This is a genomic window from Amycolatopsis lexingtonensis (assembly GCF_014873755.1).
Taxonomy (GTDB): domain Bacteria; phylum Actinomycetota; class Actinomycetes; order Mycobacteriales; family Pseudonocardiaceae; genus Amycolatopsis; species Amycolatopsis lexingtonensis.
The window spans coordinates 9129750-9186825 of record NZ_JADBEG010000001.1; the positions used below are offsets into that span (position 1 = coordinate 9129750).

Consider the following 57076-nt stretch of genomic DNA (forward strand, 5'->3'; position numbering starts at 1 on the left):
GCGTCGACGTGCCCGGCAGCGAGCCCGGCGGCTGGGCGGTCACCGGCGGCGCGGGCGGCGCCGGGACGCCGACCGGGGCACCCGCCGCGGCGGCGTCCGGGGCGTCGGGCGCGCCGATCGGCACCTGGCTGTCGGGGAGCTGGGCGACGCCGCCGCGGTAGGCCGCGGCCCACGCCATCACCGTGTCCACATAGGACTGCGAGTTGTTGTAGCGGCGCACGGCGATGCGCTGTCCCGCGTCGGTCGAGAGGTCCAGCCCGCCCGAGCACAGGTAGCGCGCGGTGGCCAGTGCCTCGTCGTAGATGTTGTTCGGGTTCGACACGCCGTCGCCGTTGCCGTCGGAGGCGTAGCCGCGCCACGTCGACGGGATGAACTGCGTCGGGCCGACCGCGCGGTCCCACACGGCGTCGCCGTCGTACTTGCCGCCGTCGGTGTCCGGGATCGCCGCGAACGCGCCGGCGCCGTTGAGTACCGGGCCGAGGATCGGTTCGAGGGTGTCGCCCTTGGCGTTGACGTACCCGCCGCGGGCGTGGTTCGACTCGATCCGGCCGATGCTCGCGATCAGCGCCCAGTCCAGGTGGCAGTTCGGCTGCTCCTTGGCCAGGATGTCGGCCGCGTTCTGGTACGCCTTCAGCATGCTGCCCGGGATGCCGAGCGGGCCGGAGATGCCCGCCGAGCCCGCCCGCCCGCCCGGCACGACCAGCGGCGTGGGCAGCGGGGGCTGGGGGAGGCTGCCGTCGACGGCGATGGGCGGCATGACGATGTTCGGCGGCTGCAGCGGCGCGGCCTGGTCCGGGAGGAGGGCGTTGCCGGTGTCGGCGACCACGACCGGCGTGGGCAGGCCGGTGGTCAGCGTCGGCAGCACGACGAGTGCGCCGCCCGCGAGCGCGGCCGCGGCGCGGCGGACCGCCCGCGAGCTCTTGCGACGTGGCCGGTGCTTCGGCATGGTCGTCCCCGCTTCCCTCGATCTTCGCTGATCGCCTCACCCGATCGGTCCTGCCCACCGGTACTGACCGGTAGGAGCAAGCTATCCGATGGAAGCAAACTTTGGCGAATGGCACAGCGAAATCCGGCCCTCGCGGAGAAGTTCGTCCTGATGGCACAAAACCTTCGTAGGGAATCTGTCACATTCACCAGGACTTAACGGGGCGCTGAGGACAGTTTGTCGAGCAGGGCGCCGGGGACGGTGATCCCGCGCTGCGCCACGTCCGAGGAAAACCGCCGGACGAGCGAATCCGACGGCGTCGCCGTGAACACCACGACTTCGCGGTGCAGAGCCGGCTTCAGCCGGCGCAGCGCACCGGCGAAGGTCCGGGTGAGCGCGGTCGTCGGCACCAGTGCCAGGCCGAGGCCCGCCGCGGCGAGCTGAGCGGCCGTCGACGCCTGTTTGGTCCGCATCACCGCGGTCAGCACGGCGCCGCGCTCGGCCGCCTGTTCGTCGAGCCAGCCGCCGAGGCCGTTGTCGGGGTGGTAGTGCACCACCGGCTGCCCGGCGAGGTCGGTCATCGCCACCGCCGTCCGGGTGGCCAGCGGGTGGTCCGCGGCCAGCGCCACGACGACCTCCTCGCGCCCGACCACCTCGACCGGCCCGGTCCAGCGGCTCGGCCGCGGCCCGGCGGCGACGTCGGCCTCACCCGACTCCAGTGCTCTGACCAGCGCGTCCGCGCTCGTGGTTTCGGTCAGCGTGATCAGCACTTCCGGGCGGTGGCGGTGCCACGCCCGCAGCACGGGGGCGAGGAGCCCGGCGGTCATGGTCTCCGCGCACGCGACGCGCAGGGTGCCCGCGCCGCCGCCGGCCACCGCGCGCCCGGTCCGGACCACCCGTTCGGCGGCGGCGAGGGCCGCCCGCGCGTCGGCCAGGACCGCGCGCCCCGCGGCGGTCGGGCGCACCCCGCGCGGCAGCCGTTCGAGCACCGGCGCGCCCAGTTCGCGTTCCAGCGCGCCGATCTGGTGGGACAGCGCGGGTTGCGAGAGGTGCAGCCGCGCGGCCGCCTCGGTGATCGATCCCGCGTCCAGGACCGCGACCAGGCACTCGAGCGCACGCAACGTAGGCATTCGCCGATTTTATCGCAACCATCGAAAACATCGGGATCAGGACGGGATTGCTCACGGCCCGGCGAGCGCTGAACGACGTGTGCGAGACGAAAGGAGCACGGGAATGTCGTTCGAGGGAAAGCGCTTGGTCGTCGTGGGCGGCGGTTCGGGAATCGGCCGCCGGATCGCGGCGGACGCGCGCGCGGCGGGTGCCGAGGTCACGCTGGCCGGCCGGAATCCGGCGGGGTTCACCGAGCCGGGGGTGCGTGCCGCATTCGCGGATCTGAGCGAGGAATCGTCGCTGAAAGCGCTTGCCGAGGAGGCCGGCGAAGTCGATTACCTGGTCACGCTCGCGGCGGCGCCGGCGAACGGTCCGATCACGACACTGGCGCGCGACGCGGTCACCCGGGCGTTCGAAGCGAAGGTGATCGGGCCGCTGCTGCTGGCCAAGCACTTCGCCCCGCGGTTCCGTGAAGGTGGGGCCATGGTGCTGTTCTCCGGGGTCGCCGCCTGGCGGCCGGCGCCGGAGCGGACGGTCATGGCCACGGCGAACGGCGCGGTCGCGTTCCTCGCGGAGGCGCTCGCGGTCGAGCTGGCGCCGATCCGGGTCACCGCGATCTCACCGGGCATCGTGGACTCGGGCGCGTGGGATCGCCTGGGAGAAGCGAAGGACGCGTTGTTCCGGCGGACGGCGGAAGCGAACCCGGCGCGCCGCGTCGGCCGGCTCGAAGACGTTTCGGCGGCCACTCTCCAGGTGCTGCTGAACCCGTTCGTCACCGGCACGGTGCTGCATGTGGACGGTGGTGGCCGGCTCGCCTGAACTCAGGGTGAGCAAGCCTTTACAGGAACGGTGACCATTCCTATGATCGGCCGACCGGTGCCGCCGCCGCGGTCCGGTCGGCCCGAGGTGGAGGGTTTGATGGCACGTAGGGCGCCGCGCCGGGAGCACGTCACCGTCGCCGAGCTGCTGGTTCGGACCACCGCACCGCACGACCCGGGGACGCGGGCGCGGCACCGGGAGAAACCGCAGGTCTTGCGCTCGCTCGCCCGGCTGCGCGTGGTCTCGGTGGTCGCCGGGGCGCTGGCGCTGACCGGCGGGGTCGGGGCGGCGGTGTCGATGCCGGTGGAGCGCGGCGCGGGCGCGTCCTGGCCCCCGGTGGGACTGGAACCCCCGCCGATCGCGCTGATCCCGTTGCCCGCCGACGTCGCGGTGCCGTCTCCTCGGGGCGCTGCGGAATCCGTGGCGCCGTCCGTGAAACCCGCCGAGGTTTCCCCGGGGACGGCCACGCCGAATTCGAATTCCGGAATTTCGCCGGGATATCGCGGAACTCTCGCGCGTGCGGTCAAAGTCGTCGGCAAGGTGAAACCGAAACCCCAACCGCGGCACGCCGCGCCGGTCCGCCACGAAATCCCGGACGTGCCGGTCTGGTCGCGCGGCCGGGCACCGGCCCCCGACCGGCAAGCGGCTTGGACCGGCCGCCACCGCGGCGGCGGGCACCACGAGTGCGGTGGCGGCGGCCGGCACCGCCGCTGAACCTAGGCGTCCAGCGGGATCTGGTACTGCATGTAGCCCTTGTCGACGGCGACTCGGTCGCAGAGCCGCCGGGCCGTGGTGTTCGACGTCCGCGTGTGCCAGTAGACGCGGACGCAACCGCGCGCCCTGGCCCAATCGGCGACGGCTTCGATCAGGGCCCGGCCGGCGCCGCGCCCGCGGGCCTTCTCGCTGGTGAACAGGTCTTGCAGGTAGCAGACGTCGTCCGAGGTGGTGCTGACGTGGGTGAAGAAGTGGACGATGCCGACGAGCCGCGCGCCGAGGGCGTGCATGCGCTCGCCGGACGCCAACTCGCGCCACGCGCGGTCCACGCGTTCGGCCGGGAGTGTCCTGCCGTAGAAGTAGTCCACCGGACACAACTGGCCAGTAAGGTGACGAACCCGAATCAAATTCATAGAATTGGGGCGCTCGGTCGGCAGCATTCAAGCGGAGGTTCCTGATGGCGCGCTCAGCGCACCGTGGCAGTGGCAGACCCGTCACGGTGGGAGAGCTGATGCTCCGATCGGACGTCCACGGCAGACGCCGTCCCGAGGACCTCGAGGTGCTGGAACTGGCGTACCGGATGCGCCGCCGCACCGGGCCGGCCGCGGACCTCCCCGCGGTGAAGAGCGGTGGCTGGTGGCAGGTGCTGCGGCGCGGTTTCCGCCGGGGCTGAGCTACCGGAACGCGACCGCCACGGCCAGCGCCGCGGCGAGGACGCGGTGCCCGGCCGCGCTCGGGTGGACGTCGCACCCGCCGGCCGCCAGCTTGACCAGCAGCCCCGCGGCGCACGGATCGCCGCCGGTGCGCAGGGAAGCCAGCCGGAACGCGGTGAACCCGTCGGCGACGGCACCGCGGTAGTGCCGGGTCACCTCGGCCAGCGTCGCGTTGATCGCCTTGACCTGGGTGACCTGCGCGGGATCGCGGTAGTCGAGCGAGTAGTACGACACGAGCGCGAGCTCGCCGCGGTACTGCGCGCGCACCGCGCCGAGGATGGTGGCCAGGTTCGCCCCGACCTGCTTGAGCGCGGCCTCGAACGTCGCGCCGGTGCAGTGGTCCGGGGTGGTGTCGCGGCAGCGGAACATGTCGTTGGCGCCGATGGTCAGCGTGACGAGCCGGGTGTCCCGGTGCGTCTTCAGGTACTGCACGGCGTAGTCGATCTGCGCGCCGGGATAGGCGACGTGCAGCGGGTAGGCCAGCCGGTAGGCGTTTTCGCAGCCGTTGCTCGGCGCGCTGACGTCGAGCAGGCTCCCCGTCGTCTCACCCGGGCAAGACGCGTTGGCGAGCTTCAGCCCGCGTACGGCCGCGTACTTCTCCGCGTAGCCGCGGAAGTTGTCTGCGTCGAGGTAATCCGCGCCCGCGTCGGGCCGGTAGCCGAACGCGACCGAATCGCCCAGCGCGAGATAGCCGCCGTGGGACCGGGCTTCCGCCGGTGCCGTGAGCAGCGCGCTCGCGGCCAGGACCGCCGCCGTGACGGCGAAGAATCGACGAAGCATTTCCCGCTCCTTCCGCGCACCAGTGCGTGGCCGGGACCGATTCTGCCGGTTCCGGCCACGCGGCGGAAGGCGTCAGAAGGCTATCGTCGACGGCGGCTTCGGTCCGGCGATGCGTGCTTCGGCCGAGCCCGGCTCGACCGCGGCGCAGTGCGTGCCCTTGGCCGGCAGCTTGCCGCTGATCAGGTAGTCGTCGGTGGCCTTGGTGACGCACTGGCTGTTCTTGAAGTACGCGCCGTGACCCCAGCCGTCGTAGGTGAGCAGCGTGCTGCCGCTCTGCCGGGCCGCGGTCTGCGACCACGCGTACGGCGTCGCCGGGTCGTGCCGGCTGCTGACCATCAGCAGCGGCGGCGCGCCGTGGACCTGCAGCGGGTGCTGCGGGTTGCTCGCCCGTTCCGGCCAGCCGATGCAGCCGGTGACGGCCGTCCAGCCCAGCGAGTTCACCTTGACGTCGGGCGCGAGCGCCGCGGCGGTCCGGCGGTAGGTCTCGAGTTCGGCGAAGTTGTGCACCGGCAGGCGCCAGTCGTCGCAGAACACGCTCTGGAAGACGTTGTTGATCGGGGTGTCCTCGCGCAGCCGCGCCGACGCGGGCGGCTGGGTGCCGTCCGCGAAGGACTTCAGCACCGTCGCGAGCCGATCCCAGCTGGGACCGTAGAAACTGCCCTGGAAGATCGACGCGAGGTCCAGCGGCGTGATCACCTCACCGCTCTGCGGGTCCTTCAGCTCGCCGCGCGCGGCCTTGTCCTGCAGGTCCCGAGTCACCTTCGAGACGTTCCGGCCGTGCAGCGCGCAGCTCGCCGTCCGGTCGCACCAGGCGGCGAACTCGCCGAATTCCGCCTGCACGGACTGGGTTTCGCTGTTCAGGAAGTCCCACGCGGTGTACTGCGAGTGGTCCATGTTGCTGTCGAGCACGAGCGCGCGGACCTTGTCCGGGAACAGTTCCGCGTACTGCTGGCCCATCAGCGTGCCGTATGAAACGCCGTAGTACGTCAGCTTCGGCTCGCCGAGCGCGGCGCGGATGGCGTCCATGTCGCGCGCGACGCTCTTGGTGTCGCCGAACCGCGCCAGCGGCCCGGTGATCCGCCCGCAGCTTTCGCCGAGTTTCCGGTTGTACTGCGCGAGCTGCTCGAACTCGGCCTGGTTCTTCGGCACCTTCGGGTGGTCGGCGATCAGTTCGTCGAGCCCGCACTTGATCTGCGTGCCGGCGCCGACGCCGCGCGGGTCGAACCCGACGGTGTCGAACCGCTTGGTGATCTCGGCCGAAAGCGCCCAGCCCGCCTTGACCTCACCCGTGCCCGAGCCGCCGGGGCCGCCCGGGTCCATCAGGACCGAGCCGATCCTGGCCTGCGGATCGGTGGCTTTGCGCCGCGCGAGCGCGATGGTCGTGGTGCCGCGGTCCGGGTGCCCCCAGTCGATCGGCACGGTGACCGTGCCGCAGTCGACGTCCGGTGCGTCCGCGCACGGTTTCCAGGCCACGGATTCCGTCGCCGAAGCGGGCGCCGCGAACAGGCTCCCCAGTACCGCGGTCGTCGCCGCGGCCGTCAGCAGCCGCTTCATTACCCCCGACATTGCCAGCCCTTCCCCTCACCGACAGTGTTTGCTCGGCTCCAGGAAATCACCGATCCGGGGATCGCGCCAGCTTCCCAGGTGGATCAGGCCTAGACGTCCATTGTGGACACACGCTCGGCGCGCCGGAGCCACGCGGCGGCCAGTACGCCGAGCGCGCACAGCGTTCCCAGTACCCCGAACGCCCAGCCGAAACCGGTCGAAGCGTCCACGGCCAGGCCGCGGGACAGCACGATCACGCACGCCGCGCCGCCAACCGCGCCGCCCACGCGCATGACGATGTTGACCAGCGCGGTGGCGTGCCCGAGTTCGCCGGCGGCGACCGACGCGTAGGCCGCCGTCGACGCGGGCATGATCGACAGGCCCAGCCCGGCGCCGCGGACGAGGAGCAGTGCCTGGACCAGCCACATCGGCGTGTCCGGGCCGAACCACGGCAGCGGCACCGTGCTCGCCAGCACCACGAGCGCACCGGTGAGCGAGACGGTGCCGCCGCCGTAGCGGTCGGTCAGCCGGCCGGCCACGAGCACGAACACCGTGGTGGCCAGCCCCATCGGCGCGAGCAGGACGCCGGCTTCGGCCGGGCCGGCGCCGAGCCGGACCTGGAACCACAGCGGCAGCAGCAGGACCGCGCCGAACATGCCGGCGCCGGCGAGCAGCACGGACGCCAGCGCCGAGCCGAGCACCGGCCGTGCGGCGAGCCGCAGCCGGAGCACCGGGTGCCGCACGCGCAGCGACCACCACGTGAAGACCGCGAGCGCGCCGGCGCCGACGGCCGCGAGCACGCCGTTCAACTCGGTCAGCGCGTAGACCAGCAGCGGCAGGCCGAGGGACACCAAGGCGAGCCCGGGCCAGTCCATCGGCGGCGGTTGCGCCCGTTCGCCGCGCGGCACGTACCGCAGGGCCAGTCCGAACGCGACCAGCCCGATCGGCACGTTCAGCCAGAACAGCACCGGCCACGAGAAGTGCGCGAGCAGGAACCCGCCGACGCTCGGCCCGACCACCGGCGCGAGGCCGACCACCAGCCCGAGCGTGCCCATGGTGCGGCCCAGCCGTTCCGGGCCGACGGCGAGCCCGATCACGGTCTGCCCCGCGGTGACCATGACGCCGGTGGTCATGCCCTGCACCGCCCGGAACGCGATCAGCGTGACCGCGTCCGGCGCGAGGGCGCAGGCCACCGACGTCAGGAGGAACGCGGCGAGCGCCCACAGCCACAGGCGGCCGGCCCCGAGCTTCCGCACGAGCCACGGCGTGAGCGGGAGGGCGGCGGCGAGACCGAGCAGGAAAGCCGTGGCCACCCACTGGATTTCGATGAGGCCGACCCCCAGGTGCAGCCTCATCGATTCCAGCCCGACGGCGACGATCGAGCCGTCCATGTTGCCCAGGAACCCGCCCAGTGCCATCACCCCGGACGCGAGCCACACGGTGCGCGGGATGGGTGGTGCAGCAGTCATGCCGACGACGGTAAAAGCTCAAGGAAGGTCGAAGTCAACCCGGCGGTTCGAGCTGCCCCGGACGATGAGCTGCGCCGTCAGCGTCGTCGTGGTGGCCGGCCGCGGTCCGCCGTCGGCGATGCGGGCGAGGAGCAGGCGGGCCGCCCGTTGTCCCATCGCGTAGGCGGGCTGGGCGACGACCGTCAGCGTCGGCGTGACGAGCGTGGCCCACGGCACTTCGTCGAACGAGACGATCCCGACGTCGCGGCCCGCCCGCAAACCCAGTTCGGCCAGCACCTGCAGCACGCCGACCGTCATCGGGCTGCCGGACACCAGGAGCGCGTCCGGCGGATCGGGTGCCGTCAGCAGCCGGATCGCGGCCTCACGGCCGCCGGCTTCGCGGAATTCGCAGCGGTGCACCAGATCGGCGGGGTATTCCCGGCGGGCCGCGCGGAGCCCGTCGCGGTAGCCGTCGAGGCGCGCGTCCGCGGTGGTGACGCCCGGCGGTCCGGCGACGCACCCGATCCGCCGGTAGCCCTGCGCGGCCAGGTGCCGCACGGCGCCGGCGGCCGATTCGCGGGAGTTGACGAGGACCGCGTCGCAGTCCGAAGCGAGCCGCCGGTCGACCGTCACGATCGGGGTCCGGTGGGTGTGCAGCGGCTCGACGTCGCTGTCGGGCCTGGTCGGCGACAGGATGACGCCCGCGAGCCGTTCCTGCGCCGCGACTTCGACGTACCGGCGTTCCTTGGCGGTGTTTTCGTCGGAGTTGCACAGCATCACCGAGAACCCGGCGGCCTGCGCGGTGTCCTCGGCCCCGCGCGCGATCGCCGTGAAGAACGGGTTTTCGACGTCGGAGATGATCAGCGCCAGCACCGCGGTTTCGCGGCGGCGGAGGCTGCGGGCCAGGCCGTTCGGCGTGTAGCCGAGCTGTTCCACCGCCCGCGCGACGCGTTCGGCCAGCACCGGGTCCACAGTGGACCTGCCGTTGAGCGCTCTCGACACGGTCGCGGTCGAGACCCCGGCCAGCGCCGCCACGTCGGAGATCGTCGCCACCGCGTCCTCATCGTCGTTTGACGGGATATCCGGCTCACCATAGCGTGAAGCCGGTGATCGGACTGCTGCTCGGCGTCGACATCGGCACGGCGGGCTCGAAAGGCGTGCTGCTGGACCCGGACGGCGCGGTGCTCGCGCGGTCCGTCCGCGAGCACGCCGTCTCGACGCCACGCCCCGGCTGGTTCGAGCACGACGCAGAAACCGTGTGGTGGGCGGACTTCACCGCGATCGTCGCGGACCTGCTGCGCGCCGCGGACGGACGGCGGCTGGCCGGGCTCGGGGTCAGCGGCATCGGGCCGTGCCTGCTCCCGGCTTCCGCGGCGGGCGAGCCGTTGCGGCCGGCGATCCTGTACGGCGTCGACACCCGCGCGGGCGAGGAAATCGCGTCGCTGAACGAAGAGCTGGGCGCCGACGCGATCCTGGCCCGCGGCGGTTCGCCGTTGACCAGCCAGGCCGTCGGGCCGAAGGTGCGCTGGCTGGCGCGGCACGAGCCGGACGTCTACGCGCGCACGGAAAAGCTCCTGATGGCGAGCTCGTTCCTGGTGCACCGGCTGACCGGCCGGTACGTCCTGGACCACCACTCGGCCAGTCAGTGCACGCCGCTGTACGACCTCGTCGCCGGCGAGTGGGCGGCGGACTGGGCCGAACGCGTCGCGCCCGGCTTGCCGCTGCCGGAACTGCGGTGGCCGGCGGAGATCGCGGGCGAGGTTACCCCGGCCGCGGCCGCGGCGACCGGGCTGCCCGCGGGGTTGCCGGTGACGGCCGGGACCGTCGACGCGTGGGCGGAGGCGGTCAGCGCCGGCGTCCGCGAGCCGGGTGACGTGATGGTCATGTACGGCAGCACCTTGTTTCTGATCCAGGTGCTCGCCGAACCGCGCCCGCACCCCGGTTTGTGGAGCACGCGCGGGGTCGACCCGGGCAGTTTCACGCTCGCCGCCGGCATGGCAACCTCGGGCGCGATCACGGGTTGGCTGCGGGACCTGGTCGGCGGTTCGTACGCCGAGCTCACGGCGGAGGCCGCGGCGGTGCCGGCGGGCAGCCGCGGTCTCCTGCTGCTGCCGTACTTCGCGGGGGAGCGGACGCCGCTGTTCGACCCGGCCGCACGCGGGGTGCTGGCCGGGCTGACGACCGGGCACGGCCGCGCCGAGATCTACCGCGCGGCCCTCGAGGGCACGGCGTACGGCGTGCGGCACAACCTCGAGGCGATGGGCGGCGCGGCCGGGCGGCTGGTCGCGGTCGGCGGCGGGACCACCGGCGGGCTGTGGACGCGCATCGTCTCCGACGTCACCGGGCTGCCGCAGCAGGTTCCGGCCGAGACGATCGGGGCCGCGCTGGGCGATGCGCTGCTGGCGGCAGAGGCCGTCGGCGCCGAGGTCGACTTCCCGCGCGTCAACCCGATCGCCACGACGGTCACGCCGGATCCGGCGAACAGCGCACGGTACGGGGAGTTCTACCGCCACTACCGCGCGCTGTACGAGGCCACGGCGGAAACGGCGCACTTCCTGGCCGCGCAGCAGCATGCGGCCGGTGCGTAGTCAGGGTGCCGGCCGTCGCACGGCCGCGCCCCGCCACCCGCGTCCGGCGGCCAGCCCCCGGTAGTGCTCCAGTGCCGCCACGGACTCGGTGACCTGCTCGAAGCTGGGCAGGGCGCGCACGTTGGCCACGAGCGTCATGTCCTTGCGGGGGATTTCGATGAAGCACACCTCGATGCCGGACCGCTCGGCCTGGGCGGCCACCTGGTCCCGCCAGGTGGGGAGGTCGTAGTCGTCGCCCAGCCATTCGTGCAGGTAGACGCACCACTTGCCGCGTTGCAGCTCGCCCGCGATGGCTTCGAGGTCGACCAGGTACGGCTCGGTCACCCGTTCGGCCATGACCGTTCCCCGCAACACCAAGGCACTGCTTCCCTCCTGCACTCCGGCGGCGACCCGTACCGGCCGGAAAGCGCTTACCGCGGCGGTCGCCTCCCCGCTTCCACCGTGCAGCGCGCCGTCAATTTACCGGTGGAACTCCGGTCGCGGCAACCGATGGCCCGGATCTTGACATCCCGTGCACGACTCGCGTGCGGATGCACGTGCCGATGCGCGCCGGAACTTTCAGGGAACCCGCAGGAGATTCGGGGAGCCGCCGAAGTACGCGCTGTCCGTGACGTACAGTTCGCCGCCGCGGACGGCGATCGCGGTCGGGTTGGCCAGGCCGTCCGAAGTGGACAGGATGGTACGGATGCCGTCGCGGCCGGCCGTCACGACCCGGTTCTCCTGGTTGATCGCCGCGACCACGGTGGCGCCGCGGAAGGCGAAGTCGTCGACCGGCCCGAGCCCGGTGACCGCCACCCGGCCCGGTGCCCCGGACAGCGGGAACCGGACGAGCGTGCCGCGGTCCAGGTTGGACACCCAGACCGCGCCGTCGTGGACCTTCACGCCGTTGGCGCCGAAGCCGCTCACCGGGGCGAGCAGGTCGCCGGTGGCCCAGTCGGTCACCTGCCCGGTGTGCGGCGAGACGCGCCGGACGACCGAGCCGAACGAGTCGGCGACGAAGAGGTCGCCGCTGGCCGGATCGCGCGCGACGCCGTTCTGGAACCCCGACGGCGGCAGGGAAGCCACCTTGACCGGGGTGCCGCCGGGCCGCACGCGGTAGAGGCCGGTCGCCGCCGTGCCGGTGGAAACGGCGACGTAGAGGTCGCCGCCGGGGGACCGCGCGATACCGCCGAGGAACAGTTTCTTGTGGACGACGGGAACGTCGCCGTCGGCGGGCACGGGGATGCGGGCGATGACGCTCACCCGTCCATCAGGCGTGACGCGGCCGATTTCGCCGGTGTAGGCGAAGGTGAGGTCGGCGGAACCGCCGGGCTCGAGCGCGATGTTTTCCGGCTGCTGCCCGGCGGCGAGGTCGAGGGGAATGATCGTCGGGGCCGCCTGTGCGGGCGCGGCCGGGAGGACGAGGGTGGCGGCCGCGGTCAGCGCGACGCCGATTTTCTTGATGCGCAAGGGAACTCCGTCTCGGTCGGGATCTCCGTACCTTCGACGGTAGGTGCGGTGCGTCCCCGGGCACCAATAGCTGCGCCTGGGCCGCCCATCGGAAAACCGATCACAGGTCGCGCGCGAAACACACCGAGAGCGGCTCGCCGACGTACGGCCCGAAGGCCTCGATCGGTTCGTAGCCTTCGCGCCGGTAGAAGCGGATCGCGTCCGGCTGCCCGGTGCCGGTCTCCAGCAGCAGCCGCGCGATGCCGAGTTCGCGCGCGCGGTCTTCGAGCGCGCGCAGCAGGGCGGTCGCCACGCCGGTGCCGCGGGCCGCCGGCTCGACGTACATGCGCTTGACCTCGCCGGAGCCCGGCCCGAGCAGCCGGAGCCCGCCGCACCCGATGGCCGTGCCGGCGGCGTCGCGCGCGACGAGGAACACGGCGACGGTCTCGGCGGTCGGGACCGCGCCCGGCTCGTGGTCGTCGGTGCCGTAGCGGGCGTCCAGTTCGGTGCGCTGGGCCGCGCGCAGGCGGACGGCGTCGGGGTCGTCCCAGGTCACCGGGTCGATGGCGAACGTGCAGTCGAGCATCAGGTGGTACCCCCTTATCCGTAACGGTTGTTACCGTAGCATCTGTTACGCTTCCCGGGAAGGAGGCGGACTTTGCCGAAGCAGCGCGACGTCCAGGCGCAGCGGGACCTGCTGTCCAACGCGACCTGGCAGGTGCTCGCCGAGCACGGCCTCCCCGGGTTGACCCTGCGCGCGGTCGCCGAGCGCGCCGGCTGCACGACGGGCCTGGTCATGCACGCGTTCCCGACCAAGAAGGCCCTGCTGCTGCACGCGCGAGACCTGCTTTACGAGCGCACGGCCGTCCGCGCGGACGCGGCCGAGGCGGCGAGCGCGGACGCTTTCGGTGCCCTGGAAGCGGTTCTGGGCCAAGCGGTCGACCTCCCGCACGGCCACCACGACGAATCCCGTGTGTGGGTGGGCTTCCTGGCGGCGGCACTGGCCGACGACGACCTGGCCGAGCGCCACCGGGTGGCCAACCACTCGTTCCTGGCCAGGGTGGGGCGGTTGGTGACGGCATGCCGTCCTGAGTGGACGGACGAGCGGCTCGAGCTGACGACGAAGAGCCTGGTGGCGTTGGTGGAAGGCCTGAACGTCCTGGCGGCGGCCGACCCGCGCGGTTATCCGGCGCGGGTGCAGCAGAACGCGCTGGCGGCGGCGCTCGACCCCCTGCGTTAGCTTCCGGGGTGGTTCACGTTCCCGTGCACGCGGCCGATCTGGATGGCGGTGCCGCCGTGCATCCCGGTGATCACGTTCGTCGTCCCTTCGGTCTTCTCGGCGGCGGCCAATTTCTCCTCGTATTCGGTGCCGATGCCGCTCTGCAGCAGCTTTCCGCTGGGATTCGGGACGTAGAGGTAAACCGTGCCGCGGTATTCCTTGACCTCGACGTCGGCCGGCACGACCCGTGATTTCGGCAGCGTCGCGTAACCGCTGGCGAGAACGTCTTCGAAGATCCGTTGTGACAACACGACGGACAGGAACGTCTGATCGGGATCGGACCGGGTGAGCACCTCCCGCACGGGCGCGGAATCGAGCAGCCGGTGGGTGGTGATCACCGCGGCCCCGATGGCGACGGCGGAACTTTCGCCGTCGGCTTCCCGGATCGGCCCGACGTTCAGGCTGGCCCGCATCCGCATCCGCAGGTACCGGCTGGTGGCCCGCAACCGGACATCCCGTTCTGCGAGCACGTTTTCGAGCGCGTCGAAGAATTTCGAGACGACGGCGGGCAGGAACCGCGGCTCGAACCCGACGCCGTAGCCGTCGCCGGTCCCGTGCGGGAACAACGCGGTCTTCCAGACTTCACCGAGCCCGGCCCGTTCGAAAGCCTGCCCGAGCACGTCCGGAATCATCGCGGCGAGCACCCCTTGGTCGGCATCGGAATTGCTCCCGAACCCCTTGGTGTCCACCACCAGCAAAGCCCGATACGGCGGCAACTCCTCGTCGATCGACACGCCGACCTCCCCTGTCCGTCATCACCGAGTGTGGTTCGGCCGAGCGGGTGAGCTTTCCGCTTTTCACACGCTAACCCGATCCACCGGTCCCGCAGAATACGCCGCGGAGGCGGTCCCGCGTGGGAGGATCCCGGCCCGGCAGGAGGAGACCGCGTGGCAGAGGAAGAGACGGCGAACGTGATCTCGGGGGAGGTCTCGGGTACCACCGTGCAGGTCGGCGCGGTGCACGGGGACATGTACGTCGGGGTTTCTCGTGAGGTGCCGCGGGCTTTGGTGGACCCGCCGGCGGGGTGGGAGGAGCTTCCGGAGCTGCCGGCGAAGATCGTTTCGCTGTTGCGGGCACAGATCGAGAACGCGGAGATCATGCCGTACCGGCTGCGGGGTGCCCGGCGTCCGTCGCTGTCGACCGTTTACGTGCGCCAGGACGTGACGACCGGGTCCGAGCTCCAGCCGTCCGACCAGGCGCGACCGCTCCCGGTGCTGGACAGCAAGGGCCGGTTGATCGACGTGCCGGGCCGACCGGCCGCACGAATCACGGTGCGGCCACCGTCGAGGAGCATGAGGGAAGCGCTCGACGGTGCCGAGCACATGCTGGTGACCGGCGGTCCGGGGCAAGGAAAATCCACCCTGTCGCTGCGGCTGGCCGCCGATGTGGCCCGGCAATGGCAGGAATTCGACGACTCCCCGCCGCTTGGTGAGCCCGTCGTTCCGCTGCGCCTGGCCGCGCGTGAGCTGGCGACGAGACTCGAGCTGCCCTTCTTCGAAGCGCTGGCCGAAACCGTCCGAAGTGAGTACGGGGCGATGCTCGACCAGCCGCTGAGCCCGGACGACCTCACCGGGCGGGTCGCGGGATGCAGGTGGTTGCTGCTGGTAGACGGGCTCGACGAGGTCGCCGACACCGCCGTCCGGGACCGGATGGTCGCGGTGCTGGCCAGCAGGGCTTCGGACGTCTCCGCCGCCTATCGCATCGTCCTCACCACCCGGCCGATCGAGGGGGCCACACTGGCCCCTTTCCAGCGCATCGGGGCGGCGCGCTACGAACTTCTGCCGTTCGACGACGAGGCCTTCGCCCTGTTCGCGGAGCACTGGTTCAGCGAGAACGCGGGCGAGGCGAAGCGGTTCGTGCGCCAGGTGCGCGACGCTCACCTCGGCGAACTGGTCCGCGTCCCGTTGCTGGCGACGATCGCGGCGATCATCTTCGGGCAATACGCCGACCGGCCGTTGCCGGACAACCAGTACGAGCTTTACGAGACGTACTTGGGTTTTCTGCGGTCCGGTCACTCCTTACCGCCGGGGCCGTTCGACGAGTGCAGCGGAAGGCTGCTGGAGCACCTCGGCCGAGTCCGGCTCGAAGAAGACACGTCGCTGATCACGGCGGCTTGCCGCTGGGTGAGCGCCCGGCTGCCCGAGCTGGGCGCCGGAACCGACTGGCGGGAGCGGCTCGTCGGTCACCTCGGTGCGGTCGGCCCCTTTCTCCTCCGTGGTGACGATCTCGGCTTCATGCACCACAGCTTCGCCGAGCACCTCGCGGCCACCGCGAAGGCCAGGATGCTGCCGGAGAGCTTCACCCCGGCACACCGTGACTTCGTCGAGCTGCTGCACGCGGCCGAGCCCAAAGAACGCGGCCGCTATGCCCGGCGAGTTCTGCTGCACTACACGCGGCTGTACCCGGCGGAAGCGGATCGCTTGATCCGGTACCTGCACGAGGGCGGGCCGCAACAGCACCTGCTCGCCGCTCGCCTGCTGGCTTGGCACGTTCCCGCGGGCGCGGACGCCGTGAACGCGTTCCTGGCGGCGGCGCGCGCGTGGGCCGCCACGGCCCAGCACCCCGGCGGGGAAATCCTCGCCGAGGTCAGCCGGGCTGCGCACCACCCCGGCCTGGTGGGCTGGCTGCAAAACCTCATGCGCGATGGCGGCGTTCCTTGGCCGTCGCGGGTCGAAGCCGCCGTGGCGCTGGCGACGCGGCTCGCCAACGACGCTCGCGCGGAGGCAGTGGAGACTCTTCGGACGGGCGTGCGGGGAGCGGGCATCGACGTGCAGGCTCGTCTCGACGCTGCCGAAGCGCTCTCCCAGTGTGGCGACGCGGAACACGACGCTGCGGTTCACGGGTTGGACTCCGTTCTGGACAGCCCAGCCGCCACAGCGACACAACACGGTGACGCCGCGGTGGTCCTCGCCGGGTTGGGGCCGGAGCCCCGGGCTCACGCGATCGGGAAACTGACTGCGGTGCTGGAGGATTCCGGCGCGACCGATCAAGACCTGGTCGCTGCCGCGGTCAGCCTGCTGGAGATCGACCTCGAATGCCACGAGCGTTGTGTGACGGTGCTGCGGACTGTGCTGGATCGACGTTCGTGGTCGACCATGGCGATCGAGGACGCCGCACTCGGTCTGGCGTCTTTGGGGCCGGAACACCTCGCGCAGGCTGCCGCCGCGCTCGAACACCGCATCACCGACTCCCGGCTTGACATCGGCGACCGGCTGCGCAGCGCTCAGGTTCTGCTGCAGTTGGGCCCGCAGTACCGGGCCCGGGCCGGTGAGCTGATCTCCGAAGTGGCGACGAGCCCGGCCGGGGGCATCGTCGACCAGGCGTACCTCGGGTCGGCGCTCGCCGACTGCGGACCCGAGTTCCACGAGGTCGCGGTGTCCTTCATCCGGAGGGCGCTGGACAATCCCGGCGCGTCGGCGGGATTCCTGCTCACTGCGGGGAGCCGGCTGATCGATCTGGGATCGGACCACTGGCCGGACGCCGCGCAGGCGCTCACTCGCGCAGCCGCTCATCCGCGAGGAATCGACGGGTTCGCCGTGAGCGCTCTCGGGTTTCTCGCCACGCTGGGGGCGGCCCACAAAACATCGGTCGTGGCGGAGCTCCGCTCGCTGGCAAACCGACCGGAATCGACGGTCGAGACGCGGTTGCTGGCGACTTCCGAACTTGCCACGCTCGGTACGGAGTTCCACGCTGAAGCGATCGCCCAGCTGACTCGCCTCACCGGCGCTTCGCTTCCCCTCAAGCTTCGGCTGAGCATTTGGCGGCTGCTCAAGCGCCTCGCCCCAGACGTCGATCAGGGGGCTTCCGCCCGGGTGATCCGCCGGCAACTCGGGGAGGAAGGCGGCGAGGCGTGGAGTGAGGGGCTCCCGCTCTACCGTTGGGACGTCCTGGAACCGGATGAGGTGGCGGAGCTGCTGGAAGGGGTGATCGGCGACCGCGAACTCAGTGGTCGTCAACGGTCCGACGTCGCGGTCGTCCTGAGGTTGATGCACTACCGCTACCACGGCACGGCCACGCGGGAAATCGTCGAGCTGATTCGGGACGAGGTCGTGGGCGACAGCGAGATCGCCCTCCTGGGGCGCCAAGCCAGTCATGCCGGCGCCGGGATGCGCCGTGTCGTGGCCGACGCTCTGCGGCGCATCGCGCTTTCGCCGGGGCGTCGTCCCGGCAGGATCTGCGGGGCCGCGGAGGCGCTGGCCGCGCTGGACGCGTTGGACGACGACGTGCTTTCCGTGCTGGGCGAGATCGCCGCCGATTTTTCGGCGGATGCGAAATCGCGGTGCGACGCGGTGGTCCTGCTGGCGAAGAACCGCGTCGTCCAAGCTGCGGATGCGGTCCGGTTGATTCTCGAACTTCGCTCGAAACTCGATAACTACGTGTGGATCCGCGGCGTGCGATCCGCGGTCGAGTTCGGTGCGGATGCACTGGACGGTATCCGTGCGGTCATGCGTGACCGGGACACGAACTTCCATCAGCGGCAGCCGTCCGCTGTCCTCTTCGCGGAATTGGTTCGCCCTCCGGCTCCGGAAGCGATCGCCGAATTAAGGTCGCAGGCGGAAGATCCGTTCATCGCGACCGGCTGGCGATCCAGCGCGATGGCCGAACTGACCACTGCGGACCCGCGCAGTGCTGCCGCGTCCGCCGCGGCTCTCCGTGCCACCATGGTGGACGACCGGCAGCCGGTTGACCAACGCAGCTATGCCGCCTACCAGCTCGCGGCCATCGATCAATCGGCAGGAGAGCAATCTCGGCGGACCTTGGTGCGATTGGCCGGAGCGCCGGAGCTGACGCCGAAGGAACGTGGCGAGGCTTTGAGATACCTCACCGGTTTTCGAACGGACGTCCCGATGATCCGATTGCAGCTGGCGTTGGCACACGATCCGGCCGCTTCCGGGCAGGTGCGTGGCGGTCTGCTGCGCAGTCTCAACGGAGGAGAACGTCAATCCGTCGGACGCGCGCTGGTGTCGGATTTCCTCGTCTCGCCGGCGGCGTGGTCGGACTACCTGGACCGGTGGACGGACGGACCGTTGGCCGGGGAAGCCGAACGCGTCCTCCGTGATCGACTGACCGGCCCGGAATCGATGCCGGCCGACCGGATCAGCGCGGCTGTGGCCTTGAGCAAGGTTTCGCCTGCGCTCGAGCCCGAAGCCGCGGGGGCTCTGGAGGAGCTGAGCCGTGGGCGTGTCGCCACCAGACGCGCGCGGCGGGAGCTGGCGTTGCTGGATCCTGCCCGGCGTGGGCGGTTCATCGCCGACGCGCGGGCCGTGCTGGCCGACGCCGGACGGTCCGGACGAGACCGGGCGGAGGCCGGATTCGTCTTGATCGCTCTCACGTCGGAGCTTCCCGGACAGTGCCGGAGGCACCTGGAGGACGTCCTGGCCGATCGGCGGCTGGCCGATCGGCTCCGGCTGCGCATCCTGTTCGACTTGAGGCGCTTGGACGACGTTCGCGTGCTCCGTGACGACCAGCGCGAACCGCTTTCCCTGCGGTTGAACGCGGCGACGAGAATGTCCGCATACAGCAGGGAAGATCGCGTCGCGGCCGTGGAACTCTTCCGTGCCGTCGCCGCCGATCCGGCGTGTCACGCGAGTCTGCGCTGGTCGGCCGCGAAGGACCTTGCCGAGCGAGGAATTCGAGGACACGAACTCGGGACGGTGGTGCTGGCGTCGCTGATGCAGGACGAAGCGCTGCCGGCCGCCGCGCGGCGTAATGCCGCCGCGCAGCTGGGGACGCTCAGACCGGATCTGCGTGGTGACGTGCTCAACGTGCTGCGCCGGCTCCGGGCGGAGGGACGGCCGCTCGTCCGGGTGCAGGTCTGGGAGGCGATCGGCGGATTCGAGGCCGACGAAGGGGCGCGCGGACTGCTCGGCATGGCGAGGGACCACAGCCTCGGCCCGGTGGTCCGGTGCCGCAGCGCTTGGGCGGTCGCTCGATTGCATCGTGATCACCGGGAGGCCGCGGCGATCGTGGCTCGCGAGATCGCGCACGATGAGCAAGCTCCGCGCCACATCCGGGTCTCGGCGGCCCGGCTCCTGGCCCGCACCAGTGAATTGTGCCGCCCCGAGGCGCGTGAACTGCTCGAGCGGTTGCTAAGCGGCTGGGCCGAAGCGACGGCGGTACGCGCTCGGGCTCAACCCCGTGTGCCGCCGCAGCTGCAGCCGTAGATTCGCGGCCGTTCCGAAGCCGCTTGCCTCCGCCACCCGGTCCAGGCGCAACTCGCCTCGCTCGATCAGGCGGCAAGCCAGCGTGACCCGCTCCGTCGTCAGCCACGCCAACGGCGTCGTCCCCAGCTCCGCCCGGAACTTCCGGTGCAAGGTCGCCGGGCTGGTTGCAGCGCGAGCGGCGAGGTCGGTGACAGTCAGGGGCTGGTCCAGGTGAGCGAGGGCCCAAGCCAGCACCGGGGCCAAGGAGGTGTCCGGGACCGACGGGACCGGGCGGGCGATGAACTGCTGCTGGCCGCCGTCGCGGTGGCCAGTGAAGACCAACCGACGGCTGACCGCGTTGACCACCTCAGCGCCGTGGTCGCGGTGGATCAGGTGGAGGCCCAGGTCCAGGGAAGCCGCGCTGCCGGCCGCCGTAAGAACATTGCCTTCGTCGACAAAAAGCACGTCCGGCTCCCAGCGGACCGCCGGGAAGCGGGCGGCCAGCTCCGACGCCCACTGCCAGTGGGTTGTCGCGCGGCGGCCGTCCAGTACGCCTGCCTCGGCCAGGGCGAACGCGCCCGTGCAGAAGCTCACCAGGCGGGCGCCTCGCGCGGCCGCGCGGCGGATGGCCGCGATGATCGAGGGGTCGGTCGGGACGCGGATGTTCGGGCGGGCCGGGGCGATCAGGGTGTCCGCCGTCTCCGCCGCTTCCAAGCCGGCGACCCCGGACAACGTGAACATGCCCCGGTTCATCCGCACGTCCGGCGTCGCCGAGCAGAGGGTGAAGTCGTACCACGGGCGGTCCAGCTCCGGGCGGCGCACGCCGAACAGCTCCGTCGCCACGCCCATCTCGAACGGGTTCGACTCCTCCGTCACGATGGCCACGACGCGGTGCGAGAATTCTTGCGGCATGTGCGATTCCTAGCACTCGCGGGCGGGAAACGCCAGGTCGAACAATGGAGCTCATGAACCCGATCGACCTCAACGCAGTCCTCGCGAGCTTCGACGACGTCTGGAGCCCGCGGATCGTCAGCCGCGTCAACGACTACGACATCCGGCTCGCCCGGTTCGCCGGTGAGCACGTCTGGCACGTCCACCAGGACACCGACGAGTTCTTCCTCGTCCTCGACGGCGAGATCGAAATCGGGCTGCGGGATCCGGACGAGCGGGTCGTGACGCTCGAGAAAGGGCAGGTCTTCGTCGTGCCGAAGGGCACCTTCCACAAGCCGTCGTCGAAGGCGGGGGCGAGTGTGCTGCTGGTCGAACCCGCCGGGACGCTTTCGGTCGGGGACGACCACGACGAGGTTCCCGACCACGTCGACGTCACCACCGGGCACCTGGTCTAACGTCCCGGGCATGCTGACTGTCGTGCCCGTCGACCAGGTGACCTGGACCGACCTGCAGGCGATCTTCGGCGATCGCGGGGATCCCGCCCGGTGCCGGTGCCAGTACTTCAAGGACACGCCCGCCGAGTGGCGGTCCGGCACCCCCGAGGAACGCGCCGAGCGGTTGCGGGAGCAGACCTCCGGTCAGGCCACCGGGATCGTCGCCTTCCTCGATGGCGAGCCCGCCGGGTGGTGCGCGGTCGAGTCGCGCACCGCCTACCGGCGGCTGCTCAAGAGCCGGGTGGTCTGGGACGGGCGGGACGAGGACCCCGCGGACGACGGCGTCTGGGCCGTCACCTGCTTCGTCACCCGCAAGGGGTTCCGGCGGCGCGGGGTGAGCGCCGCGCTCGCCAAGGCCGCCGTGGACTTCGCGCGGGAGCGGGGCGCGAAAGCCGTCGAGGGGTACCCGATCGTCGTCGAGGCCGGGGAGAAGCTCGCCTGGCCCGGGGAACTGTTCGTCGGCACGCGCAAGACCTTCGCCGACGCCGGGTTCGAGGAAGTCAGCCGGCCGACCGCTCGGCGGGCGGTCATGCGGCTGACCTGCTGAGTCTCTCTGCGAGACGGCGTACTCTCGGCCGCATGAAACGGACATCGTTCGCGCAGTGGCCGTGCTCGATCGCGCGCACCATGGATCTGCTGGGGGACTGGTGGACCCCGCTGGTGCTGCGGGACGCCTTCTACGGCGTGCACCGCTTCGACGAGTTCCAGCAGGCGCTCGGCATCGCGCGCAACACCCTCGCCGACCGGCTCAAGCGGCTGGTCGAGGAGGGTTTGCTGGAGAAGGTCGCCTACCAGACCGAGCCGGTGCGCTACGACTACGTGCTCACCGAGAAGGGCCGCGACTTCTACCCCGTGCTGCTCGCGATGACCCGCTGGGGTGACAAGTGGCTCGCGACCGAGGCCGGTCCGCCGATCACCGTCCACCACCTCGCCTGCGGGCACGACACGCACGCCGAAATCGTCTGCGCGGAGTGCGGCGAGCCGATGACGCCGGAGGAAACGCGGATGCGCCGCGGCCCCGGGTTCCCGCCCCGGCTGGCGCGGCGCCCGGACGTCGAGGCGCGCTTCGCCCGGCAGGAGTGACGTTGACAGGGTAGGTCTATCTACGCAACTATCGTGGTCAGACGCCTTCGAAAGGGGTGCCAGCACGATGGAGTGGACGGGCGCGAGGTACGCCGACCTGCCGACGGCCGAGGTCTCGACCTGGATCGACGCCGCGCCCGAGGACGTCTGGCCGGTCGTTTCGGACATCTCGCTGATGCCCGAGCTGAGCGCCGAACTGCAGTCCGTCGAGTGGTGCGAAGCGGGGCGGAAGTTCGTCGGCCGCAGCAAGCACGACGCCTTCGGCGAGTGGGAGACCACCTCGTACGTCGTGGAGTGCGAAGCCCCGCGCGTGTTCTCGTGGGCCGTCGCCGACCCGGCCGAGCCGAGCGCGATCTGGAAGTTCACCCTCGAGCCGGCCGACGGCGGCACCCGGCTGAGCCAGTGGGTGCGGATGGGGCCCGGCCGGTCCGGGCTGTCGTTCGCCATCGATCGGATGCCCGAAAAAGAGCAGAAGATCGTCTTCGTCCGGATGCGCGAGTTCGAAACGGCGATGACCGGCAACCTGGCCGCGATCAAGGACCGCGTGGAGAACCGGTGAAGACCGCGACGACCGTCGAGTTCTCGAAAGACACCCGCACGACGCTGGACTTCGTGCTGGAGGCGGAAAAGCTCGGCCTCGACGTCTGCTGGGTCGCCGAAGCCTGGGGCGCCGACGCGCCGTCCGCGCTCGGCTACCTCGCCGCGCGCACCGACCGGATCCGGCTCGGCTCCGGCATCATCCAGCTCGGCACGCGCACGCCGGTCGCGATCGCGCAGGCCGCGCTCACCCTCGCCGACCTGTCCGGCGGCCGGTTCGCGCTGGGGCTCGGCCCGTCCGGGCCGCAGGTCATCGAGGGCTTGCACGGCGTCCCGTTCGCGAAGCCGCTGACGCGGATGCGCGAGACCGTCGAGATCATCCGCCGGGCGTTCGCCGGCGAGAAGATTTCCTTCTCCGGCAAGGCGTTCGAGATCCCGCTGCCCGGCGAGGCCCGCCCGATGCGGCTGTCGACCGCGCCGAACCCGGACATCCCGATCTACCTCGCGACGCTGTCGCCGAAGCTGCTCGAACTCACCGGCGAGGTCGCGGACGGCTGGCTCGGCACCAGCTTCGTCCCCGAGGGCGCCGACGCGTACTTCGGCCCGCTCGACGCCGGGCTCGCGAAGGCCGGGAGGCGGCGCGAGGACATCGACGTCTGCCAAGGCGCCGAAGTCGCCTTCGCCGACAACGAGGACGAGCTGCGCGTCCTGGTCGGCAGCCGCAAGAAGGAGCTCGCCTTCAGCCTCGGCGGGATGGGCTCGGCCACCACGAACTTCTACAACAACGCCTACAGCCGCCAGGGCTGGGCGGACGTCGCCGCCGAGGTCCGCGAGCGCTGGCAGGCCGGCGACCGCGACGGCGCCGCCGCGCTCGTCACGGACGAAATGGTGCTCGGCACGACGCTGATCGGCACCGAGGACATGGTGCGGGACCGGCTGCGCGTCTGGCGCGACACCGGCGTCGACACGGTCCGGCTGTACCCGGCCGGCGAAACGCTCGAAGCGCGCTTGACCACCCTGGGACGCGCGCTCGACCTGCTGTGAAGGGGAACGCCATGGGCGAGTGGCAGCGCACCGCGTGCAGCCTCTGCTACCTCAACTGCGGCCTGGAAGTCCAGGTCGAGGGGCGGAAGATCACCCGCGTCCGCGGGGACAAGGCGCACCCGCGCTCCGGCGGCTACCTGTGCCAGAAGGCGCAGCGCCTGACCTGGTACGGCGACCACGAAGACCGCCTGACGACGCCGCTGCGCCGTCGTCCGGACGGCACCCACGAGCCGGTCGACTGGGACACCGCGCTCGGCGAGATCGCCGCCAAGCTGCATGCGATCCGCGACGCCGACACCGAGGCCGGGCGGCCCGGCTCGTTCGCCTACGTCGGCGGGGGCGGCCAGGGCAACCACTCCGGCGGCGCGTACGGCGCGTCGCTGCTGAAGTGGATGAACTCGACGCGCCACTTCAACGCGCTTTCGCAGGAGAAGACCGGCGACTTCTGGGTCAACGGGCAGCTGTTCGGCTCGGCGCTCGTGCACACCGCCGAGGACGTCGAGCACTGCGACCTGCTGGTCGTGCTGGGCTGCAACCCCTGGCAGGCGCACGGGTTCAGCAATGCGCGGCACGCGCTGAACACGCTCAAGAACGACCCGGCGCGCCGGATGATCGTGATCGACCCACGCCGCACCGAGACCGCGGAGATGGCCGACCTGCACCTGCCGCTGCGGCCGGGCACCGACGCCTACCTGCTGGGCGCGATCCTGGCCTTGCTGCTCGAACGCGGCGCCGTGGACGAGGAATTCCTCGCGCAGCGCACCGAAGGGTTCGACGAAGTCGCCGCCGTCCTGGCGAAAGTGCCGGTGGACGAATGGATCGCGTACGCCGAAGTGTCCCGTGTGGACGTCGAGCGGGCGGTCGAGCTGATCCTGGCGGCGGAGGCGATGACCGTGCGCGTCGAGCTGGGCATCCAGCAGGGACGGCACTCGACGCTCAACAGCTACCTCGAGAAGCTGCTTTACCTGATCACCGGGCACTTCGGGCGCCGCGGCACGAACAACCTGCACTCGTGGCTGCTGCCGCTGTGGGGATCGGCGAGCGGGCAGCGTTCGGAGATCACCGGGTTCGAGTACATCGGCGGCCTGCTGCCGGCGAACACGCTGGCCGAGGAGATCCTCGCCGACCACCCGAACCGCGTCCGCGCGCTCTGGGTCGAGTCGTCGAACCCCGCCAACACGTTCGCGGGCACGCGGGAGGTCGAACGCGCCATCCGCGCCGCCGAGCTGTCCGTGGTCGTCGACGTCGCCTACACCGAAACGGCCGCGCTGGCGGACTACGTGCTGCCGGCGGCTTCGCAGCACGAAAAGTGGGAGTTCACGCTCTTCACGTTCGAATGGCCGACGAACTACTTCCAGCTGCGGCGCCCGTTGCTGGACCCGCTGCCGGGCACGCTCGTCGAAGCGGAGATCTACACGCGGCTGTTCGACGCGCTCGGCGTGCTCCCGCCGTCGGACGTGCTGGCTTCGCTGGCCGCCGGGCCGCGGGCGGAACTGCAGGCGGGGATCGGGGCGCTGGTCCAGGCGATGCCCGAGCGCGCGGCGATCCTGCCGGTGCTGCTCTACCGGACGCTGGGGGCGTCGCTGCCCGACGGCGCCGCGTCGATCGCGCCGCTGTGGGCGGGGTGCCACCGCGCGGCGAAGACGATGACCGTGCCGGTGCAGCGCGCGCTGGGGAGTTCCGCGGTCGGTCCGCGGCTCGGCGAGGAGCTCTTCGAGCGGATCCTGAGCGGGCCGACGCCGTTCTCGGCGCACGAGCAGGACGAGGTGTGGAGCCTGATGCGCCGCTCGAAGGTCCGGCTGGCCGTGCCCGAGCTGCTGGACTGGCTGACCACGCTCGACCCGGCGGCCGAAGGGGCCGATCCGGCGTTCCCGTTCTCGCTGCTCAACGGGCAGCGCCGGGCGCACAACGCGAACCAGATCCTGCGGGACCCGCGCTGGCGCCGCACCGATCCCGACGGCGCGTTGCGGGCGCGTCCGGAGGAACTGGCGTCGATCGGTGCTTCGCCGGGGGATTGGGTGGCGGTGGTGACGTCGGCGGGCCGCGTCGTCGTCCGCGCCGAAGCCGACCCCGCGCTGCGGCCGGGCCAGCTGTCGCTGCCGCACGGCTACGGCATGGCACACCCGGCCGCGGACGGCGGCCGCGTGGTCAGCGGCCCGCGGATCAACCTGCTCACCGACGCGCTGGACCGGGACCCGATCGCCGGCACCCCGCACCACAAGGACGTCCCGGCGCGGCTGGAGGTCGTGACGGAGGAGGAACGGGAGCTGGCGGAGGCGAACAGCGTGCGGGTGCGTGCGACCGTCGCGAGTGGACGGTCCTAGCGTTTCGCCGGTTTATAGTGGGGCCGCCGACCGAAGGGGGCCCATGCGCAAGATCGTCGCGAACCTGTTCATCTCGCTCGACGGCGTGGTCGAAGCGCCGGACAAGTGGTCGCTCCGGTACTGGAGCGACGAAATCGGGCAAGCGGTCGGCGGCGGGATGGCCGCCGCCGATGCGATGCTGCTCGGGCGTGTCACCTACGAAGGGTTCGCCGAGGCGTGGCCCGGGCGGAGCGTCGAGGACGACGAAGGCGCCGAGTTCATGAACAGCGTGCGCAAGTACGTGCTGTCCTCGACGCTGACCGAGGTCACCTGGAACAACTCGACGCTGCTGACCGGCGACCCGGCCGAAGCGGTGCGGGCGCTGAAGGCCGAGCCGGGCGGGTCGATCATGACCAGCGGGAGCACCACGGCGGTGCGGTGGCTGCTGGCGGAAGGCCTGGTCGACGAGCTGAACCTGCTGCTGTACCCGATCGTCGTGGGGCGGGGGAAGCGGCTGTTCCCGGCGGACGGGCCGTCGTTCCCGCTGGTGCTGGCGAAATCGGCCACGTTCTCCAACGGCGTCGTCCAGCTGACCTACGTGCCCGCGTGATCTCGCCGTTCCGGATCGACGTTCCGGAGGGCGACCTCGAGGACCTGCGCTCGCGCCTGCGCCGGACGCGCTGGCCCGAGGCGGGGCCCGGCGATTGGAGCCAGGGCACGCCGCTGGACTACCTGCGCTCGTTGTGCGAGTACTGGGTGGCGTCGTACGACTGGCGGCGAGTGGAGGCGCGGTTCAACCGGTTTCCGCAGTACCGCACGGAAATCGACGGCCTGGGCATCCACTTCCTGCACGTGCGTTCGGCCCGGGAAGACGCGCTGCCGCTGATTCTCACGCACGGCTGGCCGGGGTCGTTCCTCGAGTTCGGGAAGGTGATCGAGCCGCTGGCGGAGGAGTTCCACCTGGTGATCCCGTCGCTGCCGGGGTACGGCTTCAGCGACAAGCCTTCGGCGCCGGGCTGGGGCATCGAGCGGATCGCCGCCGCGTGGGCGGAACTGATGGCCCGGCTGGGGTACGCGCGCTACGGCGCCCAGGGCGGCGACTGGGGGACGTCGATCACGACGTCGCTGGCCCAGCAGGACCCCGCGCACCTGGCGGGCATCCACCTGAACCCGCCGATCGCGGCCCCGGACCCGGCCACGTTCGACGACCTGACGCCCGCCGAGCGGGCCGCGCTCGCGGCGTTGGAGCACGCGCAGCGGTGGGAGGACGGGTACTCGGTGCTGCAGTCGACCCGCCCGCAGACGGTCGGGTACGGCCTGCTCGACTCGCCGGCGGGGCTGTGCGGGTGGCTGGTGGAGAAGTTCCACGCCTGGTCCGACGGCTTCCCGTTCACGCGCGACGAGCTGCTCGACGACGTGACGCTGTACTGGCTCACCGGGACGGCGGCGTCGTCGGCGCGGTTGTACTGGGAGAGCATCCGGCAGGTGCAGCGGTGGTTCTCGGAGGCGACCGAGGACACGGTGGACGTGCCGGCGGGGTGTTCGATCTTCCCGAAGGAGATGCCCCGGCCGTCACGGCGGTGGGCGGCGAAGCGGTACACGGACATCCGGCAGTGGCACGAGCTGGAGCGGGGCGGGCACTTCGCGGCTTACGAGCAGCCGGAGCTGTTCGCCGAGGAGGTGCGGACGTTCTTCCGGCTGGTCCGCTAGCGTCGCGGGTCGCAAGTTGGTTGACGCTCGGGGGGCGCACCGCGGGTCCCACAGCACCGTGCCCGAGCCGGCGTCGAAGAAGAACCTCAGTTCACTTGCCGGGACTGACCCTGCCAAAACGGCTCCCGCAGCTTGAACTTCTGGATCTTCCCGGTCGCCGTCCGCGGCAGCTCGTCCAGGAACTCCACTCGCTTGGGGCACTTGTACCCGGCCAGGTACGAGCGGCAGTGGGTGATCAGGTCCTCGGCCGAAACCGCGGAACCGTCCGTGACGACCAGCGCCGTCACCAGCTCGCCCCACTTCTCGTCCGGGATGCCGATCACCGCGGCCTCGCGGACCGCCGGGTGGGAGTTGAGGGCGTCCTCCACCTCGATCGACGAGACGTTCTCGCCGCCGGAGATGATCACGTCCTTCTTGCGGTCCGCGATCGTCAGGTAGCCGTCTTCGAACGTGCCGCCGTCGCCCGTGTGGAACCAGTTGCCCGCCTGCACGCGGGCGGTCTCCTCGGGGTTCTCCCAGTAGCCGTCCAGGTTGTGGTTCGACCGCGCGAGGACCTCGCCGTCGGTGTCGACGTCGATGCGGACGCCCAGCGCCGGCGTGCCCGCGCGGCCCAGCAGACGGGCCTGCTCGTGCGGGTCGAGGCCCTCCCACTCGCTGCGCATCCGGTTGACCGTCAGCAGCGGCGCCGTCTCCGTCAGGCCGTAGATCTGGATGAACTCCCAGCCCAGCTCGGCGCGCACCCGCTCGATCGTCCGGGTCGGCGGGGGTGCGCCGGCCACCACGATCCGGACGCGGTCGCGGCCCGGGATCTCGCCGTCCCAGGTCGCGGCGCCGTCGAGGGCCGCTGTGACCACCGCGGGGGCGGCGCACAGGATCGTCACGCCGTGCTCTTCGATCCGCCGGAGGATCTCGGTGCCGTCGACCTTGCGCAGCACGATGTGCCGCCCGCCGAGGCCGGTCACCGCGTACGGCATGCCCCAGCCGTTGCAGTGGAACATCGGCAGCGTGTGCAGCAGGACGTCGTGGTCGCTCAACGTCGTGTGCAGGCCGAACACCACCGCGTTCAGCCAGATGTTGCGGTGGGTCAGCTGGACGCCCTTGGGACGCGCGGTCGTGCCGGAGGTGTAGTTGATCGTCGCCGTGGCCGACTCGTCGCCGTCCCAGGGCTCGGGGGTGCCGTCGCCGCCCCAGATGGCGTCGTCGTCGCGGCCGAGGACGAACACGTGCTTCGCCGTGACCGTGTCGAGCAGGTGTTCCAGCTCCGGGTCGACGATCAGCACCTCCGCGCCGGAGTGCTCCACGATGTACTTGACCTCGGCCGGGGCCAGCCGGAAGTTCACCGGCACCAGGATCCGGCCCCAGCCGGACACGCCGAAGAACGACACGAGCAGCCGCGCGGCGTTGTGCGACACCATCGCGACGCGCCCGCCGGCCGGCACGCCGAGCGCGTCGAGGTGGGCGGCTTGCGCGCGGGCCCGGCGCGCCACCTCGGCGTAGGTGAGCGAACCCCAGCTCGGCGCCGGCTGGTCCGGCTCGTCGACCACCGCGACGCGGTCCGGGTACACCGTTTCCGCGCGGTCGAGGAAGTCCCGGACACCCAGATCGAAGAACATGCCCCCGATGATGACTCGTCGCAGGTGCTCGCACCAGTCCGATGTGGTTCGCTGGAGCACGATGGACCTGGACACGGTGGCCGGCGAGCTCTACGGGGGTGACCTCGCGGAGTTCGTCAGCGCGCGCAACGAGGCGGCGAAAGCGGCGAAGGCCGAGGGAAACGCCGAGCTCGCGAAGCAGATCAAGGAGCTGCGGAAGCCGACCACGGCCGCGGCGATCGTCAACCGGCTGGCGCGGGAAGACGACAGCCGGTTGCGGGAACTCGCCGAACTGGGTGAGGAACTGCGGGACGCGCACACCCGGCTCGCCGGCGACGACCTGCGCGCGCTGACCCGGCGCCGCGGTGAGCTGGTCCGGCGGATCGTGCGCGAGCTGCCGTCGATGAGCGACACCGTGTCCCGCGAGGTCGAGGCCACGCTGGAAGCCGTCGCCGCCGATCCGGACACCGCCGCGCTCGCGGTCGCCGGGCGCCTCACGTCGGTCGCGCACCAGGACACCGACCAGTGGTTCACCCTCGCGGCGACCGTGCCGCCCGCCACCGGCAAGCGCGCGAAGAAGCTGGTCGACAAGGCCGAGCCGGCGAAGCCCAAGCGCGATCACCGCCGTGAGGAAGAAGAACGCGCCCGGGCGCGCGCGGAACGCGACCGCCTGCGCAAGGAAGCCGCCGAACTGGCGAAGGAACGCGCGGTGGTCGAGCGCGACCTCGTCCGCACGCAGCGAGCCGCCGAGCAGGCCACCGCGCGGGTCGAGGACCTGCGCACCCGCCTTGCCGAAGCCGAGGAACGCGCCGAGCGCGCGACGGCGGAATTCGAGCAGGCGAAGGAAAGCTACGAACAGGCCGACGCCGCCGCCAACGAAGCGCAGAAAGCCGCTGACGCCGCACGCTGATCCCGTGCTACTGTGCGGATGCGCCCCGGATGGGCCTACGCACGGAGGTAGTGGCTACCAAAGCCCCCTTGAAGTCGACACGTTCTGCCTTTCCCTGGCAGGAGTGTGCCCTCCGCGCGCCCGTTCCGTGTCGGCTCACGGCCTCCGGCGATCACCTTTCATCGCCAAAGGAGCACTTTGATCCACCTCACCACCACCGGCGCCCGCACGGGCCGCCCGCACCGGGTTCCCTTGGGGGACTTGGACATCGACGGCCGACTGGTCGTCGTCGCCTCGGCGCTGGGCTCGCCGAAGCACCCCGCGTGGTACCACAACATCCGCCACAATCCTTTGGTCACCGTGGAAACGGACGCGGAGACCTTCGAGGCGATGGCCGCGCTGCCGCCGGACCGCGACGCGCTGTTCGCCGCCGTCGTCGAGCGGGAACCGGGGTTCGCGCAGTACCAGGCTCGAACGACCCGGGTCCTGCCCGTCGTCGAGCTGCACCGGCTCGACGACGAGAACCGCTCGTCGGCGTTCACGACCGGCTTCGCCCGGAGGCGAGAGAACGGGGATCGCGGCGCCTGAGTACGAACTGTCCCGGCTCCCGCGGGGCTTTCGAGCGCCCCAATGTGGCGTTCGGTGCGTTGGACGCAACCAATGTGGCGTTCGGTGCGTCAGATGCACCCAACGCCACATTGGGGCGTCGCACGATCGTCAACGCCCTGAACGCGCTGGCCCCGGCCCCGGACTGATCAGAGCAGCACCTCGGCGAGCTGCCGCTGGTGCACCAGTTCGACGTCGGGTGACGGGCCGAGCACCTGCACCGCGACGTGGTCCGCCCCGGCGTCCACATGGGACCGAAGGCCCTTCGCGATCGTCTCTGCCGAGCCGTGTAGCACCAGGTCGTCGATGAGGCGATCGCTGCCCCCGTCGGCGACGTCGGCTTCGGTGTACCCGTGCCGCAGGAGGTTCTTCACGTAGTTCTGCAAGCCCAGGTACGGGTTCTGGACGTACGGGCGGCCGATGGCGCGCGCGGCCGCCGGGTCTTCGTCGACGACCACCTTCTGTTCGGGGGCGAGCAGCTTGCCCGTGCCGAGGATCGACCGGGCGTGCCGCGTGTGCGCCACCGGCACGAGGTACGGGTGCGCGCCCGCGGTGCGCTCGGCGGCCAGCTTCAGCACGCGGTCGCCGAGCGCGGCGAGGATCCGGGCGCCGGTCGGGACGCCGGCCGCGTCGAGCCGGTCGAGGTAGTCGACGATCTTGTCGTAGGGGCTGCGGTATTCGGTGACGGACTCGGGGTGCCCGACGCCGATGCCCAGCAGCAAGCGCTTTCCGTAGCGGCCGGCGAGCCGGTGATAGGACTCCGCGAGGGTTTCCGGCTCGTCGACCCACATGTTGACGATCGCCGTCGCCACGGTGATCCGCTCGGTCGAAGCGAGCAGGTCCTCGACGAAGGCGAGGTCGCCGACCGAGTTCCGGCCGGTGCCGAGCCAGACCGTGCCGTAGCCGAGGCCGTCCGCCGCCATCGCTTGCTCCTTCCGGATCGCGTCGTCACGGTGCGGGGCGAGGAACAGGCCGAACTGGTTCACTACATTTGCCATAGACGGCAATGTAGCAAATGTAGCGATGAGTGTCAGCCCGCGATCCGGTGCAGCCATTCCCGCAGCATCTGGCGCTCGGTAGTTGTCAGGGCGTCGACGTCGTCCGCGAGCGCGGTCGACAAAGCGACAGCGAGGGCCCCGACGGACGAGCCACCGGCCGGTTCTTCGGCGAGCAGCCCGGCCAGCACGGACTCCCTGACCTGCGCGGACATCCCCAGGTCGCGGCTGTCTTCCGGTTGGGCGATGAGGCTGAGGGTGACGCCGCTGTTGGCCGCCGCGAACTGCCGTGCGGCCTCCGCGGCCTCGACCCGCAGCCGCCCTTCGCGCGCCAGCGGCGTGAACAGCTCCAGGAGCATCGCTTCCGCGCTCGACGTCAGGTTGCAGGGCACGCCGGGCTCGATCTGGCCGTAGAGCAGCACGTAGAACGCGGGGTGCGCGAGGCCGTATTCGACGTGCCGGTCCCAGCCCTCGCGGATCCGGTCCACCGGGTCGCCGCCCGCGTCCGGCGCCTGGACGTACTGCGTGAAGCCGTAGTTCACGACGGCGTCGAGCAGGCCCTGCTTGCTGCCGAAGTGGTGGTACAGCGTGGGGGCCTGGACGCCGGCGCGCTCGCAGATCGCCCGCGTCGACACCGGCCCGTCGCCCGCCTCGTGCAGGAGCTGGCCGGCGGCCAGCAGCAGGCGGTCGCGGGTACTGGTGGCGTTGCTCGATCGTCCGGCCATGTAGCAATTGTAACGCCAAGCTGTAACGCGTAGCTTTCACGTGAAAGCGGCGCCTCCGCTGCCGCGCACTTTCACGTGAAAGTGCGGGTCAGCGGAGGCGGAGCTGGACGCGGCGGAGGCCGGCGAACGCGGCCAGCACCAGCGGGTCGGTCGTGGCGGCGTCCGGGCGCACCGACCGGTAGCCGTCCAGCAGCGCCTCGCGCAGTTCTTCCCGCTGCGGCAGGTGCCGGAGTTCGGCGAGGGCCACCGCGAGGTCGTAGGCGAAGTGCCCGAAGCCGCAGTCGTCGAAGTCGATCGCGCGCACCCGGCCGCGGTGGAACAGGTAGTTCACCTGGCGCAGGTCGCCGTGCACCAGGCCGAACGCGTCGGAGCCGAAGCCCAGCTCGGCCCGCACCGCACAGGCGCGCGCGACCGCGTCCCGGATCCGCTCGTCGCCCGTCCGCGCCACCGCCCGCTCGACGACCGCCGCGGAGAAGCCGTCCACCTGCGTGCGGCCGAAGTCGGTGAGGTCGTCGACGCGGCCGCGGTCGAGGCCGTTCATCCGGGCGCCGTGCAGGTGCAGCCGCGCGGTGAACTCGCCGACCGCGTACAGCTGCGGCGCGCTGAGCCGCTCGTCGACGAACCGGCCGTCGACCCAGTGGCAGAGCACGCACGTGCGGGGTTCGGGCACCGCCGGGTCGGCGACCACGGTGATCAGGTCCCGCTCGCGCGTCGGCACCGGCAGCGGGACGACGAGGTCGGTTTCGCGGCGCAGCGCGGAAAGCCAGGCCATTTCGGACCGCACCCGCGCCGGTCCCGGCCCGTCGGGACGCTGCACCCGCAGGACGTACCGGTGGCCGTCGGCGCCGTCGACGCGGAACGCCGTGTTGACGCCGTGCGCCAGCGGGGTCAGCCGGGCCACCGGCACGTCGTAGGCGGTCAACGCGGCTTCGGCGAGCCGGCGCAGGCGGCGCGTGCGGCCGGCGCGGTCGAGTTCGGCGAACGGCCGGGTGTTCGCCTGGAAGTCGGCCATCGCCCAGGTGCTCAGCTGATCGACCGTTCCGGTTCGCGGGCGTGCGAGACGAGTTCGATCGTCGGCGTCGAATGCCGCCCGCCGCCGAGCCGCTCGACCCCGCGCAGCCCTTCGACCAGCCGCTCGACCTCGGTGTCCGGCCGCACCCCGAAGCGCATGAACTGGCTGGTCATGCCGATCTTGTTGCCGCACTGGCGCACCAGCAGGTGGTGCTCGGCGAGCAGGTAGTCGCACAACTCGGCGCCGTCGACCGAACCGGGCAGCTTGACGAGCAGGAAGTTCGCCTGCGACGGGTAGACCGTCAGTTCCTGGAACTGGTTCAGCTGCGAATTCATCATGAACCGGTCGAGCGCGAGCTTCTTGAGGCTTTCCTCGTATTCCGCGCGGTGCTCGGCGAGCATGAAGATCACGGTTTCGGCGAGGGAGTTCAGGTTCCACTTCGGCAGCGCGGCCGACAGTTTTCGCGTCAGCGCCGGGTTCGAAACCTGGTAGCCGAACCGGATGCCGTGCAGCCCGAAGTTCTTGCCGAGGCTCTTCAGCACGATCACGTTGGGCCGCACGACGGCTTCGGCGGCGACCGACGCGTTCGCCTCCACCTCGACGAAGTCGATGAACGATTCGTCGATCACCACGAGGTCCAGGTCCTCGAGGGCGTCCATGAACCGGATCACCTCGCGCCGCGAAAGGTAGCCGCCGTCGGGGTTGTTCGGGTTGCACAGCACCGCGACCCGGGAGCCGCGGCGCTTGATGAAGTCGACGTACTCGTCCACGCGCAGCTCGAAGTTGTCCGCTTCCTTGAGCAGGAACATGTCGACGCGCTTGCCGGTCTCCAGCGGCTGGTCGGTCCAGCGGCCGAACGTCGGGATCGGGACCGCGACACTGGAATCCACCAGCAGCTGGTCGATCCAGGTGATCAGCTCGGTGGAGCCGTTGGCGAGCGAAATCGTCGACGGGTTGAGCCGCAGCACGCTCGCCAGCTGCGCGGTGATCGCGCCGGCGTCGCTCGGGTAGAACTTGAGGATGGTGCGGAGGTTGCGCTCCAGCTCGCCGAACATCTCGTCGGTCGGGAAGTACGGGTTGCAAGGGATGCAGAAGTCCGCGAGGTCGTCGGCGTGCTGTCCCATGGCCCTGGCCACGGAGAAGAACGACGGGCTGTGGGCCGCGCCCTGCTGGAAGAGGCCCCTGGTGGTCATGCCGTGCCGCACGCGTGTTCTCCGTCCGCCGCTTTACCGGCCCCTTGCCTTCCCATCGCGAACACGTACGAATCGGGAACGCGGTTCAACGCCGCTCAGCGCGTAGCCGCCGGTGCCGGCCAGCGCGAGGGCGGCCAGCGCGGAGAGACCCATGACCGGCAGCGGCGCGGCGAGCGGGTCGACGCCGGTGAAGGATTCGACGCCGACGACGGCGGTCAGCACGGCGTCGGCGGCGACGGCGACCTTGACCACGAGCAGCCGGTGCGCCTCGGGCCAGCGGGTGAACCGCAGCAGCCAGGCGAGCGCGGGCAGCACGAGGATCGCGTGCATCGCGACCGCGTGCAGCGGCTTGAGCGAACCCGCCGTCGTGTAGGCCAGTTGCGGGTCTCCACCGCGCGCCGCCACGACACCGCGGCCGATCATCACCGCGCCGGTGGCCAGCGCGACGAGCAGCACGACGAGGCCGGCGCGGACAGCCAGGCGCAGGCTCGGCGCTGCCGGGCCCGGCTCGACCAGCGCGGCGGCCGTGAAGCCGATGACGACCACGATGAGCACCCCGCCGCCGGCGGCGAGCGTCATCGAAACGACGTTGTCGAACGGCGTCTCGAAGTTGAAGTGCGAGGGGACTCCGCGCCATGCCTGCATGCTGACCAGCAGCACTTCGACGACGCTCGCGGTGGTGAACGCACCGAGCAGCGCGGCGCGCCACCGGTCGCGGATGGTCAGGAACGACGTCGCCCAGGCCACCGACGCCAGCGTCAGCCCGAAGGACAGGCCGAACGTGAAGGCCTTGCGCAGCGACAGCGGCCCCAGCCACGAGCCGCCGGTGGCGAGCAGGACGACCGCGTGCACCACGCCGCTGAGGAACAGCGCCGCGCCGACGGCGTAGGCGACGCGCTCGGCCCGCCGTCCGTCGTGCCAGATCCTCGTCAGTGCGTTCATGGTCTCGAGTGTCGCGCCGTCCGGGCCTCCGCCGCGTCGGCCCGGCGGCGACACCGGGACGTACGACGACGGGCGTACGGCAATCGGCGAGAATGTCGAAAAAGTGTTGGTAAAGGAATTCCTGTTTTCTTGACCGGAACTTCGGGTGCGCGGTGGCCTCGGGAGTTCTACCATCGAATCATGTACATCGCACTGCTGACCTACACAGCGCCCGAAACAGAAGTCGACTACGCGCTCCCGGACCATTCGGAGTGGGTGCGCAAACAATTCACGAAAGGACTGTTCCTGGTTTGCGGGAAGGGTGACGGCGCGGCCGATCACGTGATCCTGACCCGCTCGATGCTGCGGGGCAAGCTCGACGCCGTGCTCGCCAGCGACCCGTTCGTGGTCCAGCGCCTCGCCCGGTACGACGTCATCGAATTCACCGCCACGCGCACGGCACGGGAACTGCAGGCGATCAACGAGGCGCTCGCCTCCTGAGAAGTCCGTCGAGAGTCGGGTGGCCCGGCGACGGTGCCCCGCCACCTGACGGCGAAGAAGGTGCGCACCTGCTGACTCGCTTATGATCGCGAGGCACGGATGTCCAGCAGGGAGAGCGCGATGAAGACCCCCGACCTCGTCTTCCGGGGCCGCCGGTTGAGCAGTGACCACGCGCTGGTGCTGGCCGTGGTGCAGGTGCTCCCGGAGCCCGACGCGGCGCGGGAGGCGGTCCGGGCCGCCGTCGAGGACGGCGCCGACCTGGTGGGTTTCGCCGGAACCGGCGTCGAACCCCTGGTCGCGTGGGCACGTGAAACTTTTCCCGATCTGGTTCTCGCGGTCGACACCGCGGACGTTTCGGTCGCTTCGGCTTGTTGTGCCGCCGGCGCCGACCTGATCCTGGCGCGCGCCGACCTGACCGAGGTCGCGGCCCGGTTCGGGGCCGGTTACGCCGGACCGTCGGTGTCCGACGCGGTGGCGTGCGGAGTGCCCGCCGAGGGTGCCGTCCTGGACGTGGGGGTGGTGCGCGAGGCGCCTTCGCTGCCGCCGGACGTGCCGGTGCTGGCCGGAGTGGCGGGCGACGGGACCCCCGCGGGCCTGGCGCTGGCGGCGCTGACGGCGTCGGCCGGAGCGGCGATCCTCCGCACGGCGCACCCGCGCTCGACCCGGCACGTCGCCGAGATGGCGGCGAGCATCGCGGGCACCCGCCCGCCGGCGAAGGCGCTGCGGTGGGAGTGATCCGGCAGGTCTGGCCGGCCGGGCGCGAACTGGCCGAAGCGGACCTCGAGCAGCTGTACGCCTACCCGGCCGACCCGCGCTGGGTGGCGGTGAACTTCGTGTCCAGCGCGGACGGCGCGATCACCGTCGACGGCGTGTCGGGCGGCCTCTCGACCTCGGCCGACCGGATCGTCTACCGGCTCGGCAACGACCTGGCGGACGTCGTCCTGGTGGGCGCGGGAACGGCGATGGCGGAGGGGTTCGAGGGCCTGCGCCCGGACGCGCGCACGGCGGAGCGGCGACGTCGCTTCGGGCTGGCGCCGATCGCCCCGGTGGCGGTGGTGACGTCGGGCCGGTCCCTTCCGGCGGACGCCCCGGTGATCACCCGGGCGCTGGTCCCGACGCTGGTGTTCACGTCTTCGGCGGCTCCCGAGTCGTTGCGCGCTGCGTGGACTTCGAACGGCGCGCGGGTGTTCGTGGTGGGCGAGGCCGAGGTGTCGGGCGTCGGCGTGGTCTCGACGCTGGTGGCGGAGGGATTGGGCCGCATCGATTGCGAGGGCGGGCCGAGGCTGTTCGGTTCGCTGATCGAGGCGGGTGTGGTCGACGAGTTCCGGTTGACGGTGGCGCCGTTCCTGGTGGCGGGGACGTCGAGCCGCGCGGCCCTCGGCGGGGTGGTGGACCCGGCCGCGCTGGAGCTGGCTTCGGTGCTCACGGACGGCGAGAGCGTGCTGCTGCGGTACCTGGTGAAACGGGAGCCGGGCAGCTGAAGGAGCGTCATCCGGCGAGGGCCTCGGTGATCTGGCGGGTCGTCTGCGCCGCGACGCGGGAATCGACCGCCGCGTAAACCGTGTAAGCGTTCAACCCCGTGGCCAACGCCCACCCGCGACCCCGAACCCAGGTCGCGTCGTCCACCTCCAGCGCGGCCCGGAAAGTGGCTCGCGTCCCGGCCGACAGGAGCGTGAACGCGATGATCAGGTCGCAGGCCGGATCGCCCACGCCCAGCTCGCCGAAGTCGATGACGGCGCTGAGACGGCCGCCGGTGGTCAGGAGGTTGCCCGTGTGGAAGTCACCGTGGCACCACGCCGGGCGGCCCGCGGGCGCGGAGAGGGCCGCGTCCCACAGGCCGGTCATCGCCACCGCGTCGAACACGCCGGCGGTTTTCGCGATGGCGGACCGGGTCGCCGAATCCCGCGCGGTCAAGGGCGAGCGCGTGAGGTCCGCGATCGGCTCGGCGTCGAACCGGTGGAGTGCGGTCAGGAACCCGGCCAGCGCGCGAGCGGCTTCGCGGGAGTCCGAAAGGGATTGGACGGTCGCCACCTCGCCGTCCAGCCAGCGCGACACCGCCCACGGCCACGGGTAGCCGAAGCCGGGTTCGCCCACCGCCACCGGGACTGGGACGGCGAGCGGCAGGTGCGGGGCGAGCCGGGGCAGCCACTCGGCTTCCTTCTTCGCCTGCCCGATCGCGCCCGGATGGCGGGGCAGCCGTACGGAAAGGTCCTCGCCCAGCCGGTGGATCACGTGGTCGGAACCGGCCGGCGCGAGCCGGCGCAGCGGCAGTCCGGCCCACCGCGGGAACTGCGCGTCGACCAGCCGCCTCGCCAGCGCGGTCGGGTCGCCGGTCAGGGACGGTTCCTGCGGGGTGGCCACTTCGGGAGCGTGGCACGCGCTCGCCGAGGTGATCAACGGGTTATCGCAGCACCGCCGCCAGCAGGTCGGCGCCCAGCGTCTGCAGCTCGGCCAGGCTGACGGAGTACCGGACATACCGGCCCGCCCGCCGGGTCGTGAGCAGGCCCGCGCGGCGCAGGACGGCGAGGTGGCGGGACACCTCCGGCGCCGAGAGATCCCAGGCGAGGGCCAGCTCGCCGGTCGTGTGCGGGCCGCGGGCCAGGGTGCGCAGCAGGCGCAGCCGGACCGGGTGGGCCAGGGCCGACAGCCGGAGCGTGACCGTCTCCAGCGGCACCGGATCCGGTGCCGCGATCGGGTACTGCACCACCGGCTGCCGCCCGCGCGCGTGGATCGCGACCAGGTGCGGGTGGCCGAAGACGCTGGGGATCAAGACGACCCCGGCACCGGCGGTCGCGTTGTCCTGGAGCTTGTCCACGAGGAGGCAGTCGCCGTCCGGGGAGAGGGTGATGGAGCTGGAGACGGACGCGAGGGCCGCCGGGATGCCGTCACGGCGGAGCAGGTCGCTCTTCAGGCGCAGGTCCCCGGCGAGCTGCGCGGCGACGCCGGTCCAAGCGGCGTCGAAGAAGGCCTCCGCGCACTGTTCGAGGGTGTCGCGCACCCGCGCCCGCACGGCCGCCGGGTCGGCGAGCAGGCGTTGCGCGAACGCCTCCTGGCGCGCGCCGCGGGCTTGGGCGAGGTCCAGGGCCCGCTCGCGCGCCGTCGCGTCGGACAAGGGGGACGGCGCGCCGAAGTGGACGCGGTTGTTGCCGCACGTCGTGATGAGCGCGGCCGTCACGTAGGTCTCGTCGTCGAGGCGGTCGACGTCGTCCAGCTCCTCGGCGAGGGTGGGGCGGGGGACGGCCGGGACCAGGAAGTCGGCCCGCGACGAACGCCAGAGGAACTCCGCCTCGCGCAGCCGCTCGGCCAGGTCCGGTCGCAACCCGGCCCAGACGTCCGCGGCCCAGCCGGCGAGGCGCGGGTGGTGGGCCGGCTCGGCCAGCACGTGCAGCATCGCGGTCAGCTCGGCCAGCGGCGAAACGGCGAACCGCAGCCGCTCGGACGGCGGGCCGCCGAGGGCGATCCTCAACGTCATCCCCGCATTCTCACCGGGCCGGGCGGCCGCGGCGGCGCCGGTTGACGGTGTTCGTCAATCGACGCGGCGGGACCGGCGGCCGGCCGCACCGTGGACGGCATGACGACCAAGATCGGCCCGCGCGCCCTCATCCGGGCTTCCGGCGGCCCCCGCTACGCCGTCGCCGTGGTCGTGGACTCGCTCGGCACCGGCCTGCTGCGGCCCTTCCTGCTGCTCTACGGGGTGACGGTGCTCGGGCTGTCCGCGCCGGTCACCGGCATCGCGATGACGGCGGGCGTCGTCGTGGGCCTGTGCTGCGTGCCCGCGGTGGGCCGCTGGCTGGACGGCGGCGCGCGCAGCACGGTCGTGGCCGCGTCGATGCTGGTGCGGGTCGCGGGCGTGGTCCTGCTGCTGACTGCCCCGGCCGGGCACGCCGGGCCGTTCGCAGCGGCGGCGCTCTTCCTCGGCATCGGCAACCAGGCGTGGCCGGCCGCCCACGCCGCTCTCGTGGCCACGGTCGCCCACGGGCGGGAACGCGATGCCGCGCTCGCGGGCGGCCGCGCGCTGCGCAACGCCGGCCTGGGCGTGGGCGCCCTCCTGGCCACCGCGTGCCTGGCGGGCGGCACCACTGCGTTACGGGTGATGGCGGCCGGCACCGGCCTGGCCTACCTCGCCGCGGCGACGTTGGCGTGGTCGGTCCGCCTCCGCGCCCGGCCGGCCGCCACCTCGGACGCGGTCGGCGGCCCCGCGCCGCGGCTGCGCACGCTCCTGGCCGCCAACGTGAGCTACGCCTTCTGCCTCAATGTCCCGGAAATCGCGGTCCCGCTGGTCCTGGTGACCCAGCTGCACGCGTCCCCGGTGTGGGCGGCGGCCGTCTTCGTGGCCAACACGGTGCTGGTGGTCACCCTGCAGGTGCCGATCACCGTGCGGCTGTCCCGGTTCCCGCGCCGGACCGTGCTGGCGCTCGGCGGCGTGGTGCTGGCCGCGTCCTACCTCGCCTTCCTCGCGGCGACGTCGCTGGGCGACGGCTGGAGCGCCCCGGCCGTCGCTGCGGTGTCCGTGGTCTGCACGATCGGCGAGATCGTCTACGCGGGCAGCGCCACCGCGCTCGTCACCGCCCTCGCGCCGGCCCACCTGCTGGGCCGCGCCCTCGCCCGCTTCCAGCTCTCGACGGGCTTCGGCCTCGCCGTCTCCCCGGCGGTCATCACCGCTCTCGCCGCCCGCGGCCCGGCCGCGCTCTGGGGCGGGCTCTCCGCCGCGACGCTGCTGTCCGCGTCCGCCGTGGCCGCGGAGAAAGACCGGTGACGCTTCGGTGACGGGCCGAACACGCACGGCGTGCCAGTCTGGGCCTGCTTTATCCCTTGTGGAGAAGGGATGTCGCTCATGGGCTGCCGGCGATGGCCGCGACCGCGAAGCTGACGGCACCCGCCCGGCCCGCCGTGGCCCGGCGGCCGGTACCCACCGTGGCGCGGGCCGCTCCGGCGCCCGCGCGCACCGGGCCGCAGAACGGCGCGGGCAACGCGGCCACCGCCCGGGCACTGGGCACCACCAACGCTTCCGCCGCGGCTCTGCTGGGCGACGCGCAGGAGACGGTCGGGAACTCCGCGGTCGCCACTTCGCTCTCCGGCCCGCCCGCGGCGGCGAACACCCGCGAAGAATCCGGTGTGGGGGCGTGGTTCCGCCGCAAGGCGGGTGCCGTCGGGCGGTTCTTCACCGACCAGGGGTGGGCGCTGCTGGAACGGTTCGCCCCCGAGCTGGTCCCGATCCTGCGCCAAGGCGTCGGGAACTGGCTGCGGGACCAGCTGGCCAACGCCATGCGGTCGCTCTTCGCCGTGCTGACCGCGCCGGTCCGGGCCCTCGGCGGCGCGGTCGACGTGCTCAAGAGCGTCTTCGGCGTGCTGCTCGGCTGGATGCGGACGGGCGTGGCGAAGGTCGTCAGCACCAGCTGCGCGGTGCTGTCCGGCGCCGCCGACCGCATCACCCACGTCGTGGACGGGATCGACGCGGCCGAGGCCGGGGCGCTGGGCAAGCTCAAGGACCTGGCGGGCGGCGCGGGGAAGTTCCTCGGCGGGCTGTGGGACCGGCTCGGCGCGCCGGTGGCCGACCTGCTCGGCCGGACGGGCTCTGCGGTCTGGGGGAAGATCCAGCAGGTCGCGCGGTGGCTGTGGGACAAGACCCAGCCGATCCGCGACACCGTCGGCGCCGCGTGGGACTGGCTCAAGGACGTCATCGGCATCGGCGACGGGCCCGAGGGCCGCAACGGGATCATCCAGTGGGTCCAGGCCCGCGCGCAGGAGGCGTGGGACTGGCTCAAGGCCAAGCTGGGCCCGATCTCCACGCCGCTGAAGATCGCCGGTGGCGTGCTCCTGCTGCTGTCCCCGGCCGGGCCGTTCCTCGCGGCGGGCGCGGCGGCCTACGGCGTGGTCAAGGGCGCGCGGTGGCTGTGGGAGAACCTGACCGAACCCGGCGCGCTGGTCCGGATGCGCAAGGCGCTGGTCAACGACATCCTGCCGCCGCTGATCGACGGCGTCGGCACGGTCGTCGGGAAGATCAAACAGGGGACGGCCTGGCTGGGCGGCATGCTCAGCTCGGCGTGGCAGGACCTCCAGCGGCTGGCCGGCGAGCTCAGCGCGCCGATCCTCGGGCCGCTGCGGGAACTCGTGGACTGGCTGGGACAGCAAGCCTCCGGGCTGCTCGACTGGGTCAACCGCAACGTGTTCCCGCTGAGTGAACTGGTCGCCACCGGCCTGACGCACCTGAAGCGGCTCGGGTCGCTGCTGGTCACCGTGCTGAAGAAGGTCATCTCCGTCGTGGCCAACCCCTTCGGCATCGCGGGGCTCATCGAGGGCGCGGCGTGGCGCGCGCTGCCCTCGTGCATGCGGCAGCCGATCCTGCGGTTCCTGCTCACCATCGTCAAGGGCGCGCTCAAGCTCATGCCCGTCACCCTGCTCGGCCCGCTCGGCGCGGTCATCCGGGAAGCGCTGATCGGCTTCGTCGACCGGGCCCTCGAAGGAGAAAGCCTCGCGAAGCTGGAGCAGCTGGCGGACCGCTTCGCCAAGATCGCCACCGAAGGCAGCTGGGACTTCACCGTCGGGTACGGCCTCGGCCTGCTCAAGGGCGTGTGGGACGGCATCAGCGGGCCGTTCGTCCTGCTGTGGGACATCGCGAAGCTCATCGGCAACGCGGTCGCGTGGCTGGCGAAGACGGTCATCCACGGCCTGCCACCCGCCCTCCTGGAACTCGTCAACGCCATCCGGCGGACCTGGGACGACATCAGGAACGACATCTGGCCCGCCGTGCGGACGTTCTTCTCCGCCCCGATCGACGTGGGGCGCATCATCCAGCTGGTCCGCGGCGTCATGGCCCAGATCGCCCGCGCCGCCCGCGCGGCCGGGGCCCAGGTCTTCGACAGCGTCATGAAGTTCCTGCGCCAGCCGGACCGCAAACTCGGCGAGTCGATCGGTTACGTCACCGGCGTCATCGTCTTCGAAGTCGCCCTGACCGTCCTCACCTCGGGCGGCTACGCGGCCAAACCGATCATCGAGCGCGTGGCGGCGCTGTTCACCAAGGCGGCGGCCCGGATCACCGAACTGCTTTCGGCGCTGGGGTCGCTGCTGCCGCGGATCACCAGCGTCCTGCGGATGGTCCGGGAGTTCGCGGCCACCAACCCGGCGATGAAGCGGATCGCGGCGGGGGTGGAATGGCTCTTCCAGAAGTTCCTGGCCTACCTGCGGATGTCCTACGGCCTCGCGGGCACGGAGGAGCGGGCCGGGACCCGCGCCGAGTCCGAAGCCGACGACCTCCTCGAGCACGCCGCCGAACTGCCGGCCGCGCTCCTGGCGGCGAAGGGCATCGCCGCGGCGAACGAGCGGGTGGGCGCGCCGGTGCCGGTCGTGCTCGCCCAGCTCACCGCGCTCAAGACGACGTTCCGCTGGATCAAGCGGTTCGAAGCCGAACCCCGGGCGATTCCCGGGCACTACGCGCTTTACCTGATCGCCAGCCGCAGAACGGTCGACCCCGACTACGACCCGCTCGGGCACCTTTCGGCGGCCACCCGGCGGATCATCGACTCCCTTCGGCGGGATCCGCGCTTCACGGCGCACCTGGACGGCGCGATCGAGCAGCTCGGCAGGAACGCGGACGAGGTGCTGCCCCTGTTCAACCGGATCAAGGACATCCCCGGTGCCGAATTCGTCCTCAAGGACCTCGCGGCCGGCAAGACGAAGCTCACGGGCGCCATCGGCGAATTGCGCTTCACCGGGATCCTGCTCGACGAGGGCGCCGACGTGACGCTGGTCGGCGAGCGCTTCGCCCACCCGGCCACCAGGGCCGAGACGGAGGGCGTGGACATCGTCATCGGCCGGGGCCAGAAGGTGTTCGACGTCAAGAACTTCGACTACGACACCAACCTGGCGACCAGGCTCCCGACGGGCAAGGCGCTGACCGACCCGAAATCGCGGGAGACGTTCGAGAGGATCCAGGAGATGGCGCTGAAGCGGGAAGAGGACAGGATGGCGCGCCAGGTCGCGAGCCACAAGTCCCGCTGGCCGGACGCCGAGGTCTGGTTCGTGTTCCGCGCACCCCGCGAACGGATTCCCCAGCGGTGGATCGACGCCATCACCAAGGCGGGTGGCAAGATCCGGGTGGAAAGCTTCTGACGGTGGCCGGCGCGGACAAGGAGCTACGGCGTGGACGACATCGTGCACTTCATGGGGTTGCCGTACGACGGGTCGCGTCCGCCGTCGTCGGCGGGGGACGTGGCGCGGCTGGCCGAAGCACTGCAGGACAACGGTTTCGCGGTGTCCGAGCCACTTCCGCCGTCGGGCGGGCCCGGCGACGGGGACAACCCGGCGCTGGAGGTGTGGCAGCAGGGTTTCGGCGCGGAGGTCAGCCTGGAGAAGGACTGGACGGTCCAGGTTCTCATCAGCGTCGAGTACATCGACGTGGTCCGTGACGCGGTGGCCGGCCGGCGCGGCATCGAGCTGCTGGCGCGGCTCATCGGCACCCTCGCCGAGCTCGCGGACCCGTACCTCGGCTTCATCAGCACCGACGCCGGAGACGACCTGTCCTTCCTGGTCGAAGACCGTCCCGTCGAAATCACCGAGCCGCTTGCCCTCGCCTACTTCGGGCGCCGCTACCTCGACGACTGGGGAACGACCCCGGACTTCGCCGGCGGGGCCGAGTACACCGCGCAGCTGTCCGGCGGAGTCCTCGTCATCCCCGCTCTGGAAGGACTGGGCTAGCAGGACGGGCTACGCGTCGGCCAACTTCGCGAGAGCGGTCCTCACCACCTTCGCCTCCGGCGCCTTCAGCTCGTCGAACACCGCCAACGCCTCCCGCAGCCGGGCGGCGCCGTCGGCGACGTCCGCGGTCCTCAACGAGCAGCGTCCGAGTCCTTCTAGTGCTCGTCCTTCCTGCAGGCGGATCCCGATGGCTCTCGACTGGTCGAGGGCTTGCCGGAAGAACTCGCCGGGGTCGCCCGCTTCGGGCCAGGCCAGGGCCAGGCCGCCGAGGTTGTTGAGGTTCTCGGCCTGCCACGCCCGGTCGTCGCCGAACAGCACCTGGGCGCGCTTCAGGTACCTGAGCGACAGCCCGAAGTTGCCGCCCGCGTGGTGCAGCCGGCCGAGGTTGTTCAGGGCGACCGCTTCACGGGTCCGGCTGTCCAAGCGGCTGTAGATGATCTGGGCGCTGCTGTAGCAGCTGTCGGCCATGCCGTAGTTGCCGCGCTCGAAGTGCATCCGGCCGAGGTTGTTCAGGGCTCTGGCTTCGGTGTACCGGTCACCCAGCTCCCGGGACAGGGAAAGCACTTGGTCGAAGATCTCGATCGCGCTCACGTAGTCGCCGCAGACACCGTAAGTGCAGCCGATGCAGAGCAGACTCAAGGCTTCGCCGAGTCTGTTGCCGAGTTCGACGTACAGCGCGAGTGCCCGTTCACCATCGGCTCGGGCGGCGTCGTGCCGCCCGAGCCGGAACTGCACGCTCGCGAGGCTGACGACCGCGCCCGCGACACCGAACGGGTTCTCCAGCTTTTCGTACAGCGCACGAGCACGGGTGAGGTACTCGATCGCTTCCGGGTACTCGGAGAGCTCCATCCGGGCGAACCCGATTTCGGTCAGCGCGGCGGCTTCGCCGAGGCGGTCGCCGGATCTGGCGTACAACTCGCGTGCCCGGATCAGGTCTTCGACCGCGGCGGGGTAGTCCCCGAGCAGGCTTTGCACCCGGCCCAGATCCGCGCGGGTGGCCGCTTCGTCGGTGAGGTTGCCCGCCGCTTGTTCCGCGGCCAGCACGGCTTGGTCGATCCGGTGGGCGTCGTGCCAGTACCCGTGCTGCTCGAGGTAGGGGTGGAGCGTGACGGCGAGTTCCGCGGCCCGGTGCAGGTGGTCGTGGACCGCGGCGTAGGTGATGCAGGCACCGAGGTTGGCGCGTTCCGCGCTCAACCACGCGATCGCCTCGGCTTCTGTCTCGAATTCGTGGGTTCCCGCCGGCGCCTTGGCGGCGATTTCCGGGCGCGGGCCGCGGGTGGCGACGAAGCGGGTCGCCGACCGGACCGCGTAAAGGTAGTAGTCGAGCAGGCGTTCCAGCGCTTTGTCGTCACCGTCTTCGGTGCTCAGGGTCAGGCTGTACGCCCGCGTCAGATCGTGCAGGCGGTAGCGCCCGGGAGCCACTTCTTCCAGCAGGTGGTCGAGGTACAGCGCGTCGAGGCGGTCACCGGTCGGTTCCGGGTCTTCGCCGTCGAGCGCCGCGGCCGCGCGCGCCTCGATCTGGGTGCCGGGGTGCGACCCGAGACGGCGGAAGAGCCGTTTCTCGGCCGGGCTCAAGTCCCGGTAGGAGAGGTCGAACGCCGCGGAAACGGTCCGGTTGCCCGCGCGGAGCACGGTGAGCCGGTTGCGGGAGCACCTGAGGTCGGCGGCCAGCCGCCCGGGTGTCCAGCAGGGGTGGTTCCGCAGCCGGCCGGCCGTGAGCGTGATGGCCAGCGGCAGGTACCCGCACATGGCCATCAGCTCGGCCACGGCGCGGTGATCGTGGTGGTGCGCGCCGGTGTAGCGCTCGAACATCGCGGCGGCGTCCTGGGGCGGGAGGGTCCGCAACGAGACCGGGCCGGCGTCGGCCACGGACTCGATCCGCCGCCGGCTGGTGACCAGCACGAGGCTGCCGGGACTGCCGGGCAGCAGCGGCCGGACCTGCTCGTCGCCGACGGCGTCGTCGAGCAGCAGCAGGATCTTCCGCCCGGCCAGCTTCTCGCGCCACAACCGGGCACGATCGTCCAGGCCGACGGGGATGTCGATCGCGGGGACGCCCCAGAGGTGCAGCAGCGAAGCCAGGGCGTCACCGGGATCCACGGGTGCCCGCCCGGGGCTGTGGCCGTGCAGTTCGAGGAAGACCTGGCCATCGGGGAAGTAGCCGGCGAGCTGGTAGGCGGCGCGGACCGCGAACGTCGTCTTCCCGATGCCCGGCATGCCGTCCACGACGTGGACGGCCATCCCCAGCGTGCCCTGCCCGGCGGCGGTGGACACCTTCGCCGTGAGCTCGGCCAGCTCCTGACCGCGGCCGGTGAAGGCCGGGAGGTCACGGGGCAGCGTGGAGCGGCCGCTCACCGGAGCCGGGAAGCCCGCCGCTTCCGGCTGCTCCGCGTCCACCGGAACGAGCTCCGCGGTGCTCGGCGGATACGGGTGATCCGGCAGGCTGATCCAGCCGACGGTCACCGTCTCCTTCACGGCCACCTTCGCCGGCCGGAATGTCGAGGCGTCCACAATCGTGCTGCTGCGGACGACTTCGTCGAAGAACCACGTCGAAACGATCAGTGCGAGCACACCCGGCGATTCGGCCAAAGCGGCCTTGAGTGGAGGTGCCTCGATCAGGCGAAATGTCTGGTTGATTGCGGGTCCGGTCGCTCCTTGGTCGTCGTAGGCGACTTCTCCCGCGTGAAGTGCCATGCGCAGCCGGATCCGTTCCTCCGCTCGGTGCGTATCATTGTGCCGCCGGAGTTCCCGCGCGAGAGCCACCGAAAGGACCTCGACGAAAAGTCCTTTGAGGATCTGCGCCGGCACCAGCACGAGCGCTCCGTCGCCGGTGCTTTCGTGCTTGCAGTCGAACCAGGGCACCCCGACCTCGGTGAACGCGCGGCGTAGCGCGAGGTCGAGCCCTTGCCGGGCCACCAGCCGGTGCGGCGTGGTCCTGCCCCGGTGACCGTAACCTTCGATATCCACCGCGAGTACCGTGCGATGGACGACCAGTCGTGAGTGCTCCATTTTCCCCCACACGCACTTGCCCAGTGATTCGAGTGTATGGACGAGCCTGTCGAGGCGGCATCCCGATGTCGGCGAACGGCGGCTCGGGGCGGATGAATGGTCTTCCGGCGTATAAGCCGACTGATCACGGCGCTGATTGGCCGGGCGGACGGCAATTCCGATCATCGGCGCTCCGGAATCCGGAAAACGCGGCGCCGCCAACCCGGGAAAGCGAAAATTCGCGGCGGAAACGCCCGTTTCCGCCGCGATCACCACGCCCGGCGTCGATCAAATGCGTGGACCGGCCGAGCCGCGCCGTGATCGAATGCCTGGGTGGTCAACGTTCAGGGCGGCAGACGTCGGCGGGCGAGGTGGTGGCGTTGTGGCCGGCCGTGGCGGACTCGCCGGCGCGGACGCCGCGGCACGGCGCGGTACGCGTGACAGTGCACGAACCGGACATGGCGGTCATCGGGCGGATCCCGTCGCTTTCGGTCGCATTCCCCCATCGTCCACGTGCGGACGACCCGCCGAGGCGAGATCTGGGTGGGCTACTTCGACAAAGGCGTCCTCGGCAACCTCGGCTGGGGCGAACCGGACGGTCCGCCGCCACTGGGAGAGAACGGATTGACCCGTTTCTCGGCCGCGATGGCTCCGGAATGGCAATTTCCTCCGCGGAGAGCACGCCCGGGGACGCGGTGACCGGGTGGCACAACGACGTCCGCGGCGTCGAAGCGATCGCGGTGGACGGCTCCCGCATTGCCTTGTACGGCGGTTACGAGTCCGACCGCGGCCGAACGGTAGTGGCCAACCGATCCGCCCCTTCAGGCGTGTACGTCGCGCATGCATTCACCAAGGGGAGGGTCAGCATGACCTTACGAAGATCACTGACGTTGCTCGCCGTCGCGCTCGGTGTCGTGCTCACCGGCACCGGTGGCGCGATGGCGGCAGCCGGAACCGCTGGTCAACCGCGTTCCGAGACGACGTTGTCCGCGACGTCCTGGGGTTACGTCGACTCCGCGGCACCGACCACCGCGCACTTCAAGCCGGCCGGCAACTTGCCGATCGGCACCTACGACAGCACACCGCATCGCCAACGCTCGTACGTGGACTTCGACCTGAGCTCGTTGCGGGGAGTGCCGTTCACGACGGTGCTGCTGTCGGCGGGCGAGACGTACTACGCCGACTGCGACGGCCGCGCCACCGAGGTGTGGCGGACCTCCGCCTATACCAGGCAGACGACCTGGCAGAACCGCCCGGCGGAGCGGACGCGGGTGGCGTCCAGGGGCGCCGACGGCACCTGCATCGACAACAACGCCACCTTCGACGTCACCACCGCGGTGCGGGACGCGGTCGACCACAAGGAGCGTCACCTCACGCTGGGCTACCGCGTCGCCGAAGCCCACGAGGCGGACCCCGCGTTCTACCGGCTGATCGAGGCCCCGGCAACGCTGCGGGTGGTCAACAACGCCCCGCCCGCGACGCCGGCCGATCTCCGCGCCAACGACGAACCCTGTGCCCAGTCCGGCACCGGAGCGCTGGCGAGCCGCCAGCTGAAGCTGAGCGCGCAGGTGTCCGACCCGGACGGCGACTTCACGTCCGGGCAGTTCACGTGGTGGCCGGTGGCGGACCCGTCGCAACGGCACACCGGTGCCGGGTCGGGCAACCCCGCCGCGGCGTACCCGGACACCTGGGACCTCGCCGACGGCACCTACGCGTGGGAGGTGTACGCACAGGACAGCTGGGGTGCGAAGTCGGCCACGGCGGGCCCGTGCCGGTTCACCGTCGACCGCACGGATCCGAACGCGCCTGCCGTCGCCTCCGCGACGTACCCGGCGAACGCCGAGGGCGGCGGGGTCGGTGTGGCGGGCGAGTTCACCTTCTCCCCCAACGGTTCCACCGACGTCGTGAAGTACGACTACAACTTCGGCGGGGACACGCGGGAGATCGCCGCGGGCCCCGACGGCACGGCCACCGTCGGCTTCACCCCGACGACCAACGGCTGGCAGTCGGTGGTCGTGCGGGCGTGGGACCGGGCGGGCAACCTCTCGCTGAGCACCTACTACTCGTTCATCGTCAAGGAGACGCGGCCGACGGTCACGTCCGACCGCTACCCGCCGCAGGGCGGCCCGGACGGCGGCATCGGCGTGCCGGGCGTCTTCCGGTTCGCGCCGGGGATGCCGAACGTCGTGGCGTACGACTACCGGCTGGACGGCGGCGCGTCCGCCACGGTCACGGCTGCCCAGGACGGCGTCGCCGAGGTGACGATCACGCCGGCCACCGGCGGTGACCACGTGCTGTTCGTGCGCAGCACCGACGCTTCGGGCGTCAAGTCGCCGGAGCGGGAATACCGGTTCGTCGTCGATGCCTCACCGGTGGTGAGCGGGCCCCAGAACGTCGACCTGGGCACCTCGGCCACGTACACGGCGTCCCCGCGGATGCCGGCCGTCGTCGGGTACGACTACTGGTTCGCGAGTGCCGAGAGTACGAAGTGGACGGTCAAGGCGAACGCCGACGGCACCGCCACGCTGCCGGTCGAGTTCACCTCGGCCGACCAGACCCTGCTGCGGGTCCAGGCCCGCGACGCGTCCGGCGGGCTGTCCCCGGTGACGGAGAAACGGTTGTCGCTCAACACCTGGCGACCGGAGATCGGCTACCAGGGCGACATCGGGACGGAGGGCAGAGCCGCCACGTTCACGTTCACCACCCCGATGCCGAACGCCGTGGAGTTCGAGTACTGGCTGACGGCGGACCCGGCGACCAGGTGGACCGTGCCGGTCAGCGGGAACACCGCGGCGGTGAGCTACACCCCACCGAAGATCGGCGACTACGAGATGCTGGTACGCGCGAAGAACGCGGCGGGCGTGTGGTCGGCGACGGACAACATCACGTGGACGGTGACGAACAACCCGACGGTGACCTCGAAGGAGTTCCAGGCGAACGCGCGGGTGTTCCCCGGCACCTTCACGTTCGACGCCCGCCAGCCGGGCGCGGTGGCGTTCGAGTACTCGTTCGACTGGGGTCCGTTCCAGCAGGTGGCCGCGCAGAACGGGAGCTACGCGCTGGCGTGGACGCCCCCGCTGCCGCCGGAAGGCTCGGCTTCCCACAACCTGCGGGTGCGTTCGGTGACGGCCGACAACGTCTCCTCGCAGGAAAACACGTACTACTTCAGCGTACTGAGCGCGCCGTACGTGTCTTCCAAGGAATACCCGGAAAGCACGTGGTCGGGCGGTGCCGGCGTGCCGGGGACGTTCACCTTCACGCCGGGTATGCCGGGCATCGTCTCCTACACCTACCAAGTCCGGAACGACGGGAGTGCGGTGACGGAGGAGCTCACCGTGCCGGCGGACAGTTCGGGTACGGGGACGATGACGTGGACCCCACCGGCCCGAGGCGTCTACTCGGTCATCGTGCGGGGCAACACGGCCGACGGCACCAAGTCGGGTGGCATCGGCTACTCGGTGTACGTCAACTGACCGGGTGAGCGGCGGCCCCGCTCCCGCGAGGGAGCGGGGCTTGCCGCCGCAAGGGGGCGGTGGCTACGTTCCGGTGATGCGGCTGCTGGCGGTGACCTTCGAGGCGGACGACCCGGCTGGACCGGCGCGATTCTGGGCCGCGCTGCTCGGCCGGGACGTCGTCGAGGACGACGGCGGTCTGCTGCTGCCGGGCGGGGACACCCAGCTCGGCCTGCGGTTCGTGCCGGGCCGCGGCGGCCGGGCCGGCGCGAACCGGATGCACCTGCACCTGACCAGCGCCGACCTCGACGACCAGCGGCGCACGGTGGCCAGGGCGGTCGGGCTCGGTGGCCGTCACCTCGACGTCGGGCAGCGGCCCGAGGAGGGGCACGTCGTCCTGGCCGACCCGGCGGGCTACGAGTTCTGCGTGATCGAGCCCGGCAACGGCTACCTCGCCGGGTGCGGCCCGCTGGGCGAGCTGACCTGTGCCGGTACCCGGCAGGCCGGCCTGTTCTGGAGCGCGGCGCTGGGCTGGCCCCTGGTGTGGGACCGGGGCGCGCAGACCGCGATCCAGTCACCGCGCGGCGGCACGAAAGTCGCGTGGGACGTATGGGATGGCACGCCCGTCGCACCGAACCGGCAGCGCTTCGAGCTGCTCCCGGCGGACGGTGACCAGCGGGCGGCGGTCGACGCGCTGATCTCCCTCGGCGCCACTCGGCTCGGCGGCCGCGACGACGGCACCGTCGCGCTGGCGGATCCGGACGGCACCGAGTTCCGCGTGCGGCCCGCATCGCTTTGAACTCGCTCAAGATTCCGGGCGTGAAACGAATCGCTCCTTGCTCATCCGCAGGATCAAGGCGACGGCGTCCTCCGAAGGGGCGCCCGGCGTCAGGACCGCCTGCAAGAGCAGGCCACGCATCGCGGCGACGGTGACCGTGGCCAAAGTCAGCGCTTCCCCGGCATCGAGCCCCTCACGTTCCGCGAGCGAGGCCAGCATCTTGGTCAGGTCGTCGAGCGAGTCGATGAACTCGCGGAAGTCTTCCGGCCGGTACGCGGCGAGCCCTACGACGTGGAAGAAGCCGCGGACTCGCGACAGCTGCTCGGGGCGCGTGTAGGCCCGCCAGATCGCCACGACGAGGTCGTCGAAGGTGCCTCGCCGGGCGGCCTTGAGCAGTGCCTGGTTGTCGCGGGAGCGCTGCTCCTTGAGCATGGCCGCCAGGACGCCCGGGAGCGACCCGAAGTGGTAGCGCAAGAGGGCGTGGCTGGTCTCGGCTCTGGCGGCGATCTCGCGGAGCGACACCTCCGGCGTGGGAAGGGCCTCGCCGAAGGCGTCGAGGAGCCGGGCCAGGAGCCGCTCGCGGGCGTCGCCGGTGCGTTCCGTGCTTGACAGGATCACTCCCGCAGTTTATCCATTGGAAAAGAGCGGCGCCAGTGGAGGGAACGACGTGGGACTGTCTCAAGTGGTCGGCGCGACGGTCGTCGACGGATCGGGGCGCGACCCGGTCGACGCCGACGTCGGCATCGAAGACGGGTACATCACGCGCGTCGGTGCCTCCGACGCGTCGGGCGAGCGCATCGACGCCGGCGGCCTGACGATGACGCCCGGCCTGATCGACGCCCACGTCCACTTGGGACTGTCGAGCCCGATCCAGCCGCAGTTCTCGTTCCGGATCAGCGCCGCCGAGCTCGCGGCGGACATCTTCGCCGCGGCCGGCGCGACGCTCGACGCCGGCTTCACCACCGTCCGGGACACCGGCGGGGTCGACGGCGGCCTCGTGACCACGATCGCGAAAGGCAAGGTCAGAGGGCCGCGCGTGCTGTCGTGCGGGCCGGTCCAGTGCCAGATCGGCGGGCACGGCTACTACGGCGCCGAGTGGGAACCGACCGAGCTGTGGAGCAGCCACCACGTACCCGGCCTGTGCGCCCTGTCCACGATGTCCGGCAACGCCGATGAGCTGCGGCGCAACGTGCGCGAGGCGTTCCGTCGCGGAGCCTCCTTCCTGAAGCTCTGCGTGACCGGCGGCGTGGTCGGTGCGCACGACCGGCTGACCGACACCCAGTTCACCGTCGAGGAAATCGCCGTCGCTGTCCAGGAAGCCGCGGCGCGGGGCACCTACGTCACGGTGCACGCCCACAACAACGACGGCATCCGGAACGCCGTCGAGGCCGGGGCGCGCTGCGTCGAGCACGGCACCGACCTCGACGAAGCCACGGCCACCCTGATGGCCGCTCACGGGGTGGCGCTGGTGCCCACGTTCGCCGTCGTCGAGCAGCTGCTGCACGACACCGCCGGGGCGGGTCTCGACGAATCGACTCGCGATCGCGTGCTGGGTGTCCGTGAGCGGATGGCCGAAGCGCTCGCGGTCGCCAAGGCGGCCGGCGTGCGGATCGGGCTCGGGTCCGATCTCATCGGTCCGGCTCAGGCCCGCCGGGGCGAAGAGCTCAGGCTGCGCGCGAAACTCGAAACACCGATGGACGCTCTCGTGGCGGCCACCAAGACCAACGCCGAAATTCTCGGTCTGTCCGGACAGGTCGGGGTCATCACGCCCGGCGCGCGGGCAGACCTCGTGCTGTGGAACGGAAATCCGGTCGAAGACCCGGAGCTGTTCGCCGATCCCGCCAACGCCGTCCTCGTCATGCAGGCCGGCCGAATCGTAAAGGACCTTCGATGAGCACCATGTGGCAGGGCTGCCTCGCCGACACCGACTACTTCGAGCTGCGTTCCGGCGGCGGGCACGACTACGGCGTCTGGGTCACCACGCCGCCGGGCTACGACCCCGCCACGACGCGAGCGCCGGTCGTGTACGTGCTCGACGGCAACTGGGCCGTGGGCCAGACGGCTCCGCTCATCGTCACCCAGAAAGACCCCATGCAGCAGATCCGGCCCTACATCCAGGTCAGCGTCGGCTACGCGGGCGAGGACGCACAGCACTGGGCACGGCTGCGCAACCGGGACCTCGTGCCGCCCGGCGAGCCCATCGGGCAGGAGTTCGTCGATGCCGTGGAGATGGGCGTCCGAACGGGCGCCATGACTCGCGAGGAAGCCGACGCCTACCTCGCCGAATTGAAGGAAACCCACGCCGACGCGTTCCTGGGCTTCCTCACCGGGGAATTGCACCCGCGGATCGAACGCGACTACGGCACGGCTCCCAGCGGTCACGGCCTTTTCGGCTATTCCTACGGCGGGCTCTTCAGCCTCTACGCCTGGCTCACCGGCACCACGCTCTTCGAGAGCATCGGAGCGGGCAGCCCCGGTGTCGTCGGTGTAGACAGCCAAGTCTTCGCGATGCTCGAAAAACTGGGGGACAGCCTGCCTTCCGCCCGGCTCCACCTGACCCTCAACGACCGGGAGCTGCTCGGAGACCTGCCCGTCTACCAGAACCTGACGAAGAACGCGGCCACCGTCCTGCACCGCCTGACCGCCCGCGGCGGCGCCGTGACCAGCGCGGTCCTGCGCGAAACGCACGTGACCGGCCTGCAGGCCTCGTTCCTCAGCTACCTCAGGACCTGCCGTGCCCGGTGAGCGTCCGAGTGCCGACGTGGTCGTGATCGGGGCCGGGGTGATCGGCTCGTCGATCGCCCTCGAGCTTGCCCGGGCGGGACGCCGGGTGATCGCGCTCGATCGGGCCGCAGGGGCCGGACAAGGGTCGACTTCGGCATCGAGCGCGGTCGTCCGGTTCAACTTCTCCACCATCGCCGGGGTGGCGACGGCGTGGGAGGCGCAGTTCGGCTGGCTCGACTGGGCCGGCCACCTCGGGCATGACGTCGGCGATCTCGCGGTGTTCCGCAAGAGCGGGCTGGTCATGCTGGACGTCGAGGCGGCGCCGCGCACGTCGTGGCTTCCGTTGTTCGACGAGATCGGTGTCCCCTACGAGGAATGGGACAGCGCTGACTTGGCCGAGCGCGTTCCGGGTATCGACACCGGCCGCTATTGGCCGCCGAAACGGCTCGACGACGAGGAATTCTGGGAGGACGCGAAAACCTCGCTCGGTGGCGTGTACACCCCGGACGCCGGTTACGTGTCGGACCCCGGCCTCGCCGCCGTGAACCTCGCCGCCGCGGCGTCGGCGTACGGCGCGGAGTTCCGCTTCCGCAGCACGGTGACCGCGGTGGAGCAGGCCGGCGGGCGCGTGACGTCGGTGCTGCTGTCGGACGGCACCCGGATTCCCTGTGCCGTCGTGGTCAACGCGGCCGGTCCGTGGTCGGGCGCGGTGAACCGGCTGGCCGGTGTGGGTTCCGGCTTCACGGTCGGGGTGCGCCCGCTGCGGCAGGAAGTAGCGCACGTGCCGGTCAAGGAGGGCTACGGCGGGCCGGTGGTGGCGGACATGGATCTGGGCACCTATTTCCGCGGTGAAGCGGGCGGGGGCCTGCTCGTCGGCGGAACGGAACCGGAGTGCGATCCGCTGCAGTGGACCGACGACCCGGACACCGTCGACATCCACCCGACGGCCGCGGTCTTCGAGGCGCAGGTGACGCGGGCCGCACGGCGGTTGCCCGCGCTGGCGGTGCCCAACCGGGCGCGCGGCGTGGTGGGCGTTTACGACGTCGCCGACGACTGGACCCCGATCTACGACCGCACCGAACTCGAGGGCTTCTACGTCGCGATCGGCACGAGCGGCAACCAGTTCAAGAACGCGCCGGTCGTGGGGCAGCTGATGGCGGAGCTGATCGACCGGGTGGAGAACGGCGCCGACCACGACGCGGTGCCCGTGCGATTCCGGGCCCCGCGCACCGGTTTGGAGATCGACCTGGGTGCGTTTTCCCGCAAGCGCAACCGGAACACCGCGAACTCGGGGACGGTGCTGGGCTGAGCCGGCCTCGCTCAGAACAACGTCGCCGGCTCGATCGGTTCCGGCTCCGGCAACGCCTCAAGCTCAGGCACCAGCGCTCGCACTTCCTCGTGAAAGCGACGGGCCAGCGCCGGAGCGTCGTCGTTGTCCGGGGTGTGCACGAAAACCGTCGGCGAGCGCCCCTCTCGCAGCCAAGCGGCAGCCGTCTCGACCCAAGGCTGCCAACCCTCCACCGTATCCTCGACGGAATCACGGCCCAGATAACGGACGATCGGCTGGTCCGTCAACGCCCGGATTCGCCGTGGCAGCCGGGGTTTCTTGCCCCACGCCTCCTGCTCGGCCTCGCTCGTCGGCGGGCTCCGGAAGAACACCGTGGTGTCGAACGGCACCCACTCGGTGTCCACACCGGCGAGCGTCTCCTCCAGCAGCGACGCCGAAGCCGCGTCGGTGAAGAACTCTGGGTGGCGCACCTCCACGGCGCGGCGGCGGCCGGCGGGAAGACGGCGCAGGAAGCGGGCCAAGGCGTCCACATCGGAGGGACCGAACGAGCCGGGGAGCTGGGTCCACAGGACCGCGCGGTCGCCGAGGGGCTCGATCGCGTCCAGGAACGTGCGCATCTCGGCCTCGACGCCGGTGAAACGGCGCTCGTGCGTGACGACCTTGGGCACCTTGACCACGAACCGGAAGGCGGGGCCGGTCTGCTCCGCCCACGTCTCGACCGTCGAACGGGCGGGGGTCGCGTAGAACGTCGTGTTGCCTTCGACCGCGTTGCACCAGCCCGCGTAGGCGCGCAGACGCTCCTTGGGCGGCAGCGACGGCGGCAGGAACCGGCCGGGCCACGCCTTGTGCGTCCACATCGCACAGCCGACGTGCAGCCGGGGAGCAGCGGGCGACAGCAGCCGGCGGAAGTGGTCCGGTAGCGGCAGTTCCCGCGCTTCCGCTCGCGTCAGCCAAGCGAAGTCGTCGTGCTCCTCCGGGGTGAGGACGACCTCGCCCCTGCCGGTTTCCTCGACCGCGTAAACCACCGCGTGGATCTGCAGGTCGCGCCCCGCGATGTCCGGCCACTCGTCCCGCGCCAGTTCACCCGTGACGCGCACCCGCAGCCCGGTTTCCTCGGCCGCCTCGCGCACCGCGGTCGTCTCCATGGGCTCGCCCGGCTCGGCCGTT

General features: G+C 71.3%; 50 protein-coding genes and 1 pseudogene (2 of these 51 only partly in view). 27 read left to right on the plus strand and 24 right to left on the minus strand.

Annotated elements, in window-relative coordinates:
- Both H4696_RS42735 and H4696_RS42740 read right to left on the minus strand, forming a co-directional pair.
- A protein-coding gene (locus H4696_RS42735; protein ID WP_192782834.1) for a lytic transglycosylase domain-containing protein crosses the window boundary here: on the minus strand, positions 1-946 show its 5' portion. Its footprint begins 221 nt before the window's first position; 946 of the gene's 1167 nt are visible here — the first part of the coding sequence; the start codon lies at positions 944-946; the stop codon falls past the left edge of the window.
- 194 nt (positions 947-1140) lie between these two features.
- Positions 1141-2055, minus strand: a complete 915-nt coding sequence (locus H4696_RS42740) for a LysR family transcriptional regulator (RefSeq protein ID WP_192782835.1) — start codon at positions 2053-2055, stop codon at positions 1141-1143.
- Positions 2056-2158: 103 nt separating this feature from the next.
- On the opposite strand from H4696_RS42740, the gene H4696_RS42745 reads away from it, so the two are divergent.
- Together H4696_RS42745 and H4696_RS42750 are read left to right on the plus strand one after the other, a co-directional pair.
- Entirely contained in the window at positions 2159-2854 is a 696-nt protein-coding gene (locus H4696_RS42745; protein ID WP_086864887.1) for an SDR family oxidoreductase, read from the plus strand.
- A gap of 99 nt (positions 2855-2953) precedes the next feature.
- Positions 2954-3568, plus strand: coding sequence for a hypothetical protein (locus H4696_RS42750; RefSeq protein WP_225955967.1), 615 nt, complete (start codon positions 2954-2956; stop codon positions 3566-3568).
- A 2-nt stretch (positions 3569-3570) separates the two neighbouring features.
- On the opposite strand, the gene H4696_RS42755 is transcribed toward H4696_RS42750, so the two are convergent.
- The gene (locus H4696_RS42755) at positions 3571-3936 is read right to left on the minus strand and encodes a GNAT family N-acetyltransferase (protein ID WP_249027242.1); all 366 of its coding nucleotides are present in this window, start codon (positions 3934-3936) and stop codon (positions 3571-3573) included.
- A gap of 143 nt (positions 3937-4079) precedes the next feature.
- Here H4696_RS42755 and H4696_RS42760 point away from each other — a divergent pair, with 143 nt between their 5' ends.
- Positions 4080-4241, plus strand: coding sequence for a hypothetical protein (locus H4696_RS42760; RefSeq protein ID WP_169735196.1), 162 nt, complete (start codon positions 4080-4082; stop codon positions 4239-4241).
- A gap of 1 nt (position 4242) precedes the next feature.
- Here H4696_RS42760 and H4696_RS42765 read toward each other — a convergent pair whose 3' ends face one another.
- The 4 genes from H4696_RS42765 to H4696_RS42780 form a co-directional block, all read right to left on the minus strand.
- Positions 4243-5061 (minus strand): SGNH/GDSL hydrolase family protein, encoded by an 819-nt coding sequence (locus H4696_RS42765; RefSeq protein WP_086864889.1) that lies wholly within the window; start codon positions 5059-5061, stop codon positions 4243-4245.
- 72 nt (positions 5062-5133) lie between these two features.
- Complete coding sequence (locus H4696_RS42770) at positions 5134-6615, minus strand: alpha/beta hydrolase (protein ID WP_225955968.1); 1482 nt, start codon at positions 6613-6615, stop codon at positions 5134-5136.
- Positions 6616-6716: 101 nt separating this feature from the next.
- A complete protein-coding gene (locus H4696_RS42775) occupies positions 6717-8075 on the minus strand; it encodes a DHA2 family efflux MFS transporter permease subunit (protein ID WP_086864891.1) in 1359 nt (452 codons plus the stop codon).
- Positions 8076-8093: 18 nt separating this feature from the next.
- A complete protein-coding gene (locus H4696_RS42780) occupies positions 8094-9107 on the minus strand; it encodes a LacI family DNA-binding transcriptional regulator (protein WP_086864892.1) in 1014 nt (337 codons plus the stop codon).
- A gap of 53 nt (positions 9108-9160) precedes the next feature.
- On the opposite strand from H4696_RS42780, the gene H4696_RS42785 reads away from it, so the two are divergent.
- On the plus strand, positions 9161-10642 hold the full coding sequence (locus H4696_RS42785; protein ID WP_086864905.1) for an FGGY-family carbohydrate kinase: 1482 nt from the start codon (positions 9161-9163) through the stop codon (positions 10640-10642).
- Here the strand turns inward: H4696_RS42785 and H4696_RS42790 are convergent, their stop codons facing one another.
- The 3 genes from H4696_RS42790 to H4696_RS42800 all read right to left on the minus strand — a co-directional run bounded on the left by H4696_RS42790 (position 10643) and on the right by H4696_RS42800 (position 12656).
- Positions 10643-10978 carry a hypothetical protein gene (locus tag H4696_RS42790; RefSeq protein ID WP_192782836.1) on the minus strand — a complete coding sequence of 112 codons (336 nt, stop codon included), beginning with the start codon at positions 10976-10978 and terminating at the stop codon, positions 10643-10645.
- Positions 10979-11200: 222 nt separating this feature from the next.
- Positions 11201-12091 (minus strand): NHL repeat-containing protein, encoded by an 891-nt coding sequence (locus H4696_RS42795; RefSeq protein WP_225955969.1) that lies wholly within the window; start codon positions 12089-12091, stop codon positions 11201-11203.
- Positions 12092-12191: 100 nt separating this feature from the next.
- Positions 12192-12656 (minus strand): GNAT family N-acetyltransferase, encoded by a 465-nt coding sequence (locus H4696_RS42800; protein ID WP_086864894.1) that lies wholly within the window; start codon positions 12654-12656, stop codon positions 12192-12194.
- A gap of 72 nt (positions 12657-12728) precedes the next feature.
- Between H4696_RS42800 and H4696_RS42805 the strand changes: the two genes are divergently transcribed.
- Complete coding sequence (locus H4696_RS42805) at positions 12729-13310, plus strand: TetR/AcrR family transcriptional regulator (RefSeq protein ID WP_086864895.1); 582 nt, start codon at positions 12729-12731, stop codon at positions 13308-13310.
- On the opposite strand, the gene H4696_RS42810 is transcribed toward H4696_RS42805, so the two are convergent.
- Complete coding sequence (locus H4696_RS42810) at positions 13307-14083, minus strand: hypothetical protein (RefSeq protein ID WP_249027243.1); 777 nt, start codon at positions 14081-14083, stop codon at positions 13307-13309. The two genes, H4696_RS42805 and H4696_RS42810, sit on opposite strands and share 4 nt — an antisense overlap.
- 153 nt (positions 14084-14236) lie before the next feature.
- Here H4696_RS42810 and H4696_RS42815 point away from each other — a divergent pair, with 153 nt between their 5' ends.
- Positions 14237-19513, plus strand: coding sequence for an NACHT domain-containing protein (locus H4696_RS42815; protein WP_086864896.1), 5277 nt, complete (start codon positions 14237-14239; stop codon positions 19511-19513).
- Here H4696_RS42815 and H4696_RS42820 read toward each other — a convergent pair.
- Positions 19439-20404, minus strand: coding sequence for a GlxA family transcriptional regulator (locus H4696_RS42820; protein ID WP_086864897.1), 966 nt, complete (start codon positions 20402-20404; stop codon positions 19439-19441). The genes H4696_RS42815 and H4696_RS42820 overlap by 75 nt on opposite strands.
- A gap of 53 nt (positions 20405-20457) precedes the next feature.
- Between H4696_RS42820 and H4696_RS42825 the strand changes: the two genes are divergently transcribed.
- From H4696_RS42825 to H4696_RS42860, 8 genes are all read left to right on the plus strand, one after another.
- Positions 20458-20838, plus strand: a complete 381-nt coding sequence (locus H4696_RS42825) for a cupin domain-containing protein (RefSeq protein ID WP_420831538.1) — start codon at positions 20458-20460, stop codon at positions 20836-20838.
- A 10-nt stretch (positions 20839-20848) separates the two neighbouring features.
- Positions 20849-21424 carry a GNAT family N-acetyltransferase gene (locus H4696_RS42830; RefSeq protein ID WP_086864899.1) on the plus strand — a complete coding sequence of 192 codons (576 nt, stop codon included), beginning with the start codon at positions 20849-20851 and terminating at the stop codon, positions 21422-21424.
- Positions 21425-21456: 32 nt separating this feature from the next.
- A complete protein-coding gene (locus H4696_RS42835) occupies positions 21457-21960 on the plus strand; it encodes a winged helix-turn-helix transcriptional regulator (RefSeq protein WP_086864900.1) in 504 nt (167 codons plus the stop codon).
- A 67-nt stretch (positions 21961-22027) separates the two neighbouring features.
- Positions 22028-22519, plus strand: coding sequence for an SRPBCC family protein (locus tag H4696_RS42840; protein WP_086864901.1), 492 nt, complete (start codon positions 22028-22030; stop codon positions 22517-22519).
- Complete coding sequence (locus tag H4696_RS42845; protein ID WP_086864902.1) at positions 22516-23541, plus strand: LLM class flavin-dependent oxidoreductase; 1026 nt, start codon at positions 22516-22518, stop codon at positions 23539-23541. The genes H4696_RS42840 and H4696_RS42845 overlap by 4 nt, the downstream gene beginning before the upstream one ends.
- An 11-nt stretch (positions 23542-23552) precedes the next feature.
- The gene (locus tag H4696_RS42850) at positions 23553-25865 is read left to right on the plus strand and encodes a molybdopterin-dependent oxidoreductase (RefSeq protein WP_192782837.1); all 2313 of its coding nucleotides are present in this window, start codon (positions 23553-23555) and stop codon (positions 25863-25865) included.
- Between the two features lie 43 nt (positions 25866-25908).
- Complete coding sequence (locus H4696_RS42855) at positions 25909-26454, plus strand: dihydrofolate reductase family protein (RefSeq protein WP_086862495.1); 546 nt, start codon at positions 25909-25911, stop codon at positions 26452-26454.
- Complete coding sequence (locus tag H4696_RS42860) at positions 26451-27554, plus strand: epoxide hydrolase family protein (protein ID WP_086862494.1); 1104 nt, start codon at positions 26451-26453, stop codon at positions 27552-27554. The genes H4696_RS42855 and H4696_RS42860 overlap by 4 nt, the downstream gene beginning before the upstream one ends.
- An 86-nt stretch (positions 27555-27640) precedes the next feature.
- Here the strand turns inward: H4696_RS42860 and H4696_RS42865 are convergent, their stop codons facing one another.
- Positions 27641-29167, minus strand: coding sequence for an AMP-binding protein (locus H4696_RS42865; protein WP_086862493.1), 1527 nt, complete (start codon positions 29165-29167; stop codon positions 27641-27643).
- Positions 29168-29228: 61 nt separating this feature from the next.
- On the opposite strand from H4696_RS42865, the gene H4696_RS42870 reads away from it, so the two are divergent.
- Positions 29229-30056, plus strand: a complete 828-nt coding sequence (locus tag H4696_RS42870; protein ID WP_192782838.1) for a hypothetical protein — start codon at positions 29229-29231, stop codon at positions 30054-30056.
- 177 nt (positions 30057-30233) lie between these two features.
- Positions 30234-30623 (plus strand): nitroreductase/quinone reductase family protein, encoded by a 390-nt coding sequence (locus H4696_RS42875; RefSeq protein ID WP_086862491.1) that lies wholly within the window; start codon positions 30234-30236, stop codon positions 30621-30623.
- Positions 30624-30790: 167 nt separating this feature from the next.
- On the opposite strand, the gene H4696_RS42880 is transcribed toward H4696_RS42875, so the two are convergent.
- The 5 genes from H4696_RS42880 to H4696_RS42900 all read right to left on the minus strand — a co-directional run bounded on the left by H4696_RS42880 (position 30791) and on the right by H4696_RS42900 (position 35508).
- Complete coding sequence (locus tag H4696_RS42880; RefSeq protein WP_192782839.1) at positions 30791-31639, minus strand: LLM class F420-dependent oxidoreductase; 849 nt, start codon at positions 31637-31639, stop codon at positions 30791-30793.
- A 32-nt stretch (positions 31640-31671) separates the two neighbouring features.
- Positions 31672-32361 (minus strand): TetR/AcrR family transcriptional regulator, encoded by a 690-nt coding sequence (locus tag H4696_RS42885; protein ID WP_086862490.1) that lies wholly within the window; start codon positions 32359-32361, stop codon positions 31672-31674.
- Positions 32362-32449: 88 nt separating this feature from the next.
- Positions 32450-33373, minus strand: a complete 924-nt coding sequence (locus tag H4696_RS42890) for a phosphotransferase enzyme family protein (protein WP_086862489.1) — start codon at positions 33371-33373, stop codon at positions 32450-32452.
- Positions 33374-33384: 11 nt separating this feature from the next.
- Positions 33385-34566, minus strand: a complete 1182-nt coding sequence (locus H4696_RS42895) for a pyridoxal phosphate-dependent aminotransferase (RefSeq protein ID WP_225955970.1) — start codon at positions 34564-34566, stop codon at positions 33385-33387.
- Between the two features lie 33 nt (positions 34567-34599).
- On the minus strand, positions 34600-35508 hold the full coding sequence (locus H4696_RS42900) for a hypothetical protein (RefSeq protein ID WP_086862487.1): 909 nt from the start codon (positions 35506-35508) through the stop codon (positions 34600-34602).
- A gap of 180 nt (positions 35509-35688) precedes the next feature.
- Here H4696_RS42900 and H4696_RS42905 point away from each other — a divergent pair, with 180 nt between their 5' ends.
- The 3 genes from H4696_RS42905 to H4696_RS42915 all read left to right on the plus strand — a co-directional run bounded on the left by H4696_RS42905 (position 35689) and on the right by H4696_RS42915 (position 37469).
- A complete protein-coding gene (locus tag H4696_RS42905; RefSeq protein ID WP_086862486.1) occupies positions 35689-35988 on the plus strand; it encodes a YciI family protein in 300 nt (99 codons plus the stop codon).
- A 120-nt stretch (positions 35989-36108) separates the two neighbouring features.
- Positions 36109-36723, plus strand: a complete 615-nt coding sequence (locus tag H4696_RS42910; protein WP_086862485.1) for a dihydropteroate synthase — start codon at positions 36109-36111, stop codon at positions 36721-36723.
- Positions 36720-37469, plus strand: coding sequence for a dihydrofolate reductase family protein (locus H4696_RS42915; protein ID WP_086862484.1), 750 nt, complete (start codon positions 36720-36722; stop codon positions 37467-37469). The genes H4696_RS42910 and H4696_RS42915 overlap by 4 nt, the downstream gene beginning before the upstream one ends.
- Before the next feature lie 7 nt (positions 37470-37476).
- On the opposite strand, the gene H4696_RS42920 is transcribed toward H4696_RS42915, so the two are convergent.
- Together H4696_RS42920 and H4696_RS42925 are read right to left on the minus strand one after the other, a co-directional pair.
- A complete protein-coding gene (locus H4696_RS42920; protein ID WP_249027093.1) occupies positions 37477-38349 on the minus strand; it encodes an aminoglycoside phosphotransferase family protein in 873 nt (290 codons plus the stop codon).
- 40 nt (positions 38350-38389) lie between these two features.
- Positions 38390-39460 carry a helix-turn-helix domain-containing protein gene (locus H4696_RS42925; RefSeq protein ID WP_086862482.1) on the minus strand — a complete coding sequence of 357 codons (1071 nt, stop codon included), beginning with the start codon at positions 39458-39460 and terminating at the stop codon, positions 38390-38392.
- Positions 39461-39559: 99 nt separating this feature from the next.
- Between H4696_RS42925 and H4696_RS42930 the strand changes: the two genes are divergently transcribed.
- From H4696_RS42930 to H4696_RS42940, 3 genes are all read left to right on the plus strand, one after another.
- Complete coding sequence (locus H4696_RS42930) at positions 39560-40744, plus strand: MFS transporter (RefSeq protein ID WP_086862498.1); 1185 nt, start codon at positions 39560-39562, stop codon at positions 40742-40744.
- 92 nt (positions 40745-40836) lie between these two features.
- Positions 40837-44097 carry a hypothetical protein gene (locus H4696_RS42935; RefSeq protein WP_086862481.1) on the plus strand — a complete coding sequence of 1087 codons (3261 nt, stop codon included), beginning with the start codon at positions 40837-40839 and terminating at the stop codon, positions 44095-44097.
- A gap of 30 nt (positions 44098-44127) precedes the next feature.
- Positions 44128-44682, plus strand: a complete 555-nt coding sequence (locus H4696_RS42940) for a hypothetical protein (protein ID WP_086862480.1) — start codon at positions 44128-44130, stop codon at positions 44680-44682.
- Positions 44683-44691: 9 nt separating this feature from the next.
- Here the strand turns inward: H4696_RS42940 and H4696_RS42945 are convergent, their stop codons facing one another.
- A complete protein-coding gene (locus tag H4696_RS42945) occupies positions 44692-47646 on the minus strand; it encodes an ATP-binding protein (protein ID WP_086862479.1) in 2955 nt (984 codons plus the stop codon).
- Positions 47647-48533: 887 nt separating this feature from the next.
- Here H4696_RS42945 and H4696_RS42950 point away from each other — a divergent pair.
- Positions 48534-51140: a DNRLRE domain-containing protein gene (locus H4696_RS42950; RefSeq protein ID WP_158104363.1), complete on the plus strand. Its 2607-nt coding sequence runs from the start codon at positions 48534-48536 to the stop codon at positions 51138-51140.
- Between the two features lie 76 nt (positions 51141-51216).
- Entirely contained in the window at positions 51217-51918 is a 702-nt protein-coding gene (locus H4696_RS42955) for a VOC family protein (RefSeq protein WP_086862477.1), read from the plus strand.
- Positions 51919-51924: 6 nt separating this feature from the next.
- Here H4696_RS42955 and H4696_RS42960 read toward each other — a convergent pair whose 3' ends face one another.
- Positions 51925-52515 (minus strand): TetR/AcrR family transcriptional regulator, encoded by a 591-nt coding sequence (locus tag H4696_RS42960; protein WP_143265217.1) that lies wholly within the window; start codon positions 52513-52515, stop codon positions 51925-51927.
- Between the two features lie 49 nt (positions 52516-52564).
- Between H4696_RS42960 and H4696_RS42965 the strand changes: the two genes are divergently transcribed.
- The 3 genes from H4696_RS42965 to H4696_RS42975 are packed head-to-tail and all read left to right on the plus strand — an operon-like array spanning position 52565 to position 55930.
- Positions 52565-53791 carry a metal-dependent hydrolase family protein gene (locus H4696_RS42965; protein ID WP_143265216.1) on the plus strand — a complete coding sequence of 409 codons (1227 nt, stop codon included), beginning with the start codon at positions 52565-52567 and terminating at the stop codon, positions 53789-53791.
- Positions 53788-54642, plus strand: a complete 855-nt coding sequence (locus tag H4696_RS42970; RefSeq protein WP_086862475.1) for an alpha/beta hydrolase — start codon at positions 53788-53790, stop codon at positions 54640-54642. The genes H4696_RS42965 and H4696_RS42970 overlap by 4 nt, the downstream gene beginning before the upstream one ends.
- A complete protein-coding gene (locus tag H4696_RS42975) occupies positions 54632-55930 on the plus strand; it encodes an NAD(P)/FAD-dependent oxidoreductase (RefSeq protein ID WP_086862474.1) in 1299 nt (432 codons plus the stop codon). The genes H4696_RS42970 and H4696_RS42975 overlap by 11 nt, the downstream gene beginning before the upstream one ends.
- 11 nt (positions 55931-55941) lie before the next feature.
- On the opposite strand, the gene H4696_RS42980 is transcribed toward H4696_RS42975, so the two are convergent.
- Positions 55942-56766: a DUF72 domain-containing protein gene (locus H4696_RS42980; RefSeq protein ID WP_086862496.1), complete on the minus strand. Its 825-nt coding sequence runs from the start codon at positions 56764-56766 to the stop codon at positions 55942-55944.
- Between the two features lie 36 nt (positions 56767-56802).
- Positions 56803-57076 (minus strand): annotated as a pseudogene (locus tag H4696_RS42985) (NUDIX hydrolase) (its annotated part continues 110 nt past the right edge of the window); the annotation flags it as partial.

What these genes read in the sequence shown, in the direction of transcription:
- H4696_RS42740 (WP_192782835.1), bottom strand. Translation starts at nt 2,055, where the DNA reads ATGCCTACGTTGCGTGCGCTCGAGTGCCTGGTCGCGGTCCTGGACGCG.
- H4696_RS42745 (WP_086864887.1), top strand. Translation starts at nt 2,159, where the DNA reads ATGTCGTTCGAGGGAAAGCGCTTGGTCGTCGTGGGCGGCGGTTCGGGA.
- H4696_RS42750 (WP_225955967.1), top strand. Translation starts at nt 2,954, where the DNA reads ATGGCACGTAGGGCGCCGCGCCGGGAGCACGTCACCGTCGCCGAGCTG.
- H4696_RS42760 (WP_169735196.1), top strand. Translation starts at nt 4,080, where the DNA reads ATGCTCCGATCGGACGTCCACGGCAGACGCCGTCCCGAGGACCTCGAG.
- H4696_RS42765 (WP_086864889.1), bottom strand. Translation starts at nt 5,061, where the DNA reads ATGCTTCGTCGATTCTTCGCCGTCACGGCGGCGGTCCTGGCCGCGAGC.
- H4696_RS42770 (WP_225955968.1), bottom strand. Translation starts at nt 6,615, where the DNA reads ATGAAGCGGCTGCTGACGGCCGCGGCGACGACCGCGGTACTGGGGAGC.
- H4696_RS42775 (WP_086864891.1), bottom strand. Translation starts at nt 8,075, where the DNA reads ATGACTGCTGCACCACCCATCCCGCGCACCGTGTGGCTCGCGTCCGGG.
- H4696_RS42790 (WP_192782836.1), bottom strand. Translation starts at nt 10,978, where the DNA reads ATGGCCGAACGGGTGACCGAGCCGTACCTGGTCGACCTCGAAGCCATC.
- H4696_RS42800 (WP_086864894.1), bottom strand. Translation starts at nt 12,656, where the DNA reads ATGCTCGACTGCACGTTCGCCATCGACCCGGTGACCTGGGACGACCCC.
- H4696_RS42820 (WP_086864897.1), bottom strand. Translation starts at nt 20,404, where the DNA reads ATGCCGCAAGAATTCTCGCACCGCGTCGTGGCCATCGTGACGGAGGAG.
- H4696_RS42825 (WP_420831538.1), top strand. Translation starts at nt 20,458, where the DNA reads ATGAACCCGATCGACCTCAACGCAGTCCTCGCGAGCTTCGACGACGTC.
- H4696_RS42830 (WP_086864899.1), top strand. Translation starts at nt 20,849, where the DNA reads ATGCTGACTGTCGTGCCCGTCGACCAGGTGACCTGGACCGACCTGCAG.
- H4696_RS42835 (WP_086864900.1), top strand. Translation starts at nt 21,457, where the DNA reads ATGAAACGGACATCGTTCGCGCAGTGGCCGTGCTCGATCGCGCGCACC.
- H4696_RS42840 (WP_086864901.1), top strand. Translation starts at nt 22,028, where the DNA reads ATGGAGTGGACGGGCGCGAGGTACGCCGACCTGCCGACGGCCGAGGTC.
- H4696_RS42850 (WP_192782837.1), top strand. Translation starts at nt 23,553, where the DNA reads ATGGGCGAGTGGCAGCGCACCGCGTGCAGCCTCTGCTACCTCAACTGC.
- H4696_RS42855 (WP_086862495.1), top strand. Translation starts at nt 25,909, where the DNA reads ATGCGCAAGATCGTCGCGAACCTGTTCATCTCGCTCGACGGCGTGGTC.
- H4696_RS42865 (WP_086862493.1), bottom strand. Translation starts at nt 29,167, where the DNA reads ATGTTCTTCGATCTGGGTGTCCGGGACTTCCTCGACCGCGCGGAAACG.
- H4696_RS42870 (WP_192782838.1), top strand. Translation starts at nt 29,229, where the DNA reads ATGGACCTGGACACGGTGGCCGGCGAGCTCTACGGGGGTGACCTCGCG.
- H4696_RS42880 (WP_192782839.1), bottom strand. Translation starts at nt 31,639, where the DNA reads ATGGCAAATGTAGTGAACCAGTTCGGCCTGTTCCTCGCCCCGCACCGT.
- H4696_RS42885 (WP_086862490.1), bottom strand. Translation starts at nt 32,361, where the DNA reads ATGGCCGGACGATCGAGCAACGCCACCAGTACCCGCGACCGCCTGCTG.
- H4696_RS42890 (WP_086862489.1), bottom strand. Translation starts at nt 33,373, where the DNA reads ATGGCCGACTTCCAGGCGAACACCCGGCCGTTCGCCGAACTCGACCGC.
- H4696_RS42895 (WP_225955970.1), bottom strand. Translation starts at nt 34,566, where the DNA reads ATGACCACCAGGGGCCTCTTCCAGCAGGGCGCGGCCCACAGCCCGTCG.
- H4696_RS42900 (WP_086862487.1), bottom strand. Translation starts at nt 35,508, where the DNA reads ATGAACGCACTGACGAGGATCTGGCACGACGGACGGCGGGCCGAGCGC.
- H4696_RS42905 (WP_086862486.1), top strand. Translation starts at nt 35,689, where the DNA reads ATGTACATCGCACTGCTGACCTACACAGCGCCCGAAACAGAAGTCGAC.
- H4696_RS42910 (WP_086862485.1), top strand. Translation starts at nt 36,109, where the DNA reads ATGAAGACCCCCGACCTCGTCTTCCGGGGCCGCCGGTTGAGCAGTGAC.
- H4696_RS42925 (WP_086862482.1), bottom strand. Translation starts at nt 39,460, where the DNA reads ATGACGTTGAGGATCGCCCTCGGCGGCCCGCCGTCCGAGCGGCTGCGG.
- H4696_RS42930 (WP_086862498.1), top strand. Translation starts at nt 39,560, where the DNA reads ATGACGACCAAGATCGGCCCGCGCGCCCTCATCCGGGCTTCCGGCGGC.
- H4696_RS42935 (WP_086862481.1), top strand. Translation starts at nt 40,837, where the DNA reads ATGGCCGCGACCGCGAAGCTGACGGCACCCGCCCGGCCCGCCGTGGCC.
- H4696_RS42950 (WP_158104363.1), top strand. Translation starts at nt 48,534, where the DNA reads ATGACCTTACGAAGATCACTGACGTTGCTCGCCGTCGCGCTCGGTGTC.
- H4696_RS42955 (WP_086862477.1), top strand. Translation starts at nt 51,217, where the DNA reads ATGCGGCTGCTGGCGGTGACCTTCGAGGCGGACGACCCGGCTGGACCG.
- H4696_RS42970 (WP_086862475.1), top strand. Translation starts at nt 53,788, where the DNA reads ATGAGCACCATGTGGCAGGGCTGCCTCGCCGACACCGACTACTTCGAG.
- H4696_RS42980 (WP_086862496.1), bottom strand. Translation starts at nt 56,766, where the DNA reads ATGTGGACGCACAAGGCGTGGCCCGGCCGGTTCCTGCCGCCGTCGCTG.